This window comes from Planotetraspora sp. A-T 1434 (assembly GCF_025420585.1).
Taxonomy (GTDB): Bacteria; Actinomycetota; Actinomycetes; order Streptosporangiales; family Streptosporangiaceae; genus JAOEGB01.
Map to the genome: position 1 here is coordinate 57099 of NZ_JAOEGB010000008.1, position 56900 is coordinate 113998.

Genomic DNA, 56900 nt, shown 5'->3' on the forward strand with positions numbered 1-56900 from the left:
CGAACCGCATGCCGCGGATCGTGGTGCTCTCCAGTTCGGTGCCGCCCACCCGGTTGCCCGGTGTGAAGGAGCCGGTGGTGGGGTCGGCGAGGCGGTACACGCCCGAGCCGACGAAGGAGGTGGCGCCGGTGTTGCCCTCGCCCGTGGCGTACCAGAGCGAGCCGTCGGCCGCGAGTCAGGTTCGCGGAGGACAGGCTCGGCAGGCCGTCGGCGATGGGCGTCCACTTGCCGCCGCCGGTGGCGGATCGCCACACGCCGCCGTCGGCTCCGGCCGCATAGACGTGGCCCTTGCCGTCGGCGGCGAGGCCGGTGACCCGCCCGGTGACCAGACCGGCGCCGCCGGAGGAGTTGGACGCGTAGTCGCGGTAGCGCGGGTCGTCGGCGTCGTAGGGGACCTTCGTGGTCTCGGTCCAGCCGCCCTTGGTCGCCTGCAGGCCCTGAAGCTGGGTGAAGGCCGCGCCGTACGCGCCGGGGGAGACGATGCCGGGGGCCGTCCTGGCCTCCGCCCACTGCGCCGCGATGGTCGAGGCCTCGAAGGCCTCCTGGCCCGCTTCGGCCGGGTCCTCCCCGGCCATCATCTCCATGCGCTCCTTGGCCTGCATCGGCCGGCCCGCTCCTGGCTCTTTCCTCAGCCCGAGCTCTTCCAGCAACTCGTCGCCGCCGACCGCGAGCGTCCCGCCTGTGCCGAGGAGCAGAACCGCGGCAGCGGCCGCTACCCATCGAGCACGTGAGGTACGTAGGGGAAACGCCACTCTAACAGCCCTCCGTGGCCTATTTTCCGGCCCCACAGATGTGGGGCCATCGTCCCGATTAAGGCGTTACAGGGCGGCGAGCGCTAGGTCATGAAGCGTCACATAATTGCAACAGACTGGACAAGGCGTCAGGAATGATGAAAGCCGCTACTTGAGCCGGCCGGAAGTGCACCGCCCGACCGCGCCGGACTTCACCTGCTAGAGGAGGGTGCGGAGGATGGCGGCGACCTCTTCGCGGTCGGCGGGGGACAGCTCGGAGATCGGCGGGCGTACGGCGCGGCCGCACACGCCGAGCTGAGCCAGCGCCTCCTTGATGACGGACACGTTGTGCTCGCTGGCGTTCCTGGCCCGCAGGTCCTCGATGGGCTTGAGACGCCGCCACAGCTCCAGCGCCTTGGCCTGGTCGCCCGCCCGCAGCAGTTCGAGCAGCTCCACGGACAGCTCGGGGACGATCACGGCCAGGCCCGAGGTGAACCCCTCGGCGCCGCCCGCCCAGAAGAACGGGGCCCAGCTCTCAGCGAGGCCGCAGACCCACACCAGCTCGCTGAGCGCCGCGGCGTGGACGGCGAACGCCACGGGGTCCGGCACGGCGTACTTGATGCCGACGACGTTCGGGCAGTGCCGTACGAGCTCCTGGAGAGCCCTGGTGGTCACGACGGGGGAGCGGATGTAGCAGACCAGCCCCAGGTCCGGCACGGCCTCGGCGATCGCGCGGTGGTAGTCCGTCCAGCCCTCCTCGGACTGGTACGGATGGACCGGCTGGTGGATCATGACACCCTGGCAGCCGAGGTCCTGCGCCTCGCGGGCGAGCCGTACGGCACGGTGCACGTCGTGGCCCACACCGGCGATCACGACGGCGTCCGGGGCGGCCTCGCGGGTCAGCGTCACGGCCCGGGTGAGCTCCTGGTCGCTCAGTGAGTAGAACTCGCCGGTGTTGCCGTTGGGGGTGAGGGCCTGGACGCCGCCGCGCACGAGGCGGTCGATCGCGGCCTGGTAGGCCGGCTCGTCGATCCGGTCGTCTGGGGCGAACGGTGTGACCGTCACCGCGACGACGGAGCGCAGCGCCTGCCGGACATCATCGATCATCGGGAAATCTCCTCGGGCTCTGACCTGTGTCGATATCTGGTATATCAGTACACCGCCATCTTGACCTATTGACATGTTTCACAAACGTTTCCAACATAGGGCCACTATGGAAGGTGCACGAGAGGTAACGCGGGCGGCCACGATCCACGCCGTGGCCGCACTCGCCGGTGTTTCGCCATCCACCGTCTCTCGTGCGCTCAACTCCCCAGGGCTCGTCAATGCCGTCACCCGGCAGCGCGTGCTCGAGAGCGCCGAGCAGCTCGGGTATCAACCGAACCGGGCTGCTCGGTCGCTCGTCCTGGGCCGGACCTCGAATCTCGGCCTGATCGTCCCCGACATCGCCAACCCGTTCTTCACGCCTTTCATCAAGGCGGTCCAGGCCCAGGTGCGGCAGGCCAGCTACTCGCTCTTCCTCGCGGACACCGACGAGGACGTCGAGGTCGAGGTCGAGGCCGCCAGGGCCATGGCAAAGCAGGTGGACGGCATGATCCTGTGCGCTCCGCGTATGCCGGGCAACCGGCTCAGGTCCATCGCCGTCCACACGCCCGTCGTCATCGCCAACCGGCAGAGCCGTACGGCTCCGGCGGTCACGATGGACATCGGGCCGGGCGTCCGGCAGGCGGTCGCCCACGTCCACGCGCTCGGTCACCGCCGGTGCGCCTTTCTTTCAGGGCCCCGAGGCTCGTGGTCCAACCAGCAGCGGCTGCGCTTCTTCACGGCCGCCTGCCAGGCGCAGGGCGTCGAGCTGATCGTCCTCGGGCCCTTCGAACCCGTCTTCGGCGGCGGCTATCGGGGAGCGGACGAGGCCGTCGCCGCGGGCGTGACTGCGATATTCGCGTACAACGATCTCGTCGCCCTCGGCGTCATGTCGCGGCTGAACGACCGGGGGATCCGGGTCCCCGGCGAGATGAGCGTGCTCGGATTCGACGACATTCCGATGGCGTCGATGATGAACCCTCCCCTGACCACGGTGATGATGCCGATCACCGCCGTGGCCAGGGCGTCCGCCTCGATGCTCCTCACCCTGCTCGGCGGCAACGGCCCGCCGCGCCCGGCGGCGCAGGAGCTCGCGGCCCGTCTGGTGATCCGGAGCACCACGGAAAGCGCGGCCCGCCCAACCGGGCTCTGAGGAGGGCTGGGGACCGTGCTGGTGGCCGACGGCACCCAGATCGCCGCCCAGGTGAAGGAGGTCTCACCGGAGTGACGGTGATTTGACAAGCGCCTTGACTCCAGCTAAGGCGAAATGTCGTGTTTACAGCGATACGCCTTGACTTGAATGGGTCCAGACCCCTATTTAAGAGAAGGTAAAGTCGGCTGATCACCAATGGTGGCGAGATGACAATCGAATCCGGTGCGGGTAACGACCGCCGGGAGTACCGTGCACTGCAGGCCGAGGCGTTCAATCGCATCGGCGGCCGATACGACGAGGCGTTCCCGCACAAGGACGGACAGATCGCCGCAGGTGAGTGGCTGATCAAGCAACTCCAGCCCGGTGCCCGCGTCCTCGACGTCGGATGCGGCACCGGCTCTCCGACCGCCCAGCAGTTCGCCGAAGCGGGCTGCGAGGTGACCGGCGTCGACATCTCGCCCGTGATGCTCGACCTGGCCAGGAGAAACGTTCCGGAGGCCACCTTCCTCGAGCTCGACGTCCTGGAGCTCGACGGCTCGCTCGGCACCTTCGACGCCGTGACCGCGTTCTTCGCGCTGCTGATGCTGCCGCGCGCCGATATCGTCGCCGCGCTCGGCAGGATTCACTCCGTGCTCGCCCCGGGCGGCCTGTTCTCCCTGAGCATGGTGGAAATCGACCTCGACGACGTGCCTTTCCAATTCCTCGGCGCGCCGGTGAGGGTCACCGGATATCTGCGCGACCAGTTGCGCGAGGTCGTCGAGGACGCCGGGTTCAGCGTTCTGACGGAGAACCATATCTCCTACGCCCCGGCGACGACGCAGGCGCCACCGGAAATTCAGCTGTTCTTCAATTGCCGCCGCAACCAATTCTGAGGGGCGGGCGTCCACCGTGTCGTGGGACGGGGACTCGCTCGCGTTCCTCACCTTCATGAGTGAGGCCGTCCAGGCCATCGGCGACAGCTCGACTCCGGAGCAGGCGACCAAGATGCTCTGTGAGGCGGCGGTGCCGCGGCTGGCCGACGCCGCGGCGGTCTACGTGGACGGCGGCCCGCAGCACCGGCTGGATCCCGAGGGGCGGCTGCCGCCGCGGTGGGGCGGCGACCGCCCGTGCGGCCCCGCCGTGCTCGACGAGCACCTCCTGGCGGTCCCGCTCCGCGCGTACGGCACGCCGGTCGGCTGTGCCGTGCTCGCGAGAGACCGGGAGCGGGTGGCCTTCGGCAGGGCCGACCTCCTCGCCGCCGAGCAGCTCGGCGTGCCGGCCGCGCTGACCATCTTCCACGGCCGCCTGCACCGGCAGCAGCTGGAGACGGTCGAGACCCTGCAGCGCGGCATCCGCCCCGGCAGCCCGCCGGAGCTCCCCGGGCTGGAGATCTCCTTCCGCTACCAGCCCGCCGCCGAGCGGGTGGGCGGCGACTGGTTCGACGTCATCCCGCTGCCCGGCAGCCGGGTCGCCCTCGTCGTGGGCGACGTGATGGGCCACGGTCTTCCGGCGGCGGCGGTGATGGGCCGGCTCCGCACCGCCGTGCAGACCCTGGCCTCGCTCGACCTGCCGGCCGAGCAGGTGCTCCACTCCCTGGACGAGATCGCCCAGCGGCTCGCCGCCCAGACGCTGACGACCTGCGTCTACTGCGTGTACGACCCGGTGCTCCGCCGCTGCACGATCGCCAGCGCGGGGCACCTGCCGCCCATCCTCGTCGGGGCGGACGGCAAGGCGGAGGTGCTCTGCCCGCCGCGGTGCCCTCCCATCGGCCTTGGGCGCACGCCGTTCGAGACCATGGAGATCGCCGCGGAGGACGACAGCATGCTCGTGCTCTACACCGACGGGCTCGTGGAGCAGCGGGGCCAGGACATCGGCCACAGCGTCGAGGCGCTGCGCGAGAAGCTGTCTCGCGGCGCGCCCATCGAGGAGGTGTGCGACGGCGTGGTGCCCTCGGCCCGGGCGGACGACGTGACGCTGCTCGCCATCCGGTTCAAGGGCGTCCCGAGCCACAACGTCGCCCAGTGGCTGATGGAGCCGCAGCCGATGACGGCGGGCCGGGTGCGCGGCCTGGTCCGCAGGACCCTGACCTCCTGGGGCCTCGAACGGATGATCCCGGTCGCCCAGTTGCTGGCCTCCGAGCTCGTCACCAACGCCGTGCGGCAGACGTCCCGGCCGATCACCATCAGGCTGCTGCGGACCGACGCCCTGCTGTGCGAGGTCAGCGACGACGACCACCGGATGCCGATCCTGCGCGAGCCCGGCGTGCTCGACGAGGACGGCCGGGGGCTCTACCTCGTCAGCCAGCTCGCCGAACGCTGGGGGACGAGCCGGGTCGCCGGAGGGAAGACGGTCTGGTTCTCCATGCCCATCCCGCTCGCCCGCTGATAGGCTCCTGGATACCGACTGGTCGGTTCGGAGGGGTTCATGCGAGTTCGGGACAGGGTCGCCGTCGTGACCGGCGCCGCGAATGGCATCGGCCGGGCCATGGCGCTCCGGTTCGCCGCCGAGGGGGCGGCCGGGGTGCTGGTCGCCGACCTGGACGAGGCGGGAGCCACCGCCGTCGCCGGGGAGATCGGCGACCGGGCGATCGCCGTACGGGCCGATGTGACTGTGGAGGACGACGTCAGGTCGCTCGTGGACACGGCAGAGCGGGCGCTCGGGCCGGTGGACCTGTTCTGCTCCAACGCCGGGATCATCACCGGCCACGGCCTGGAGGAGGCGTCCGACCTGGAGTGGAGCCGGACCCTCGCGGTCAACACCATGGCCCACGTGTACGCCGCTCGCGCGGTGGTGCCCCGCATGGTGGAGCGCGGCGGCGGCTACCTGCTGAACACCTGCTCGGCCGCCGGGCTGGTCAGCTGCCCCGGAGACGCGCCGTACGCCGTGAGCAAGGCGGCCGCGATCTCCTTCGCGGAGTGGCTGGCCATCCACTACATGGCCAAGGGCATCCGGGTCAGCGTGCTCTGCCCGCAAGGGGTCCGGACCGCGATGATGCGTCAGGGTCTTGAGGAGGACCACATCACGGCGAGGGCGGTCGAGGCGTCCGGGGCGGTCCTCGACCCGGAGGACGTGGCCGGGCACGTCATCGACGGCCTGGACGCGGAGCGGTTCTACATCTTCCCGCATCCCGAGGTGGCCGACTTCGTCCGGATGAAGGTGGACGACCCGGACCGGTGGCTCAGCGGCATGTCGCGCTTCGTGGAGTCGCTCTCACGGTGAGCCTCGCCAACCCCGGGCGGTGGCGTGGCCCCGGCCGATAGCATCCACGCGTGATCATCCGGGTGCTCATCGTCATCGCGCTGATCGGAACCGCGGGCTGTGCCGCGTCAGGTCCGGCCGTCCCCCGGAGCACACCGGCCGTACACGTGACGCCCGCTCCCGCGGCCTCACCGCCGGTCACGCCGGCGGCCGCCCCCCAGCCGCACCCGCTCGTACGGCACGGCCGGCGGGGCTCCGGAATGGTCGCGCTGACCTTCGACGCCGACATGACGACGTTCATGGAGCGGCAGCTCGACAGCGGCGAGGTCGGCAGCTACGCCAACCCGAGGCTTCTCGCCGAGCTGCGCCGGTTGAAGGTCCCCGCGACGATCTTCCTCACCGGACTGTGGATCAAGCGCTATCCGCGCGTGGCCGCCGGCCTCGCCCATGACCCGCTCTTCGAGCTGGGCGACCACTCCTACGACCACCGGGCCTTCGCGACCCCGTGTTACGGCCTGGGCGAGACCGACGACATGGCCGCGAGCGTCAGCCGTACGGAACGGCTCCTCGACCGCCTCGCCCCCGGCCATCCGAAGTTCTTCCGCTTCCCCGGGGGCTGCTTCGACAAGGCGGCGCTGAAGGCCGTGAAGAGGCAGGGGGTGACCCCCGTGCAGTGGGACGTGATCGGCGGGGACGCCTTCGCGACCTCCAAGGAGGCGATCGTGCGCCAGACCCTCGCTAACGCGCGGGACGGTTCGATCGTCGTCCTCCACCTCGGCGGCGGCAAGCCGTCGGGCCTCACCGACGACGCGGTCCCGGCGATCGTCAAGGGCCTGCGCAAGCGCGGGCTCCGGCTCGTCAGGCTGTCGGAGCTGCTCGGCTATTCGCGGTAGGCCTGCAGGGCGCCGATGAAAACCTCCAGGCCGGACTCGAACCACTTGTCGCCGCCCCCGCTTTCCAGATCACGCCGTGGGAACGGTTTGCAGTCGCTTGGATGAAGGGCCCGGCCAGGCCGTACGGCACGCAGTCGTAAGGGGTGAACCGAATGGAGGCGCTCATGAGGCCGCGTGTTCTCATCCTGGTCATCGCCCTGCTGATGCTCGCCGCCGCCTGTGGAGGCGGGGGCAGCGAACGAGCTCCGGACTACCGGCCCACCCGGGCGCCGGCCCCGCCGACCGCGGGCCTCCCGGCCGACTCCTCGGCGGGCCTTCCATCCGGCTCCGCCGAGAGGGACGCCACCTCCCAGCAGATTTCCACGTTCGCCCTCGACGTCGACACCGCGTCGTACGGCTACGCCCGCCGGGCCATCCAGGAAGGGAGGTGGCCCGAGCCCGGCCAGGTCCGGACCGAGGAGTTCGTCAACGCCTTCCGCCAGGACTACGCCGAGCCCGGCGACAACGGCTTCGCCGTACACGTCGACGGCGCCCGGACCGACGGCGGCGCGCTGGTCCGGGTGGGGCTGCAGACGCGCCGGACGGAGGCGGCGGCCCGCAAGCCGGCCAACCTCACGTTCGTCGTCGACGTGTCCGGGTCGATGGCCGAGCCCGGCCGCCTCGACCTGGTCCGCGACGCCCTGCACACACTGGTCGACCAGCTGATGCCGGGGGACGAGGTCTCCATCGTGTCCTTCAGCGACTCCGCCCGGCTGATCATCCCGATGGTCCCGGTCTCCGAGCGCTCCCGGTTGCACGCGGCGATCAACGAGCTGGCCGTCGACGGCTCGACCAACCTGGAGCAGGGCCTGGTCACCGGCTACCAGGAGGCGTCCCGTGCCTTCCGGCTCGTGGCGACCAACCGGGTCATCCTCCTCTCGGACGGCCTCGCCAACACGGGTGAGACCGACTGGCAGGGCATCCTCAACCGCGTCCGCGACTACGCCGGCAAGCAGGTCACGCTGCTGTGCGTCGGCGTCGGCCGCGAGTACGGCGACCAGCTCATGGAGCAGCTCGCCGACAACGGCGACGGCTCGGCCGTCTACGTCAGCTCGCTCGACCAGGCGCGCAAGGTCTTCGTCGAGCAGCTGCCCGCCACCCTGGATGTCCGGGCCCGTGACGCCAAGGCCCAGGTCGTGTTCAACCCGGGAGCGGTCGAGTCGTACAGCCTTCTCGGGTACGAGGACCGGCAGATCGCGCCGGAGGAGTTCCGCGACGACTCCCGTGACGGCGGAGAGGTCGGTCCCGGCCACTCCGTGACCGCGCTCTACTGGGTGCGGCTGCGGCCTGGGGCGTCCGGACAGGTCGCGACCGCGACCGTGCGCTGGCTCGACCCCGACAACCGCCGGCCCTCCGAGGCCAGCCGCTCGGTGGAGACCGGCGACCTGTCCCGCGACCTGTGGAGCTCCACCAAGCCCAGGCTCCAGGTGGACGTGGTCGCCGCCGCCTTCGCCGAGCACCTCCGCTCACACTGGACCCCCGGCGCCGGGCGCTTCGGGATCAGCCTGGACGACCTCGGCACCCGGGCCGCCCGCCTCGCCGCCACCACCGAGGACCCCGACGTGAGCGAGCTGGCCGACCTCATCGCCCGGGCGAAGTCCCTCGGCTGATCGAGTACGACCCGGTCCGTGAAGTCCTATACACTGGCGTGGCGCCGCTGACGGTGGCGTCACCAAAGGGGCTATAGCGCAGCTGGTAGCGCACCTCCATGGCATGGAGGGGGTCTGGGGTTCGAGTCCCCATAGCTCCACCATACGCAGGGCCGTTTTAGTCAGCTCGGGAACGGTTGACGAAATCCCGTCTGATCGACTTGATCGGATGGATTTCCTCGCCCCGGTCAAGGGCACCAGGAGTCGTTGATGCACCGGCCGGACCCATTGCGGACGGTGCGCCTGTCTGAATACGAAGCGGTTTCCACGTATCTGTCGTTACTGAGCGACCATCAAACTCGGCGACGTCGTGGCCGCGGCCGCCCAGCACGGCTCGGGCATCGGCGGCAGGTCGGCAGAGCTGGACGTCAACGGACACCGGTTGTTCATCAGACGTGTTCCCCTGACCGACCTTGAAATCCGAAACCAAACGGACACCATATCCCGCTGAAGAGCTTGGGCAGGTCGCGGTGAACGCCTTGCCTCTGTCAGTTTGGCAGCTCAGTGAGAGGCCACGCCGACGGAGCTGGGCATCTGGCATCCTTCAATAAATCGAGGTTAATCTTAGTTTTATGAAGGTTATGCCGCCGCCGTTGCTACCGATCTTCCGGTCGGAGGCGCAGGTCAGAGTCCTGACGTGGGTGCTGCTCCATCCCGAGGACGAGCTGTCGATCACGGCGCTCGCGGACCGCCTCGGTCTTCCTTGGCTCACCGTGCAGCGAGAGGCGGGTCGCCTGGCCGAGGCCGGCGTCCTGACCGAGCGGGTCGTGGGGCGGGCGCGCCTGCTCTCGGCGAATACGGACAGTCCCTATTATGCTGCGCTGAGTCAGCTAGTCGGATATGCTTTCGGCCCGGCCACGGCGATCGCTGAGGCGTTCGACGGGATGCCGGACGTGTACCAGGTACTGATCATCGGCTCATGGGCGGAGCGATTTCTCGGCGAAGCGGGCGTCCCGCCTCGTGACGTCGACGTGCTTGTGGTGGGCGATCCGCCCCGACGGGACGTCCGTCGCCTCAACGAGGAACTGGAAGAGTGCTTGGGGCGCTCGGTCCAGATCACAGTTGTTCCCCCTCGCGAATGGGAGGAGGCGACAACGGGGTTCGTTCGCGAGGTTCTGGGCCGGCCGCACCTGGTCGTCGTCCGGAACGAGAGGGAGTGAAGCAGGTTGTCGCCAGCGCGGGTGACACTTCAGCAGCTGCTGGACGAAGGAGTTGTGGAGCCCGTCGCTCGCGATGAGGACGCATGCCGCGTCCTCATCGACCAGGCGGCTCGCCATGTCCGCACCGCGAGCGCCGGTATCGGACTCGGCGACAGTGAAGGCGGGCTCCAACTCGCTTATGACGCGTGCAGGAAGACCTGCCTCGCTCTCATCCTGGCCATTGGCTTGAGGCCCAAAGACGAGCAGGGATCCCATGCGGTGACCTTCGAGGCTGCGGCCGCCATCGCCGCCAACTTCGGCGCGAGGGACGTCGTCGGCGACGCCGGCCGCCTCCGTTACGTACGGCATGGCGTCGAATACCGGGCGGGTGTGGTTCATCACGCCGACGCGGAGGATGCGGTGTCTCTGGCGGAAGAACTCCTCGATTCGCTGAGCCCTCAGGTCACGAAGCTTCTGGACCATCCTCCGCCCTATCGGTCACGGCGGGCGTAGCCGGTGGTCGGCAAGCGGCTTGGTGGGATGGGAGGCGCGGCTCAGGGGGCCGGCCGGACATGAGGGGCGCCGATGAGGGTAGGCGCTGAAGGCATGAAGCGGATTCTGCAACTCTTCGTCACTCGCTGGCTGTCGCGGACCCCGTTCGGCCTGGTCGTCCTCGGCATCGGCTGGTGGATCATGCGCAAGAAGCGCCGTAACCAGGAAGTCACTCGCGCCGACCTGCGTGAGCCCGGCCGGAAGCAGGGGAGCCCCTATGCCTGGCACGGGCCGTCCAGCACGAATCGCCGCTGAGCTCTGCCGGTATACGCCGACGCCCGCGGGCGACATGTGGCCGGCGGGCGTCAGGCCGGGGGACCTTCCTGGAGGGCCTCGGTGAGCGAGTCGCGGATGGGGATGTGCTGGGCCAGGCCGACGAGCTCCATGACCTTCCGCGGGGACGGCCGGGGGCCGCTGAGCGTGACGCTGCCGCCGTTGGCCTGGGCGTGGTTGTACGCGTCGAGCAGCACCCTGATGCCCGCGCTGTCCATGAAGGTCATGCCGGCCAGGTCGAGCAGCAGGTGCGGGGACAGCTCACGGGCGTGCTGGATGGAGTCGTGCAACCGGGCCGTGGTGGTGGCATCCAGATCGCCGACCACGGTCACCACGGCGAACGGCTCGGTAAGCTCGGTGAACACCTGCATGCTGTCCATCCCCGGCTCCCTGTCGTAGATCGTAGTCATGAGGCCTACAACCATAAGGTGGGGGCAGTCATGATGAGAGGACCGAGCCGTTCATGGAGGCTGGCATTTTTACGCGAATCGCCCAACTCTGCCGGGCCCGGGAAGAACGGCTCAGTGAGCGGTGGCGCGCACTGGTCTCGGCGAGCCTGGGCGGCCGGGTGCCGGAGACGCAGGTGGACAAGGAGCAACGGGAGATCCTTGACGTCCTGCTGACCGCGCTGGCGCTGGGCGCGGGGCGCGACATCGAGGCGGAGCCGTATGCCGAGCTGAGGGCGCTGCTCATGGAGCTGTCCCGGAGCCGCGCCCAGCAGGGATTCAGCCCGCGAGAGACCGCGATCAGCGTGTTCGCGCTCAAGGGGGCCGTGCTGGACGTCTTCGACCAGGACGGCGACGCCGAGGCGTTCCGCGAGTTCGTCGCGTTCTCGCAGCTGATCGACGAGCTGGCGCTGTTGACGTTCGAGACGTACGCCAGGGCGCGGGAAGAGGTCATCTCCAGCCAGGCGGAGCAGTTGCTGGAGCTGGCGACCCCGGTCGTGAAGGTGTGGGACGGCGTCCTGGCGCTCCCGCTCGTCGGGACGCTGGGATCGGCCCGGGCGCAGGTCGTCATGGAGAAGCTGCTGCAGACCCTGGTGGACACGGGGTCGGAACACGCGATCATCGACATCACCGGCGTTCCCGCCGTGGACACCCAGGTCGCGCAGCATCTGCTGAAGACCGTCATGGCCGCCCGCCTGATGGGCGCCGAGTGCATCATCTCCGGCATCCGCCCGCAGATCGCGCAGACCATCGTGGCGCTGGGCATCGAGTTCGGCGACATCGCGACGAAGGGGACACTGGCGGACGCGCTGGTCCTCGCCATCAGCCGCACCGGGGTGAGCGTGGGCGGGGATCTCACGAAGCGGGGCCGGTAGATGGACAGCGTCCCGATCCTGAAGATCGGCGATGTGCTGCTGGTCTCCATCCAGACCGACCTTCAGGACGAGGCCGTCATGGCGCTCCAGGAGAGCCTGGCCGAGAGAATCTCCTCCACGGGCGCGTCCGGCGTGATCATCGACATCTCGGTGCTCGACGTCGTGGACTCGTTCGCCGGCCGGATGCTCGCCACCGTCGCCGCGATCTCGAGGGTCCTCGACGCGGAGACCGTCGTCGTGGGGATGCGGCCGGCCGTGGCGATCACGCTGGTGGAGATGGGGCTGTCGCTCGACGGCATCAAGACGGCCCTCGACCTGGAGCGAGGTATGCGGCTGCTGTCCGGCGACGGCGCTCTGGCATGACCCGTCGGGAGCTCCCGATCAACGACGACGGCGACGTGGTCCGCGTTCGCCAGCTCGTCCGATCGGTGGCGGTGGACGCGCGGCTGTCCCTGGTCGAGCAGACCAAGCTCGTGACCGCGGCCAGCGAGCTCGCCCGCAACACGCTGACGTACGGCGGGGGCGGCGCGGCGACGGTCGAGCACATCACGAACGGCACCAAGAGCGGCGTCAGGGCGATATTTCGCGACAAGGGACCGGGCATCGCCGACCTGGACCTCGCTCTCACGGACGGCTACACCTCGGGCAAGGGGCTCGGGCTCGGTCTCGGAGGCGCCAGAAGGCTGGTCGACGAGTTCTCGGTGGAGTCGAGTCCCGGCAGCGGAACGACGGTGACGGTGACCAAGTGGGCGCGGTAGCCCCTCCGGCATGGTTTCTCGTCGAGGACGAGAGCGCGGTCGTCGCCGTCCGCCGCGCCGCCGCCCAGCGGGCCGAAGCGCTCCGCTTCCCCGGCCACCGCGCCGCCGAGGTGGCCGCCGCCGCCACCCTGATCGCCACGCACCTGTGCCGGAACGGCGCTCGCGGAACCGTGCACGTACGGCAGGCCGGGCCGGCGCTGGAGATCATCGCGGTCGGTGCAGGCCGTGGTCTCGATGTCGCCGGGTTGGGGGGCATCACCGGCGTGAGCGATTGGTCGGACGCTTACTCTCACCCGGAGCGCGGCACCGTGTTCGCCGCCGGCTTCCGTCCTCGCCGGGACCACCCCGACCTGGCCGGCGAAGGCTGGCTGGTGGACGGGCTCGTCCGGCCGGTGGCGGGTGAGGAGCTCTGCGGGGACGGCTTCGCCGTACGGCAGGAAGACGGCACACTGGCGCTCATGCTCTGCGACGGCCTCGGCCACGGCCCAATGGCGGCGGCCGCCGCCGACGTCGCGATCCGCACGTTCGAGCACATCGGTGACGGGCGGCTGATGGTGGACGGGCCGGGGGAGCTCCTGGAGCGGATCCACAAAGAGCTCCGGGAGACCCGGGGTGCGGCCGTGGCCGTGGCCGTCGTCTCCGGCGGGATCCTCCGCTACTCGGCGCTGGGCAACGTCTCGGCCGGCATCGTGGACGAGGAACGCCGGGCCCTGGTCTCCCTGCCGGGCATCGCGGGCCATCGCGCCGCCGCGATCCGGGAGTTCGAATATCCGTTGCCGCCCGGCGCGCTGATCGTCATGCATTCTGACGGGGTGAGGGACCGGTGGGAGCTCAACGCCTATCCGGGGCTGCGCGCCCGCGGCCCCCTGGTGATCGCGGCCACCCTGCTGCGCGACATGGGGGTGCCGAGAGACGACGCCGGAATCCTGGTCGCGAAGCCGGCCTCATGACGGGCCCGAGATCCGTACCGGCATCCGTACCGGCATCCGTACCGGCATCCGTATCTACGTGGAGGCGCGCATGCTTCTGAAGAAGATGACCCGCATCCGTCTCCCGAAGGCGCGCACGAGGAAGGCCGAGCTTGAGGAGCTGAGGGCGCGTAACGCGGAGTTGGAGGCCGCCAACCGGCGGGTGACGGCCCTCTACGAGCAGATCTCCGAGGAACTGGAGCAGACCAACCAGGGCGTGGTCGCGCTCTACGCCGAACTGGAGGACAGGACGGCCCGGCTCCATGAGGCCAACGAGGCCAAGACGCGGTTCCTCGCGAACGTCAGCCATGAGCTCCGGGCTCCCGCGACCTCGATCCTCGGCCTGTGCCGCATGCTCATCGACCCTCCCACCGGCCATCCGGCCCTGGGCGAGCCTCTCGATCCGGAGCGACGCCACCAGGTGGAGCTGATCCGCACCTCGGGCCGTGACCTCCTCACCCTGGTCAACGACCTTCTCGACCTCGCCAAAGCCGAGTCGGGACGGATGGAGCCCAACCTGACCGAGGTGGACGTCCGGGCGGTCTTCGGACGGCTGACCGGTCTGCTCCGGCCGATGGTGAGGGACGGCGTGGAGCTCGCCGTCGAGGATCCGGACGCGGTCGGTCACCTGTTCACCGACGAGGTGATGCTGACGCGGGTGCTGCGCAACCTCCTCACCAACGGCCTGAAGTTCACCGAGCGGGGAGAAGTGCGCCTCAGCGCCCATGAGGAGGACGGCGAGGTCGTCCTGAGCGTCGCCGACACCGGGATCGGCATCGCCGCAGACCAGCTCGACAAGATCTTCGAAGAGTTCTACCAGGTGCGCGGGCCGCTGCAGGCCGAGGTGACCGGGACCGGCCTCGGCCTGCCGTACGCCCGGAGGCTTGTCCGCATCCTGGGGGGCACGATGTCGGTGCGGAGCACGGCCGGGAAAGGCACCGACTTCGAGGTACGGCTGCCGCGCCCGAAAGTGGGCAGAGCGCTCATCGTGGACGACGACGCGGCGTTCCGCCTCGTGCTGCTCGACTTGGTGAAGGGCGTGGCGGACACCGTCGAACAGGCGGCCGACGGTCAGGAGGGGCTGGATGCGATGCGCCGGAGCCGCCCTGACGTGGTGTTCCTCGACATGCGGATGCCCGGGATGGGAGGGGAGCGGGTGCTGGAGGCGATGCACGGGGACGACCTCCTCCGAGAGATCCCCGTCGTGGTGGTGACGTCGGCCGAGGTCGGGCTGCCGCCCGGCGGAGCGGTGGCCGTGCTCCAGAAGTCGGCGCTCAGCAGGACGGAGCTGCTTCGGGCGATCGGGGCGTGCCGGAGATGAGCGAGCTGATCCTCGTCGTGGATGATGTGGAGGCCAACCGCTACGTCATCGGGACGTGGCTGCAGCATGCCGGCTATCGGGTCACCGAGGCGGCCACGGGCGGGGCCGCCCTGGAGGCGGCCGGCCGGGAGCGCCCCGACCTCGTGCTGCTCGACGTGCAGATGCCCGACATGGATGGCTTCGAGGTTTGTGAGCGGATCAAGGCCGATCCCGAGACCGCCGCGGTGCCCGTCATTCACCTCACGGCGACGGCCGTCGACGTGCGGGACCGGACGATGGGGCTGACCAGGGGCGCGGACGGCTATCTGACCGAGCCGATCGAGCCGGAGGTGCTGCTGGCGACGGTGCACGCCACACTCCGGTACGCCAGGGCGCGGCACCGTGCCGAACGGCTGGCGGGCCGGCTGGCCGGGCTCGCCGACACGACGGTCGCCGTCAACACCGCGACCACCCTCGGGGAGCTCCTGACGGCGGCGGCGGAAGGCGCCGCGCGGATGTTCGGCTGCCCGGCGACGGTCGCCGTCTCCGGCGACGATGACAGCGCAGGCGGCGCAGACGGCGGAAGCAGGGGACGAGGCGGAAGCAGGGGAGAAGGCGGCGGCGTGCGGTACGCGGTCGCCGACCCGTGGGGCGGCGACGGGCGCGTCCGGACGGCGGCGGACAGAACGCTCGGCGAGGTCGCGACCGGCTTCACCCTCACGGTCGCCCCACCGGAGGAGTGGGCCGAACTGCTGGCGCCCTCGGCCCTGATGGCCGACGTCCGGGTGGCACTGGCCCGGCTCGGCAGGGTGCATCCAGGGGCGTCCCCCTCAGCCGCATCCCAGCCGCGTGCCCCGCATCCGGACGGTCATCAGCCGCCCGATACCCATCCCGATACCCATCCCGATACTCATCCCGATGGTCCCCCGCCGCCCGGGGCTCAGCCGCTCGAAGGGCATCCGAACCCCGCCCAGCCGGGCACGGCTCAGGGGGAGGCGGCCAAGCCGGGCGGAGGTCGGCCGCCGGTCGCGGTGCTGGTGCCGGCGGCGGCGACCGCGAGCGAGGAGGACCGGCACGTCCTGAGCCAGCTCACCCAGGCCGTCGCGCTGGCCGTCGAGGCGCTGCGCTCCTATGACGAGGAGCGCCGGATCGCCGTGACCCTGCAGCGCAGCCTGCTGCCGCGCGACCTGCCGAAGGTCCAGGGGATGGAGCTGGCCGCGCGGTACGTCCCGGCGAGCGCGCAGGCCGAGATCGGCGGGGACTTCTACGAGGTCATCAGTCTCGGCGACCGGCTGCTCGTGGCGATCGGAGACGTGCTCGGCCATTCGCTGCACGCGGCGACGGTCATGGCGGAGGTGCGGCACGCGCTGCGGGCGTACGCGTGCGAGGGGCACTCGCCGGGCGACATCCTGGCGAACATCAACCGGCTGATGCTGCGGTTCCACCCCCGTGAGATCGCGACCGTGTGCCTGCTGCTGGTGGATCCGGAGACCGGGGACGTCCGCGCCTGCAACGCCGGCCACCTTCCGCCGCTGCTCGTGTCCACGGGGCGGTCGGAGTACGTGACGCTGGCGGGCCCCCTGCTCGGGGCCGACCTGCCGAGGCCGGGCGAGTCGGCGCTGTGGATCCCGCCGGGTGGCGCGCTCGTCCTGGTAACCGACGGGCTCGTAGAGCGGCGCGACATGAGCATCCAGGAGGGCATGGCCCGGCTCCAGCGGCTCGCCAACGTCGTCGAGCCAGACCTGGAGAGCTTCTGCGACCGGATGCTGGAGGACCTCATGCCGGCCGACCACGAGGACGACATCGCCCTCGTGGTCCTGCGCCGCTCACCCTGACCGGCCGCGAGTCGCCTACTACCTGCCGTGTACGGCCCGCCGGGTGAAGGCGGCCTACGACCGCTTACGACCCGGTGCTGACGGCGCCCGATCCGCGACCGGCGGACTCGGGTCCGGCGGGCTCTGTGCTGGCCGGTTGGGTGCTGTCTGCCCCTGTGCCTGCTGAGCCCGTGCCGGTCGGCCTTGTGCCGGCAGACCGGATGGCGACGACGGCGGCGGTCAGCGCGAGCGCGGCCAGCACGGCGCCTCCGGCGAAGGCGGCCGCCATGCCGTGGACGAGCGCGCCCGAGGCCGCAACGGCGGTGCCGTGCATGGCCATGCCGAACACGGAGACCAGGGCGGCCGAGCCGAGCGCGCCGCCGGCCCACACCATGGTCTGCGCCAGACCCGACGCGGCGCCCGACTCGCGCGGGGCGACTCCCGACAGGATGGTGGCGTTGAGCGGCATGAAGCTGAGCCCGCCGCCCAGTCCGAGCAGAAGCGTCGGGCCGAACACTCCGGTGAAATACGAGGTGTCCGCCGAGACACGGGTCAGCCACAGCATCCCGGTCAGAGCCACCGTGGCACCGGTCACCACGATCCGCTTCGCGCCGAACCGGGGCAGCAGGCGCGGCACGATCCGCACGACGGAGAACTGCGTGAGCGTCATCGGCAGGAACGCGAACCCGGCCGTGACCGGATCCATGCGGAGCACGAGCTGATGGAACTGCGTCATGAAGAAGAAGAACCCGAACATCGCGGCCGACAGGAGCAGAACGACCAGGTAGGCGGCCGAGCGGTTGCGGTCCGCGAGCAAGTGGAGAGGCATGATGGGTTGCCGCGCCCGGGTCTCCACCACGACGAACAGGGCCAGCAGCGCCGCGGCCACCACGAGGGCCGGGGCCGCGTCGCGCCAGCCGGAGTCGGCCATCGTGATCAGCGCGTACACGAGGGAGACCATGCCGCCCGTCGCGGTCACGGCTCCGGCGAGGTCGAACCGGCCGGGATGCCGGTCCGGCTCGGCGATGAACCGGGGTGCGAGCGCGACGACCACGAGCCCGATCGGGACGTTGACGAAGAACGTCCAGCGCCAGGAGACGGTGCCGGTGAGCGCGCCGCCGAGGATGAGCCCGATCGACCCTCCCGCACCGGTGACGGCCGAGTAGACGCTGATCGCCCGGTTCCGCGCGGCGCCCTCGGCGAACGTCGTGGCGATCAGGGCGAGGATGCTGGGCCCGGCGATGGCGGCGCCCACGCCCTGTGCGGCTCTCGCCGCCAGCAGCCACCACCCGGCGGTGGCCAGGCCGCCGAGCAGGGAGCCGAGCGTGAAGACCAGCACCCCGGCGACGAATACCCTGCGCCGCCCGAGGATGTCACCCGCCCGGCCGCCGAGCAGCAGGAGGCCGCCGAAGGCGAGCAGGTAGCCGTTCATGACCCACGAAAGCCCGGTGGGGGAGAAGCCGATCTCCTGCTGGATCCTCGGCAGCGCGATGGTCACGATCGTTCCGTCCAGGCCGATCATGAGCTGGCAGGTGACGACGACCGCGAGGGCCAGGCGGGTGTGCGCCGTACGGGGAGATACGGTGAGCGTCGACAAACGAGCCTCCAAGGGATTAAGTGGAGGGAGCCTCCGATACGGCGAATATACGGAGGTCGCCTCCGGTTTGCAAGGGTGTTATCTATGAGCAGGCCCATGCGCGCCGACGCGCGGCGTAACTACGAGCGGCTACTGGCGGAGGCCCGGGAGCTTTTCGGCGAGGAGGGTCCCGACGTGCCGCTGGAGGACATCGCCCGCCGGGCGGAGGTCGGCATCGGGACGCTCTACCGGCACTTCCCCACGCGGCAGGCGCTTCAGGAGGCGGTCTACCGGGACCAGATCGAGGCGCTCGCCGCGGATGCGTACGAACTGGCCGAGCGGGACGAGCCGGGCGAGTCGCTGGTCCGGTGGATCCGGTCGATGATGTCGCATTCCACCGCCAAGCGCGGCCTCAACTCGGCCCTCGTGGTCACGCTCGGCCGGGATTCGGAGCTGTTCTCCATCTGCCGGGATGTGATCTCACGCGCGGGGGGCACGCTGCTCGCGAAGGCACAGGAGGCCGGGGCCGTACGGCGGGATGTCGAGATTCTGGACCTGCTCAAGCTGATCCACGCGATCGCGCTGGCGACGGAGAAGTCTCCGGAGACCGCCGACCGGTTGATCATGTTCGTCATCGAGGGGCTGCGCCCTCGGTGAGTCATCGAAGGGCCGCGCCGCCGGTGTGACGGAACGTCTGGCGGTAGGCCAGGGGCGAGACGCCCACGGCCGCGTGCAGGTGCTGTCGCAGCGAGACCGCCGTGCCGAACCCCGCCCGCCGGGCGATGACGTCCACCGGGAGGTCGGTGGTCTCCAGTAGGTGCCGGGCGTGCTCGACCCGCTGCCGGGTGAGCCACCTGGCCGGGCTGAGCCCGGTCTCCTCGCGGAAGCGGCGGGTGAACGTGCGCACGCTCATCCTGGCGTGCCCGGCCAGCGCGGAGAGGTCCACCGGCTCCTGCAGGCGCTCCAGCATCCACGCCCGCGTGGGCGCCGTGGTGGTCCCGGACGGGTCAGGGAGCGGACGCTCGATGTACTGCGCCTGGCCGCCCTCCCTGAACGGCGGGGTCACGCAGCGGCGGGCCGTCCGGTTGGCCACCTCGCTGCCGTGGTCGCGCCGGATGACGTGCAGGCACAGGTCGATCCCGGCGGACACCCCGGCCGAGGTGAGGATGTCGCCGTCGTCGATGAACAGCACGTCGGGGTCGAGCCGTACGCGAGGGAAGAGGGCGCGGAACTGGCCGGCGTTGCGCCAGTGCGTCGTGGCCGGACGGCCGTCGAGCAGCCCGGCGGCGGCCAGGACGAACGCACCCGTGCAGATGGAGATGATCCGGGAGCGCTCCGCCGCCCGGCGCAACGCAGCGCGCACGGGCGCGCTGACCGTGCCGTCGGTCATGGGCGTCCCACTGTGGATCCCCGGCACGACCACCGTGTCGGCGGTCGCCAGCACGCCCAGGTCGTGGTCCGGGAGCACGCTGTAACCGGCCCGGCTCCACACCGGCTGGCCGTCCGGTGTGCAGGTCACGACCTCGTAGAGCGGCTCGTCGCCGCCGGTCGCCCAGAACACCTGACCCGGAACGCCGAGGTCGAGCGTGGCGAAGTCGTCCATGGCGAGTACGGCGACGCGGTGCTGCATGGCCGGATTCTTTCACACATTGGCTTCCGGGCCACTGTCGAGGGATGCCCGGCGCAGACAGGATGAACGGCATGCAATCGTCGCGGACCCTCCATCGGGCCTGGATCGTCGCCATCGTCGCTTTCGTCGCCATCGTGGGGGCGGCCGGGTTCCGCGCCACCCCCGGCGTGTTGATCACGCCACTGCAGGACGAGTTCGGCTGGTCGAGAGGGACGATCTCACTCGCGGTCTCGGTCAACCTGACGCTCTACGGCCTCTTCTCGCCCTTCGCCGCCGCCCTGATGGAACGGTTCGGGATGCGGCGGGTGGTCTCGGCCGCGCTCGCCCTGGTGGCGTTGGGCAGCGGCCTCACCGTCTTCATAACGGCGAGCTGGCAGCTCGTCCTGCTCTGGGGCGTGCTCGTCGGGCTGGGCACCGGCTCGATGGCCCTCGTCTTCGCCGCGACCCTCACCGACCGCTGGTTCGTCCGGCACCGCGGCGTGGTCATGGGCGTGCTGACGGCGGGAGGGGCCACCGGGCAGCTCATCTTCCTCCCCGTGCTCGCCCACCTGGCCGAGACGCAGGGCTGGCGGACCTCGGCGCTGACCGTCGCGGGGGCGGCCCTGGCGGTCGTGCCGCTGGTGTGGTTCCTGCTCCGCGACACCCCCGAGGAGCTCGGGCTCACGGCTCTCGGCGCCACGGAGCCGATCGTCCGCACGCCCAGCGGGGGAGCCGCCGCGCGGGCGCTCAGGGTGCTCCGCCAGTCGGCGCGCAAGAAGTCGTTCTGGTATCTCGTCGCGGGCTTCGCCATCTGCGGCGCGAGCACGAACGGGCTCGTGGGCACTCACTTCATCCCGGCCGCGCACGACCACGGCATGGGGGAGACCGCCGCCGCGTCGCTGCTGGCCGTCATCGGGATCTTCGACATCGTGGGCACGGTGGCCTCAGGCTGGCTGAGCGACCGGGTGGACTCTCGCGTCCTGCTCACGGTCTACTACGCGCTGCGCGGGCTGTCGCTGCTCGTCCTGCCGCAGCTCTTCGCGGCGACGGCCCACCCGAGCATGCTGGTCTTCATCATCTTCTACGGCCTCGACTGGGTGGCGACCGTGCCGCCGACCGTGGCCCTGTGCCGCAAGGTCTTCGGCCCGGACGGATCCGTGGTCTTCGGCTGGGTGTTCGCCTCGCACCAGGTGGGCGCGGCCGTCGCCGCCACCGTGGCCGGAGTGACGCGCGACCACCTCGGCAACTACAACCTCGCGTGGTACGGCGCGGGCCTGCTGTGCCTGCTCGCCGCCCTGATGTCGGCCCGGATCGTCACGAATGTGAGGCAGGACCGCCGGGCTGCCATCCTGGTCGGGTGACAGAACGCGTGCTTCCCCTGGTCGTCCGCATCGAGCGTGCCGCTCCGCCCGAGCGCACGGACGCGCTCGAGGCGGCGGCGACAGCCGTACTGCGCTTGCTCGATCAGGACGAGTGGGCCGAGCCGATCGCGGAGTGGGAGGACCACCGGATCAGGAAGGTCGTCCGCCGGGCACGCGGGTCGGAATGGCGGCGGGTCCTCACCCTGCCGGGGATCACCGTGACGCACCGCACGGCCGAGGTCCGGGTGCACCCTCCGGTGCCGCTCGACGACTGGCCCAAGGACCTGTCGCGGCTCCAGGTGTCGGGCACCGATCTGGCCGACTCCGCGCCTGCTCCGGAGCCGGACCTCGGCGGCGTGGTGCTGTGGGTCAATCCGAACCTCGACATGACGGCGGGCAAGGCGATGGCCCAGGCCGGCCACGGCGCCCAGCTCGCCTGGTGGGCCTCCGGCGAGACCGCCAGGGCCACCTGGAGGGACCGAGGGCTCGCCGTGTCCGTGCGGACCGCCGGCCCGGCCAGATGGGCGGAACTGGTGGGCGGCGGCCTGCCGGTAGTCCGGGACGCGGGCTTCACGGAGATCGAACCCGGCTCCGCGACGGTGATCGCCGACGCCCCGTGGCTACCCCGGGGCGTTCTCGAAGTGTGATGGGGATCGCGCCCGAATTAACGGGATATGCCGTACGCTCCCGATCGTGTCACCTGGGGACTATGGGACGAAGGCTGTTCCCACTTACGTTGCGGCCGAGGCGGAGACGACCCCCCTGCCGAAGATCACGGTCCCGGAGGCCCCGCCGCCGCCGAGTTCTGGCAAGGGCCTCGGCGACCTGCCGATGCGAGTGGTCTACCGGACGATAGCCACCGTCGCCGCCGTGGCGGTGGTGGGCGTCGCGGGGACCGCCGTGGTGCTCGCCGGGCACAACGCCACTTCTCAGAGCACGCCGGGGAACGTGCCAGGCAACACGGTCGCGGCCGCGGGTGCCGGCGCCCCCGCCGCGTCGCCCGCTGACCTGTCCGGCTCCGTGCCGAGCGCGCCGCCGAGCCCGGTGCCGGGCGCCGTTCCGAGTGCCGCGCCCAGTGGCGGAGTCAGTGGCGGGGTCAGTGGTGGGCCCAGTATCGAGCCGAGCGCGGTGGCGAGTCCCTCGCCGTCCCCCGGCACGACGGCGATGGACGCGGCCCTCTCCGACCCCCGGGTGCCCGTGCTGCCCGCGAGCTCCAAGAAGCTGCGCAACCTGCCGGGCAAGTCCGCCGCCACCCGTGGCCTGATCAAGGACCGGCGGTCCGGCGTGGCGTTCCCCCGGTTCGCCAAGGTGTGGAAGCTCGCCAAAGCCAGCCCCTTCGCCTCGCGACAGGTGCTGCCCAAGGTCAAGGGCTCGGCCTTCCGCGGCCTCCTGGTCTCCTGTCCGGTGCCGATCCCGGTGCAGGACAGCCTGCGGGACACCGCCTTCCTGGCCGCCCGCTGGACGCTCAACCACCACCCCTCCGGGGCCACGATCACCTGGGCCGCGTCGCAGCCGATCCGAGTGGGCAAGCAGGACGGCTGGCTGCTGGGATACAACGTGCACTACACCCTCAAGGGCAAGAAGCGGACGTCGATGGCCGCCATCGCCCTCGTGGACGTTTCTCTGGACAAGCCGGCGCTGGTGTTCGTCACCATCCCCGACACCCAGAAGAAGCACTGGCGCGACATCAACACCGTGATGTCCCGGATCAAGCTTTTGTAGAGTGCCGCGGGTCCTTCCCCGCCCTCGGAATGAGGTCCCGGGGGTCGCCGGTCGTCATGCTGTACGCAATCGGCATTAGGCTTCGCTGATGTGACTGAGCTTGTGCTGGCCTCGGCCTCGCCCGCCCGCCTCGGCGTGCTGCGCGCGGCCGGGCTCGACCCGAAGGTCATCGTCAGCGGGGTGGACGAGGACGCCCTCGTCGCCGATTCCCCCGAAGGGCTCTGCCTGGCCCTCGCCGAAGCCAAGGCCGCCGCAGTGGCCGGATCCCTCGCCGAGGGCCTCGTCATCGGCTGCGACTCTATGCTGGAGCTCGACGGCGTCGCGTACGGCAAGCCGTCGTCGCCCGAGGACGCGATCGCCCGGTGGCGGTCGATGCGGGGGAGGACGGGACGGCTGCTGACCGGCCACTGCGTCATAGACGTGGCGGCGGGCCGTACGGTGTCGGAGGTGGCCTCCACGGTCGTCCGGTTCGGTACGCCGACGGATGACGAGGTTTCCGCTTATGTCGCAAGCGGCGAGCCGTTGCGGGTCGCGGGGGCGTTCACCCTCGACGGCCTGGGCGGCTGGTTCGTCGAAGGCATCGAAGGCGACCACGGCAACGTCCTCGGCATCTCGCTTCCCCTCATCCGCCGTCTTCTGGACGAATTGGGAGTGTCCGTCACTCACCTGTGGCGCTAGCCTGCCGGGCATGAGCGGCAACGGGCGGCAGGCCGAAAGGCGAGGAGTCGGCGGTCTCGCCGAGGGGATCGGTTTCTTCCTCAAGGGGGTCGGCTGGGTCGCGAGGAAGCCGCGATGGTGGCTGTTCGGCCTCATCCCCGCCCTCATCGCCTTGGTGCTCTACGCCGTCGCGCTCATCTGGCTGGGCACTCACGCCACCGACGTCGCCGCCTGGGTCACACCCTTCGCCGACGACTGGGGCTGGCACGACGCGTTCCGTACGCTCGTCGGCATCATGATCTTCGTGGTGGGCCTCGGCCTCGCCGTGTTCACGTTCACGGCGGTGACGCTCGCGATCGGTGACCCGTTCTACGAGAAGCTGTCCGAGAAGGTCGAGGAGGATCTCGGCGGGCTTCCCGACGGGCCGGACGTGCCGTTCTGGCGGTCGTTGTTCCGGTCCATCCGCGACAGCGTCATCACGCTGCTCTACGTCCTGATGTTCACTCTTCCGTTGTTCGTGCTCGGCTTCGTCCCCGTGATCGGGCAGACGGTCGTACCCGTGCTGGGCGCCATCGTCTCCGGGTTCTTCCTGACCGTGGAGTTGACGGCTCTGGCCATGGAGCGGCGGGGGATCCCGCGCAGGGAGCGGCTGACCCTGCTGCGCTCCAACATGGCCGTGTCGCTGGGCTTCGGGATCCCCATCTTCCTGCTGTTCCTGGTGCCCCTGGTGGCCGTGATCGTCATGCCGGGCGCGGTGGCGGGCGCGGCGATGCTCGTGCGTCTACGGCTGGCTCATCCACAGCGAGCCTGATTTCCACAGGGCGTGCGTTCTGCGCCTTGGCGGGCCGGCCCGTGGGCCAGGCTCTCGGAGCATGACCCTCACCCCGACGCTCACGCTCTCCACCCCGGCGGACATCCTCGCCGCCGTGCCGTACCTCCTCGGCTTCCACCCCGCTGACAGTCTCGTCGTCACCGGCTTCGCCGGATCCTCTCTCCGCCTGACCACGCGGTGGGACCTGCCGCCCGAGCCGGACGACTTCGACCGCCTGGTGTCGGTTCTGCGGCGGGAGGGGGTCACCATGACGATCCTGGCCGGATACGGTCCGGGCCACCTCGTGACGCCCGTCGTGGACGAGGCGACCCGACGGCTGAGCGAAGCCGGCATCGGGGTGGCCGAGTCGCTACGCGCCGACGACGGACGTTACTGGTCCTATGCCTGCCACAGCGCGGACTGCTGCCCGGCCGAGGGCACGTCATACGACCCGGTGGCGAGCCCCGTGGCCGCCGAGGCCGTCGTGCACGGGCTCGTCGCGCTCCCCGACCGGCACAGCCTCAGGCGTTCCGTCGAGCCGTACGGCGGGGCGGCGATGTGGCAGGCCACCCAGCGGGTCGCGGCCGAGCTACGAGCCAGGCTCGCCATGACCGAGACCGCCCCCAACTCGGCGAACGGAGCCGCGCCAGATGGCAGGGGCGCCGTGACCGGCGCTGTGCCGGGTGCGGTGACCGCGGCTGCGGCGGGTACCAGGGTGGGCGCGGTGACCGGCGACTTCGCCGCCGAGTTCGCCGCCGAGTTCGTCGCGGAGGGGCTGGCGAGGGTGCGGGCCGCGATCGGCCTGTACGCCTCGGGAGACCGCCTTGGAGACGAGGCGGTGGCACGGCTGGGGTTCGACCTCTCGGTGATCCGGATCCGCGACGAGGCGTGGGCGTTGCTCGACGATGGGGCAGCGCACATGGCCCTGTGGAGGGACGTGACCCGGCGGATGGAGCCGGCTCACGTCGCTCCGGCCGCCTCTCTGCTGGCAGCGGCCGCTTGGCGGGCGGGGGAGTGCGCGCTCGCCGGCATGGCGCTGGAGCGGGCGCTGGAGGCCGATCCGGCCTACTCGATGGCGAATCTCCTACGGCAGGCTCTGCTCCACCTGCTCTCGCCCGCCGTGTTGCGTGACCGGATGCCCACGCCGGAACAGCTGGACGAGGAGATGGGCCCGCCCCAGGCAGGCTGGCTCGCGCCGCTGCTCACGCTGCTGCGCGAGCAGCCCCACGAGCAGCCCCACGGCCGGCCCTACGACGAGGAGCCCTCAGCGCTGGCGAGTTGATGACAAGGTCTCAGACGCGCTGTCCCCCCGGTCGCAGACGAGAGCGACGAATGCCTCCCACACCCGGGGCGCCCTGCCTGCCTGGCTAGACAGGCTCGCCGCTCTGGGCCTGGCGGCGGCGTTCGTTGTAGGCGCGCATCCGCGCCGGATAGCCGGTGAGCTGCACGTCGTAGACCGGAAGGGCGAGGTTTCTGGCGACCCTGCCGATGACGACCGGCGATCCGACACGGCGGCGCGTCCACTCCCCGTCGTGCGCCACGGCAACGGCCGTGGTGTCCGTGGCGAAGGTCTCCGGCTCGACGTAGAACTCCACGCCGCGCCGAGACTGGGCGAACGCGATGAGCGCCTCGATGTCCTCGTCTGTCGCCTCACGGTCGAATTTCGCCACTCGGGGGCCCCGGAAACGCCGGATGCCATAGCGATCTCGCCATCTCATGGATCTTATATACCGTGACGAACATCACGAACGTGTTAATGAGGCCGTCTCGGGGTCATGTACTCGGGGCCATATAGGGGTTGTCCCCGATGGACCGGATCCCGGCGAACCGCCGAAGATGGAGGCAGACTCGAACGTAGACAGGCACTTTCACGATGGAAGGTGACGCGCTGATGCCGGCGACAGCGACACCACCGTGGCAGGGGCGGCCGCCCTTGCCGCATCACCACCTGCGGGTGACCCACCAGGACCGCGACCAGGTGGTCGAACATGTCAAGGCGGCCTTCGCCGAGGGCCGCCTTGACAAGGACGAGATGGACCAGCGGCTGCACCAGGCGATGACCGCCCGCACGCACGCCGACCTCGCCCCCATCATGACCGACCTGTACGGCTCCCGCCCTGCCACGCCGGCCCCACCGCAGCCGTATGCCGCCGGTCCGGCGCCTGACGGAGGCGAGCGGTTCGGCGCGGGGGCGGCGCACCTGCTGACGCTGTGCGGGCTGTTCGTCGCCGGCCCCCTGATCATGCTGCTGACCGGCGGCCGGACCTCTCCCTACATCAGGAAGCACGCGGTGGAGTCGCTCAACTTCCACCTCACCGTGCTGGGCGCGTCGCTGCTGCTGATGGTCACGGTCGTCGGCGTTATCGTGCTGCCGTTCCTCTGGGTCCTGGCCTACATCCTGCCCATCGCCGGAGGCGCGGCCGCCCTCGCGGACGGCGAGTTCCGCTACCCGCTGACCGTCCGCCTGATCAAGTAACGACGCTCACGGCATGAGCGCGCGGACGGCCGCCACGGTGTCGGCCTCCTCGGCGCGCTTGTCCGGGCGGTAGCGCAGGACGCGGGCGAACCGCAGCGCCATCCCGCCCGGATAACGGCTCGACCGCTGGACGCCGTCGAAGGCGATCTCCACCACCAGCTCCGGCTTCACGGTGACGACCCAGTCCTCTGTGGACCCCACGGCGAGCCGCAGAAACTGCTCCGTCTGCCAGGTCAGCAGCTCGTCGGTGAGCCCCTTGAACGTCTTGCCGAGCATCACGAAGCCGCCGGTCTCCGGGTCGAGCGCGCCGAGGTGGAGGTTGGACAGCCAGCCCCTGCGCCGCCCGCTGCCCCACTCGGCCGCCAGCACCACCAGGTCGAGCGTGTGCCGGGGCTTCACCTTGATCCAGCCGGCCCCGCGTCTACCGGCGGCGTATGGCGTCTGCGGTGACTTGACCACGACGCCCTCGTGGCCCCGCCGTACGGCGTCGGCGAAGAAGGCCTCGCCCTCCTCGGCGTCGGCGGTGACCACGCGCGGTGTGATCAGCTCGGCGGGCACGGCCGCCTCGAGCGCCGCGTGCCGCTCCTCGTCGGGCAGGTCGAGCAGATCGGCCCCGCCGATCCGGAGGGCGTCGAAGAAGAAGACGCTGAGGGGCACGCTCTCGCGCAGAGAGGCGACACCGGTACGGCTCGCGACCCGGCCCGAGGTCACCTGGAACGGCTCGGGACGACCGTCGGGACGCAGCGCGATCACCTCGCCGTCGAGGACGAGGTCGCTCACCGGCAGAGCGAGGACCGCCTCGACCAGCTCGGGGACCTGCGCGGTGATGTCGTCCAGGGTGCGGGTGAACACGCCGACCCGGTCGCCGGACCGGTGGGTTTGCACCCGGACGCCGTCAAGCTTCCACTCGACCGCGGCGGCTCCGCCGATCTTCTCCAGCGCCGCGGTGACGCTGGGCGCGCTCTGCGCCAGCATGGGCGCGACCGGGCGGCCGACCTCCAGCGTGAAGGCGCGCAGCTCCTCGACGCCGCCCTTGAGCGCGGCCGCTCCGACCGCGGGCAGCCAGCCGCGCAGCGTCAGGGCCCGCCGCACCTCCGCCGACGGCACGGCGGACGCCTTGGCGATCGCCTCGATCATCACGCCGTCCAGCGCACCCTGCCGCAGCTCGCCGGTCAGCAGGCGCTGGAGGAAGGACTGCTCCTGGCGGGTCGCCGCGCCGAACAGCTCGTCGAGCAGCGCCTTGCGCGCGGCCTGCGAGCCCGGCCCGGACTGGGCCTTGATCCGCTCCAGCAGCGCGTCGACCTGGGTCAGCGTCGCCGTGGCGACCTGGCGCGGCTCCGGCAGGTCCCCGAGCGTGCGCCAGCCCACGCCGACCTGCCGCTGGGGCAGCTCTCCCGACAGGTAGGCGATCGCTGTCTCGGCTTCATCCGGCCCGACCCTGCTCAGCAGCTCGGCCAGATGAGCGATCTTGGCCAGCCGTGCGGCGTCGGCGGCCACCGCCGCGGACGTCCGGGCAAGGTCGATCAGCAACACACCGTAATCCTGCCCTACCGCACCGGCGTTCGCCCACGCGGGGCGTCAGCTGTAGTGGCGCGCCTCCGGCCACATCTCCTTCCACGGCCGGCGGGGGTCACGGCAGACGACGATCGCGGTTGTACGACGCCACGCCGGCGATCAGGCCGGTCCGGATCCAGTAGCGCCCGTCGCCCCGCATGAGCACGCGGACGACGCACAGCGTGGCCGCCCGCCGTCCAGAGCGCCAAATCGGGGGTGAGGGTCAGCAGCGTGTGCCCTGCCAACAGGGGAAGCGTCGCGGTGGCCGTTCCCGCCGCCGCCAGGATCTGCGCCGTACGGCTGCCGCCCAGTTCCCTGGTCACAAGGGCGACGAGCGGGATGACGACCCCCACGCACAGGGCGGGGACGATTCGCGGGGCGACGACCGTGTCGCCGAAGACGGCGGTGGACACCCGCGCGATCATCGGCGTGAGCGGAGGGGTGTCGAAGTAGCCGAGCCTGGGCCGTTGCCCGAGGAGCCGTCAGGCTGATGCCGCCGACCGGGTGGCGGGCGAACCGGGGGAGCCGGGCCTCTGGACGGACCTCGGTGATCGTGGACACCGGGCCATCATGGAGCCCCGGGTCCGTCCCGCGATACCCCGGAGCGGCAGGGGATCAGCCGACGCCGAGCAGGTCGACGACGAAGATGAGCGTCTCGCCCGGCTTGATGGCGTTGCCCGCGCCGCGGTTGCCGTAGCCCAGGTGCGGCGGGATCGTGAGCCGGCGGCGGCCGCCGACCTTCATGCCCGCGACGCCCCGGTCCCATCCGGCGATGACCCGGCCGCCGCCCAGCGGGAACTGGAACGGCTGGCCGCGGTTCCAGGACGCGTCGAACTCCTCGCCGCTGGAGAAGGCGACGCCGACGTAGTGCACCGTCACGTTGTGCCCCGGCTTGGCCTCCGGTCCGTCGCCCTCGACGAGGTCGACGATCTCCAGGTCGGCGGGCGGCTCCCCCTCGGGGAAGTCGATCTCGGGCTTCTCGAGTGCCACGTGGGTCTCCTCTGTTCTCCGCGACCGGGTGTTCCGGACGACCGAACGACTCTACCGAAGATCGTCGGAACGGTGACGTCCTCCCCACCATCGGTGAGGAGGACGTCACGGAGCAGGAGCCGCCAAAGGGCGCTAAAGGGCGCGTCGGTCCGAGAGTGGGGGAGCGTCGCCAGGACGCTGGGGCTCGGTCTCGGCGGGCGGGGTCTCGCCGGGCGGGGTCAGCGGCGAGGTGTTGGCGGGCCCGGCGGACGGCGGCCGCTGGACCACCACGGTGTCGGCAGGCTGGAGGCCGCCCTGCAGCAGCGCCTGGGCCTGCTCCAGCACGGAGGCGGCCACGAGCACGTCGTAGCGGCCCGCCACGATCGAGCTCTTCGACGAGAAGTCCCGCGTGCCCCCCGTGAAGGCGTGGCTCGTGAAGCCGAACGCGGCGCCCGCGATGGCGCCCCAGAGGATCGACCACAGCACGAGCCCGATGAACGAGGTCGTGGTCGAGGTGAACAGCGCGAGGAACAGTCCGACGATGAGGCCGAAGACGGCGCCGCTGACCAGGCCCATCAGCGCCGCCCGGCCGTTGGTGAGCCGGCCGGTGACGGTCTCCTCCAGGCGGAGGTCGCTGCCGACGATGGCGGCCGTCTCCACCGGGAAGCCCGCGTCCGAGAGGGTGTCGACCGCCTTCTGCGCGGCCGTGTAGTTGTCATAACTGACCAGCAGCCGCCTGTCGACCGCCGGCGAGACCGGCCCTGTGGCAGGGGAATCGAACATGATCGCCTCCGCGGGTAGTGCGGTCGTTACGCAACCGCACTACCCGACGATCGGGCGATATGCGTGGGCTTACCAGCTTTGGTGGAGAGGCATGCCTTCCGTGTACCCGGAGGCGCTCTGGACGCCGACGACGGCCCGCTCGTGGAACTCCTCCAGGCTGGCCGCTCCGGCGTAAGTACACGAGGAGCGCAGGCCGGCGACGATGGCGTCGATCTGGTCCTCGACGCTGGGCCGTACGGGATCGAGGTACATCCGCGACGTCGAGATGCCCTCCTCGAACAGCCCCTTGCGGGCCCGCTCGAACGGCGTGTCGTCGGCGGTGCGGAGCCGTACGGCACGCGCGGAGGCCATGCCGAAGCTCTCCTTGTACTTGCGGCCGTCGGGGGCGGTGCGGGTGTCGCCGGGCGACTCGTAGGTCCCCGCGAACCACGAGCCGATCATGACGTTGGACGCGCCCGCCGCGAGCGCCAGCGCGACGTCGCGGGGGTGCCGGACGCCGCCGTCGGCCCACACGTGGCGGCCGAGCCGGCGGGCCTCCGCGGCGCATTCCAGCACGGCGGAGAACTGCGGCCGGCCGACGCCGGTCATCATGCGGGTCGTGCACATGGCGCCGGGCCCCACGCCGACCTTGACGATGTCGGCTCCCGCCTCGACCAGGTCGCGGACGCCCTCGGCGGTCACGACGTTCCCGGCGGCGACGGGGACGCCGGGGCCGAGCGCGCGGACCGCCCTGAGCGCGGCGATCATCTTCTCCTGGTGGCCGTGCGCGGTGTCGACCACCAGCACGTCGATGCCCGCGTCGAGCAACTCCTTGGCCTTGTCCGCCACGTCGCCGTTGACGCCCACCGCCGCCGCGACGCGCAGGCGGTTCCGGGAGTCCACCGCGGGCTGGTAGAGGGTGGCGCGCAGCGCGCCCGTGCGGGTGAGGACGCCGACCAGGCGGCCCTGCGGGTCGACCACGGGCGCCAGCCGGTGGCGGCCCTCGTGCAGCGCCTCGAACGCGGCCTGCGGGTCGATTCCCTGTGGCAGCGTCTGCGGCGACGCGGTCATGACCTGGGAGAGCTGGGTGAACATGTCGACCCCGGCGCAGTCGGCCTCGGTGACGACGCCGACCGGGCGGTTGTCCCAGTCGACCACGATGACGGCGCCGTGGGCCCGCTTGGGCAGCAGGTTCAGCGCCTCTCCGACCGTGTCGTGCGGGGTCAGCGTGATGGGCGTGTCGTGGACGAGGTCGCGGCCCTTGACCCACTCGACCACGTCGGTGACCACGTCGATGGGGATGTCCTGCGGGATGACGGCGATGCCGCCGCGCCGCGCGACGGTCTCCGCCATCCGGCGTCCCGCCACGGCGGTCATGTTGGCGACGACAATGGGGATCGTGGTGCCGGTGCCGTCCTTGGCCGACAGGTCCACGGCGAGCCGCGAACCGACCGCCGACCGGGACGGGACCATGAACACATCGCTGTACGTGAGATCGTAGGGCGGCGTCACATCGTTGAGGAATCGCACGTTTGTCCAGCCTATGTCGTAAGTGCTAGACCCGGCATTCCCGTCCCGTGGCAGTACCAGACGTCGGCGACGGATACATTGACGTCGGCCAATAGGAGGACCTGTGATCATCGTTGACCGGCCCGAGGCGCTGGTCGTCGGCTATGCCGTACGGACCACCAACGCGGCGGAGGCCGATCCGTCCCGCGCCCAGTTGCCGGCCCTGTGGGCCCGCGCCGGGGCGCCGGGGGCCTTCGCCCACGTGCCCGGCCGCGTCGACGAGAACCTCTACGCGGTGCTGACCGACTACGAGAGCGACCACCACCGTGCGTACACGGAGGTGGTCGGCGTCGCCGTGCACACGGCGGCGCGCCTGCCCGAGGGCATGGTGGCCGTGCGGGCCCCCGGCGTGCCGGCCCTGAAGCTGGAGGCCCGCGGTCCCATGCCGGGCGCGCTGGTCGAGGCGTGGCAGTACGTGTGGAAGCACACCGAGTCGGGCGGCGTCCCGGCACGGGCCTTCACGACCGATGTGGAGGTCCACCACCCGGGGGGAGCCGACATCTACGTCGCCATGCTCCCCACCTTCAGCGAGCCGTCCTACACCGACCCCGCCACCGCGTGATCATGCACGCGTTCCCGGACAGGGGTCGCGGCCCGCGGTTCCCCCGCCCGTGATCATGCACGCGTTCCCGCGCATGACCGCCGGCCTGCGGTTCCTCCATGCGTGATCATGCGCGCATTCCCCGGCATGCCTCCGGACCTGCGGCTCCTTCGTCCGTGATCAGGCATCGGGAGCGGCGGGCGAGCTCCAGAGCGGTCCGGGGATCTCGAAGCCGACGGGCTCACCCCACCGGTTGCGGTAGCTCACCTCGTGGACCGGCATCCGCTCGGCCACGCCCCAGCGGCCGGTCGGGTAGCCGAACGTGACCATGCAGGCCAGCTCCCAGCCCTTGCCCTCCGGCACGCCGAGGATCTTCATCGCCTCGGCGCCGTGGAAGAGCCCGAGCACGGTCGTCAGCGCGCTGCCCACCCCGAAGGCACGGGCCGCCAGCTGGGCGCTCCACACCGAGGGGTAGATCGAGCCGCCGCTGGGGTCGTTCCTGGTGAAGGCGAACAGCAGCAGCGGGTAGCCCTCGAAGTGGTCCGCCAGGTGCTTGGCCGACTTCAGCACACTCAGCGTCCGAGTGTCCCCGGCCGCCTCGGCCCTCTCCCGCATCGGCTTGTAGTGGCCCTCGAAGAGCCTGCCGAGCCCGTCGCGGTAGAGCGGCCCCAGCTCGGCCTTCACCGCTGGGTCGTCCACCAGCAGGAACCGCCAGCCCTGCGTGTTGCCGCCGCTCGGCGCCCGGACGGCGGCGTCGAGGATCCGCTCCTGGATCTCCGCCGGGATCGGGTCCGGCTTCACCCGCCGCATCGCCCGGGTCGTGTAGAGGGCCTCGAAGAGGTCCATGCGCATCGGTCCTTCCATCAGGCCAGCACCCCCGCCGCGCGGAGGGCCTTGGCGTCGTCGTCCGGCAGCCCCCAGCCGGTCAGGTCGTGCAGGCGGGTGGCGGGGGACAGGGCGCTCCGTTCTCTGCCCAGCAGGCGGGGCGCCGGAGCCGGCTGCGTCACGCCGCCGACCTCGACGAACGTCCCGCGCGCCCGGTTGTGGGGGTGTTCCGCGGCCTCGCCCATCTCCAGGACGGGGAACACACAGGCGTCCGAGCCGTCGAAGATCTCCTCCCACTCCGCCCTGGTCCTGGACCGGAAGGCCGCGGTCAGGCGTTCGCGCAGCTCGGGCCAGTTGGCCCGGTCGTCCCTGTCGGGCAGGTCGGCGATCCCCATCCGGGAGACCATCTCGCTCCAGAACTGAGGCTCCAGCGGGCCGACCGCGAGGTATCGGCCGTCGGCCGTCTCGTACGTGTCGTAGATCGGGGAGCCGGTGTCCAGCAGGTTCGTCCCGCGCGGGCCCCAGGAGCCGCTCTGGACGCCGTGGTAGAACATCGAGAACAGGGCCGCCGCGCCGTCGACCATGGCGGCGTCGATGACCTGGCCCCTGCCGGTGCGCTCGCGCTCGAACAGCGCCAGCAGCACGCCGTACGCGAGCATGAGCCCGCCACCGGCGAAGTCGCCGAGGATGTTGATCGGAGGGGTGGGCTTCTCGCCCGCGCGGCCCAGCATCGACAGCGCGCCGGAGATCGCGATGTAGTCGATGTCATGGCCCGCCCGGGGCGCCAGCGGGCCGTCCTGGCCCCATCCGGTCATCCGGCCGTAGACGAGCCGTTCGTTCACCGGCCGCAGGTCGTCCGGGCCGATCCCGAGCCGCTCGGCGACACCCGGCCGGAACACCTCGATCACCACGTCGGCCCGGGCCGCCAGCCTCTTGAACGCCTCGACGCCCTCGGGCGACTTCAGGTCGAGGCCGATCGTGCGCTTGCCCCGGTCCATGACGTCCGGGCGGGGCGCGTCGGTCACCGCCGTGACCCGGTCGATCCGCAGGACCTCGGCGCCGTGGTCGGCGAGCATCATCCCGGCGAACGGCCCAGGGGCCAGCCCGGCGAGCTCCAGCACGCGCACCCCGGCCAGCGGGCCCTTCCGGGACTCCTCCATGCCACTCTCCTCGGTGGGTGGTTCTGTTCATGGGTTAGTAGAACATGCTTCGGTCGCGTGGGAGACTTCGCCATGTGACGTGGAAGCTGCTGGCGCTGCCGCCCCTGCCCGAGGACGCCGTCCGCGGGCTGCTCGCGGACCTGGGCGACCGGGTCGAGGTCGCCGTCCCCGCCCGCCGTGATCGCGCGGCCCTGCTCGACGCCCTGCCCCAGGCAGAGATCGTCGTCGGCGACTGGAGCGGCATGCTCGTCCTGGACGAGGAGGCCGTACGGCACGCTCCCAAGCTCGCCTTCCTGCAGCAGCCGTCGGTCGGCGTGGACGGCCACGACCTGGAGGCGCTCGCCAAGGCGGGAGTGCCGCTGTCCAACACGGCCGGGGTCAACGCCCTGTCCGTGGCCGAGTGGTGCCTGGCCGCGTCGCTCGCGCTGCTGCGGCACCTCGCCGACGGCGACCGGGAGATGCGGGCGGGGGAGTGGCCGCAGTTCACCGCGCAGCGCCGGGAGCTCGCGGGCGCCCGCGTCGGCGTCGTCGGCTTCGGTCCGATCGGCGCCACCTGCGCCCGCCTGTTCGGCGCGCTCGGCTGCGAGGTCTCCTACTGGTCACGCTCGCCCAAGGCCGAGTCGTACGGCGCGGCCTACCGCGACCTCGACTCGCTGATCGCCTCCAGTGACGTGCTCGTCCTCGTCGTGCCGCTCACCGACGAGACCCGCGGCCTGCTCGACGCGGCGCGGCTCGCGCGAATGCCCGCCGGATCGGTGCTGGTCAACGCCGCCAGGGGCGGGATCGTCGAGCAGGCGGCGCTGCTGGCGGCGCTGGAGTCGGGCCATCTGGCCGGGGCCGCGGTGGACGTCTACGACATCGAGCCGCTTCCCGCCGACGATCCGCTGCGCTCGTGCGGCCGGATCCTGCTGTCGCCCCACGCGGCCGCGGTGACCCCGCAGGCGATGGCCCGCCTCGTCGAGTGCGTGCTCGGCAACGTGCGGGCCGCGCTCGACGGCCGGCCGGTGACGAACGTGGTCAACGGGGCCGACCCCGTCGTCTATCGGCGCCTCTGACGTAACACCGTCCCCGGGGGGTGCCTGAGATGCGAAATCACCACACGATACGATCTACCGTCAGGGCACGGGCCTTCCCGGGCTTGACGAGGTGACTGGCTGGGATGCCCGATAGTTTTCGCGGGCGTAACGTGTCTAGTCTGGTCCGCGTCGTTTTCGAGGGATAGCGTGCCTAGAGGCGATCTCTATAGTCCATGGGGGTGGTGTCATGCCAGAGCGCACGGCAAGTATGACCGCCCATAGGAAGGCCGTCGAGCAGATCAGGGACTCCTACGCGGCGATCCCCGATGACGCGGCTCCCCGGCTCGCTAAGGCGACCACGAACCTGTTCCGTTTCCGTGAGCCGACCAAGACGGCCACGCTGTCCGCCCGCGACCTGGACCAGGTGATCCAGGTGGACCCCGTCACCATGACGGCCGAGGTCCAGGGCATGACCACGTACGAGAACCTGGTGGACGCGACCCTGCCGTACGGGCTCATGCCGTACGTCGTGCCGCAGCTCAAGACGATCACGCTCGGCGGCGCGGTCACGGGTCTCGGCATCGAGTCGACCAGCTTCAAGGACGGCCTGCCGCACGAGTCCGTGGAGGAGCTGGAAATCCTCACCGGCGACGGGCGGATCGTCGTGGCGCGGGCCGACAACGAATACGCCGACCTGTTCCGGGCCTTCCCGAACTCGTACGGCACTCTCGGCTACGCCCTGCGGATCCGGATCAAACTGGCCCGGGTCAAGCCGCACGTGAAGCTGACGCACATCCGGTTCACCGACGCCGACAAGTGCATGCTCGCCATGCAGGAGATCTGCGAGAGCCGCGAGCACGACGGCGAGCAGATCGACTTCGTCGACGGCACGTTCTTCGCGCCGGACGAGCTCTACATCACGGTCGGCACGTTCGCGGACAAGGCACCCTACGCGTCCGACTACACGGGCATGCGCATCTACTACCAGTCGATCCGCAACCGGACGCGCGACTGGCTGACCATCCGCGACTACCTGTGGCGCTGGGACACCGACTGGTTCTGGTGCTCGCGCGCCTTCGGCGTGCAGCAGCCGCTGGTCCGCTCGCTGATGCCGCGCCGCTGGCTCCGCTCCGACGTGTACCGCAAGCTGGTCGGCCTCGACCAGCGGTACGGCCTGACCGCCCGCATCGACCGCTGGCGCGACAACCCGGTGCAGGAGTCGGTCATCCAGGACGTGGAGGTCCCCGTCGAGCGGGGAGCCGAGTTCCTCGACTTCTTCCACGACCGGGTCGGCATGGCCCCCGTGTGGATGTGCCCGCTCAAGGCCAGTGGCGAATGGTCGCTGTACCCGCTGGAGCCCGGACGGCTCTACGTGAACTTCGGCTTCTGGGGCATGGTCCCGTTGCCGCGTGGCCAGCATGACGGCTACTACAACCGGCTGATCGAGCACGCCGTACACCGGCTCGACGGCCACAAGTCGCTGTACTCGACCTCGTTCTACGAGCGGGACGAGTTCTGGCGGCTGTACAACGGGGACTCCTATTGGCCCGTGAAGCGCTCGTACGACCCGGGCGGGCGGCTGCTCGACCTGTACGACAAGTGTGTCCGGGGTAGGTAGGCAGTACGTGCGTGGGGAGAGGTGCACATGACTCTTGCGGAGATCTTCGAGAAGATCGTCGGCTCTGACGCGGGCGTCCAGTTCGCGGCCTACGACGGCAGCAAGGCCGGATCGCCGGACGCGGACATCCGGATCGAGGTGAAATCTCCGATCGCGGTGGCCTACCTCGCGCAGGCCCCGGGGGAGATGGGCCTCGCGAGGGCCTATATCTCGGGGCATCTCGACGTCCAGGGCGACATGTACACGCTTCTGGACCGCATGTGGTCCATAACCCTGAACGACCTGCCGCTCAGCGAGAAGATCGCCGCGGTCCGGTCGCTCGGGGCCAAGCCGCTGCTCATGCGGGTCCCCCCGCCGCCGCAGGAGGTGCGGCGCAGCACGCTCGCCAAGCTCGGCAGCCGCCACGCCAAGCAGCGCGACGCCGAGGCGATCCACCACCACTACGACGTGTCCAACCGCTTCTACGAGTGGGTGCTCGGGCCGTCCATGGCGTACACCTGCGCGGTCTTCCCGTCGCACGACGCGACGCTGGAGGAGGCGCAGTACGCCAAGTTCGACCTGGTGGCCAAGAAGCTCGACCTCAAGCCGGGCATGCGGCTGCTCGACGTCGGCTGCGGCTGGGGCGGCATGGTCATGCACGCGGCCCGCGAGTACGGCGTGAAGGCCCTGGGCGTCACCCTCTCCCGCCAGCAGGCGGAGTGGGCGCAGAAGGCGATCGCCGAGGCCGGGCTCTCCGAGCTCGCCGAGGTCCGCCACACGGACTACCGCGACGTCGCCGAGACCGGCTTCGACCGGGTCAGCTCCATCGGCCTGACCGAGCACATCGGCAAGGACCAGCTCCCGTCGTACTTCTCCTTCCTGTACGGCAAGCTCAAGCCGGGCGGGCGGCTGCTCAACCACTGCATCACCCGCCCGACGGGCAAGGAGAAGACGATCAACAAGGGCGGCTTCATCAACCGCTACGTCTTCCCCGACGGCGAGCTCGAGTCGGTCGGCCACCTCATCCGTCAGATGGAGGACACCGGCTTCGAGATCCGCCACGAGGAGAACCTGCGCGAGCACTACGCGCTGACGCTGCGCGAGTGGTGCGCCAACCTCGACGCCCATTGGGACGAGGCGGTCCAGGAGGTCGGGCAGGGCACCGCCCGCGTCTGGCGGCTCTACATGGCGGGCTGCGTGGTCGGCTTCGAGCGCAACAAGGTGCAGCTGCACCAGGTGCTCGGCGTCAAGCTCGACGACCAGGCCTCGGCGCAGGTCGCCCTGCGCCCGTCCCTCGACTGGCCGTGATCGTCTATCGCAGCTCGCGCTTGAGGATCTTGCCGGTGGCGGTCATCGGCAGGGACTCGCGGAACTCGACGATCCGCGGGTACTTGTAGGCCGCCATCGTCTCCCGGCACCAGGCGACCAGCTCCTCCTCGGTCGTCGTGGTTTCGGGAGTGCGGATGACGTACGCCTTGATCTCCTCGCCGTGCGACTCGTGGGCCACGCCGACGACGGCGGCGAGGGAGACGGCGGGGTGCGTCAGCAGCACCTCCTCGATCTCACGCGGGTAGACGTTGAACCCGCCACGGATGATCATGTCCTTGGCGCGGTCGACGATGTAGTAGTAGCCGTCCTCGTCGCGCCTGGCCACGTCGCCGGTGCGGAACCAGCCGTCCTTCATGACCTCCGCGGTCGCCTCCGGCCGGTTGTGGTAGCCCTTCATGATGTTGTGCCCGCGGATGGCGATCTCGCCGACGTCGGTGACCGTGTTCCAGTCGCCGTCGATGAGCTTCATCTCCACGCCCCAGATCGGGGTGCCGATCGACCCCGCCTTGGCCGGCCTGCCGACCTGGTTGAAGGAGGCCACCGGGGAGGTCTCCGACAGGCCGTAGCCTTCCAGGATCCCGACGCCGAACGTCGCGGCGAAGTCCTTCAGCACCTCGACCGGCAGCGCGGAGCCGCCCGCGATGGCGGTCGCCAGTGAGGCGGGCGCCTTACCGGCCCCACTGTGGACCGCGGTCAGCAGCGCCCAGTACATCGTCGGCACCCCGGCGAAGAGCGTGACCTTCTCCTCGGCCATCAGCGCGAGCGCCTCGGCCGGATCGAAGCGCGGCACGAGGACCAGGGCGGCCCGGCGGCGGAAGCCCGCGTTCATGATCACGGTCTGCCCGAATGAGTGGAAGAGCGGCAGGGTGGCGAGGTAGACGTCGTCGCCCTGGCGGGGGAACATCTCGTCGCTGATCATGGCGTTGATCAGCATGTTCTGGTGGCTCAGCTCGGCGCCCTTGGGCCGGCCGGTGGTGCCGCTCGTGTAGAGGATCACCGCGGTGTCGTCCGGGGCCGTCTGCACGGTCTCGAACTCGCCGGACACGCCGTCGAGGGCCGCCCACAGGGTCTCGCCGTACGGCGACTCGGTGGCGAGCGGGGTGGCGGGCAGCACGAGGAAGTGCTCGGTTCCCGCCGCGCCCTCGAAGCCGGCCCGGCCCCGCTCGCCGAGCGGCAGTTCGGGCGTGCCCTCGAAGCAGAAGAGGGCCTTGGCCTCGGAGTCTTCGAGGTGGTAGGTGATCTCCCGCGACTGGAGCAGGACGTTGAGGGGGACGACCGTGGCGCCGGCCTTGAGGATGCCGAAGTAGACGAACGGGAAGTAGGGGAGGTTGGGGCAGGCCAGCGCCACCTTGTCTCCTTTGCCGATGCCCCGGGAGACGAGCATGTTCGCGACCTGGTTGGCGACGGTGTTCACCAGCGAATACGGCAGGCGGAGGTCACCCAGCACCAAGGCGGTGCGGTCCGGGGTCTCCCTGGCGCTGTCCTCCAGCACGACGGACAGGTTGAGCATCGTCGCTCCCTTTCTTTCGGCCGTTCTGGTCGGCCGTTTCAGTCCATACCAACCGGTAGGTACCTCACAGTAACGGCTGGGGGCCGCGCTGAGGAGGGTGATCCGGCGCAAGCCGTACGTGATCATCCACCACCTTGGGAGGTGATCATGCACGGGTTCCCAGGGTGGCGGGGTGAGCTGCGCGAAGCGCCGTACGTGATCATGCGCACTTTCCCTGGATGCCTTCCGATGTGCGGGAACGCAAGCCGTGATCATGCACGATGGTCAAGCCTTGACGTAAGTGATTGCTCGGACAAAAGTGGGCGGCATGACCGTGGCGCCGGGCATCGACCTGTCGTGGATCCCGTTCTGGGGTCTGCCGCAGACTGAGCGGCTGGACGCGTTCCGGCGGCTGCGCGAGCTGGACCGGCCCGTCTTCGTCCAGGAGAACAAGATTCCCTTCATCCGGCACGGCGCCGGTTACTACGCGCTCGTACGGCATGCCGACGTGAGCGAGGCCAGCCGGAACGCCGGGATCTTCAGCAGCGAGCCGACCGCGAACAGCATCCCGGACATGCCGCGGTGGCTCGCCGTCTACTTCGGGTCGATGATCAACATGGACGATCCGCGGCACGCCCGGCTGCGCCGCATCGTCTCGCGGGCCTTCACGCCCCGCGTCCTCGCCAAGATGGAGCAGGACCTCCAGCGGGCGGCCGAGGAGATCGTCGGAAGGGCCGTCAAGGACGGTCCGGGGGATTTCGTCACCCAGATCGCGGCCAGGCTCCCGGTCCGGGTCATCTGCGACATGATCGGCATTCCCGGGAAATATCACGACATGGTGCTCAGCCGTACGAACACGATCCTCGCCAACGCGGACGGCGAGTATTCGGGGATCGAGGTGGACTACTCCCGGCAGGACGCGCCCTTCGGCCGATGGGCCACGGCCCGCGGCCTGGTCAAGCTGCTCCGTGCGGGACACGAGCTCAGCGCCCTGGCGCAGCGCCTCGGGCGGGAGCGCCGCCGGCACCCGACGGGCGACCTGACCAGCCTCCTTGTGAACGGGGAGGAGCGGCTCACCACCCAGGAGCTCGGCTCGTTCTTCATCCTGCTCGTCGTGGCGGGCAGCGAGACCACGCGCAACGCGATCACGCACGGACTAAAGCTCCTCACCGACAACCCCGGCCAGCGCGAGCTGCTCACCGGCGACTTCGAGACGCACATCGGGGGCGCGGTCGAGGAAATCGTCCGCTATGCCACCCCGGTGATCCAGTTTCGCCGGACCGTCACGCGCGACCACTCGATGAACGGGCAGGACTACAAGAAAGGCGACAAGGTCCTGCTGTTCTACAACTCCGCGAACCGGGACGAGGCGGTCTTCACCGATCCCGACGTCTTCGACATCACGCGAAGCTCCAACCCCCATGTCGGCTTCGGTGGCCCGGGTCCGCACTACTGCCTCGGCGCCCATCTGGCCAGGCGGGAGATCACGGTCATGTTCCGCGAGCTGTTCGGGCGGATGCCCGAGATCCGCTCCGACGGCGAGCCGGCCTACCTGCTGTCCAACTTCATCAACGGTGTCAAGCACCTGCGCTACCGGTTCTAGTGCATGATCACGTACGGCTGACGACCAGGCCAGGGCGGGTGGCGGGGAACCTGTGCATGATCACCACCTGAGCGGGTGCCGGTGCGGCTGGGTGAGCGGGAATCTCTGCATGATCACGCGGGATTGTGGCAGGATGAACCGAACGTGATTCTGGTCGCAGACCTCTCCAAGGAGCGCCATGACCACCCCGCCTGTGGAACAGGCCCCCATCAGGTCGGCCACCGACGTCAACCTGTCTGACTGGAACTTCTGGGCCCGGTCCCAGGAGGAGCGCGAGCACGCGTTCCGGCTGCTGCGCGAGCTGGACCGGCCCGCGTTCTTCGAGGAGCCCGAGGTCACGTTCGCCCAGACGAGGGGCATCGGCTACCACGCGCTGGTCCGGCACGCCGACATCCTGGAGGCCAGCCGCAACCCCGAGGTCTTCTGCTCGGGCGACGGCGGAGCGACCAGCATCCTCGACATGCCCGCCGAGCTGGCCGAGTATTTCGGCTCCATGATCAATATGGACGACCCTCGCCACGCCCGCCTGCGCCGCATCGTCTCCCGCGCGTTCACGCCCAGGATGATCAAGCAGTTCGAGGCCGACGTGGACGCGGCGGCCGTGCGGATCGTCGACGAGTTGCTCGCCACGGGCACGGGGTGCGACTTCGTCACCGAGGTCGCCGCGAAGCTGCCCCTGAAGATTATCTGCGACATGATGGGAATCCCGGAGAAGGACTACGGATTCGTCTTCGACCGGTCGAACATCATCCTCGGCGCCTCGGACCCGGAGTACGTCAGCGACCGCGGGGGCATCGCCCACGCGCTGCTCACCGCCGGTATGGAGCTCCAGCAGCTCGTCCAGGACCTGGCCGTCCACCGGCTCGAGAACCCGACGGACGACCTGACATCCTCGCTGGTCAACGCCAACATCGACGGTGAGCGGCTGACCGCGCAGGAGCTCGGGTCGTTCTTCATCCTGCTCGTCGTCGCCGGCAACGAGACCACCCGCAACGCCATCTCGTACGGCATGCGCCTGCTCACGCTCAACCCCGGCCAGAAGCGGCTATGGCTGGAGGACGTCGAGGGGCGCGCGGCGGGCGCGGTCGAGGAGATCGTCCGGCTGGCCGCGCCGGTGAACTTCATGCGGCGCAAGGTCACCCGCGACCACGTCATGAACGGCAACCTGTACCGGCAGGGCGAGAAGGTCGTCCTCTACTACTGGTCGGCCAACCGGGACGAGCGGGTCTTCGACGACCCGCTCCGGTTCGACATCCTCCGCGCCCCGAACCCGCACGTCGGCTTCGGCGGCCCCGGGCCGCACTTCTGCCTCGGCGCCCATCTCGCCCGCAGGGAGATCACCGTGATGTTCCGCGAGCTGCTCCGCCGCGTTCCGCGGATCGAAGCCGGCGAGCCCGAGCGGCTGTTCTCCAGCTTCATCAACGGCATCAAGCACATGCGGTGCGACTTCTGACGATCGGACGGTCGCGCTAGCCGGCCCGGCGAATCGCCTTGAAGACCGTGTTGATGTCGGGAAGCAGGTCGTCCTTGAGCGCCGGGACGGCCATGTAGACGATCGCGGGCACGTCCGCGCCGGTGTTGACCGCCCCCACGAACACGGTGGTCTCCTCCTTGTCGGCCTCGACCTTGTAGGCGGCGATCAGGCCGGTCAGACCGTTGCGGGACAGGCGCTGCTGCGCCACCTTCGTCACCTTGTTCCCCTTGGGGAACAACGTCTGCCGCGCCTGGAACATCACGGCGCTGATCACTGGAGCGAGCTTGTCCGGCGAGGTGTACCGCGCGGCCAGCGGTTGCGGGAGCGGGCCCGACATGACCTGGGCGAACTCAGGTTTGCCCCTCGTGGTCATCCCGGCGGGGACGAACTGGCGGGTCGCATAGCCGTACTTCGTCTTGATGTCCTGCGCGTTCCTGTCGAGCTGCCACGGGCCGCCGAGCTTGGGCACCGTGATGCCCGCCGCCTCGTCGGTCACCACGCCGCTGACCGGCGAGGCCGTGCCCTTGAACCTCGGCAGCGCGGGGAACTGCGACGCGGCCTTCGGCGGCGCCGCCGACACCGTGGGCTTCGCCTCGGGGCTCGGCACGGTCTCCGCGCCGTCGTCCGACCTGAGCGGCCCCGCGACGAACGCCCAGATCAGGCCGCCCACCAGGGCCACGAGCACCGTCCCGACGAGGGTGAACAGCCAGATCGGCCGGCCGCGCTCCTCGTCCTCGTACTCGTCGATCGCCCGGTAGTTCTCCCCGAAGACCGTGTTCCACAGCTCCTGCTGCCGATGCGCGGGAGGCGTCTTCGGCCCGCTGATCTGCCCCGCCGTCACGAACGGCTTGTACGGATCATCGGCCCTCGGCGGGCTTGGCTGTGCCTGGACCGGCTGCGGGGAGAACGGCTGCGCGGGATTCGCGAACGGCTGTGCGGGGTTCGCGAACGGCTGCGCCGGTTGCTGCGGGAAGGGCTGCGCGGGGTTCGGGAACGGCTGTGCCGGGCCCTGGAACGGTTGCGCCGGTTGCTGCGGGAAGGGCTGCGCGGGGTTCGGGAACGGCTGTCCGGGAGCCTCGAACGGCTGGGCGGGGGCCTGCGGTGTGGCGCCCATCATCGACGGCCCGGCGCCGGTCATGAAGGGCCCGGTCTCCGTCATCGGCGGTCCGGACTCCACGAAGGAGCGGACAGTCGGGGTGAAGGAGGAGGCCGTGGGGACCTCGGGCCAGGCAGGCGGAACCTCCGGCCAAGCCGTGGCTCTCTGGGGGTCGCTGTGGTCCGAGGGCATGGCACCTCCAGAGATCATGCCCGGATTGGGAGTGCCTGGCATGTTCTCATGCGACGTGGGGGCCGCCGCAGTAAAACTGGAGAATGCCGCGCGAAACTGTTCGCCCGTGGGGTCGGTCGGCGGATCCTGCATCGGTAGGTCCGACGACGGAAATGGGTTGGCCACAGCGATGACAGTAAACTAAAGGGACAGAAGACCTCACAACGGATCTATCACCATCGCGTATCGTGGTTTGACTTATGGCGTCAGCGCCGATATTCCGTCGCCGACCTGGTTGTCGGCTGCGCTAGGCTTGAGCCGCGTGCCGCGACCCTGCTTATCGGGCAGCTATCTCAGAAGTCGGCATGAGATCGCGCAAACGCAGGTTGCCCCTCGTGCCGAGCGGGGGGCTCTGTTGTGAGCAGGCGTCTTCGTGTTTGACCAGCAGCCGGGCGAGGAGTGGAAGTGGACGAGCCGGTGTACGACCCGCAGGCGCTGCAGGCCAAGTGGCTGCCGCGATGGGAGGAGCTGAACCCCTTCGCCGCGGTCGACGATCTCGCCGACACCAGGCCGCGCAGGTACATGCTGGACATGTTCCCCTACCCCTCGGGCGACCTCCACATGGGTCACGGCGAGGTCTTCGCCATCGGCGACGTCGTCGCGCGCTACTGGTTCCAGAAGGGCTACAACGTCCTGCACCCCATCGGGTGGGACTCCTTCGGCCTGCCCGCCGAGAACGCGGCGATCCGGCGTGACGCACACCCGGCCGAGTGGACCTACGCCAACATCGAGACCCAGGCGAACTCGTTCAAGCGGTACGGCATCTCCTTCGACTGGTCTCGCCGCCTGCACACCAGCGACCCGGAGTACTACCACTGGAACCAGTGGCTGTTCATCCGCTTCTTCGAGCGGGGCCTGGCCTACCGCAAGGGCGGCCTGGTCAACTGGTGCCCGAACGACCAGACCGTGCTGGCCAACGAGCAGGTCGTCGCGGGCAGGTGCGAGCGTTGCGGCGCCGAAGTGATCCGCCGCGAGCTGACCCAGTGGTATTTCAAGATCACTGACTATGCCGACCGGCTGCTCGACGACATGGCGCAGCTGGAGGGTGGCTGGCCGGAGCGCATCCTGACCATGCAGCGCAACTGGATCGGCCGCTCCACGGGCGCGGATGTCCAGTTCCAGATCGAGGGCCGCGACGAGCCGGTCACCGTCTACACGACGCGCCCCGACACGCTGTACGGCGCGACCTTCTTCGTGGTGGCCGCCGACGCGCCCCTGGCCGAGGAGATCGTCGCTCCCGATCGGCGCGAGCAGCTGGCCGCGTACAAGGCCGAGGTGTCCAAGCTCTCCGACATCGAGCGGCTGTCCACCGACAAGGAGAAGACCGGCGTCTTCCTGGGCACCTATGCCATCAATCCGGTCAACGGTGAGCGCATCCCGGTCTGGGCGGCCGACTACGTGCTGTCGGATTACGGCCACGGCGCCATCATGGCGGTGCCGGCCCACGACCAGCGCGACCTCGACTTCGCCCTGAAGTTCGGCCTGCCCGTTCAGGTCGTCGTGCACACCGGGCTGGCCGACCCGGGGGAGACCGGCGTCGCCACGCCGGGCGAGGGCACCCTGGTCAACTCCGGCCCCCTCGACGGGCTGTCCAAGACCGAGGCCATCCAGCGGATCGTCGAGATCCTGGGTGAGCGCCGCACCGGCAAGGCGGCCGTCAACTTCCGGCTGCGCGACTGGCTGCTGTCGCGTCAGCGGTTCTGGGGCACCCCGATCCCGATCATCCACTGCCCCGACTGCGGCGAGGTCCCGGTCCCGGACGACCAGCTGCCCGTCACGCTGCCCGACCTGCGCGGCGCCGACCTCAAGCCCAAGGGCGTCTCGCCGCTGGCCGGCGCCACGGACTGGGTCAACGTGGAGTGCCCCAAGTGCTCCGGCCCCGCCCAGCGGGACACCGACACGATGGACACCTTCGTCGACTCCTCGTGGTACTACCTGCGGTACGTCGACCCCCACTACACCGGCGGGCCGTTCGACGTCGAGAAGGTCCGCCTGTGGGGCCCGATCGACCAGTACATCGGCGGGCAGGAGCACGCGGTGCTCCACCTGCTGTACACCCGGTTCTTCACCAAGGTCCTGCACGACATGGGCATGGTGGACTTCAGCGAGCCCTTCCTGCGACTGCTCAACCAGGGGCAGGTCATCAACCAGGGCAAGGCCATGTCCAAGTCGCTGGGCAACGGCGTCGACCTGGGCCAGCAGATCGACGCGTTCGGCGTGGACGCCGTCAGGCTGACGATGCTGTTCGCCGGGCCGCCGGAGGACGACATCGACTGGGCCGACGTCTCGGCCGGCGCGTCGCAGAAGTTCCTTGCCCGTGCCTTCCGGGTGATGGCGGAAGCCGGTGCGGGCTCGGCTCCAGGTGTGGACTTCTCCACCGGTGACGTGGCGCTGCGCAAGGTCACCCATCGGACGATCGACGAGGTCAGCAGGCTCGTCGAGAACTACCACTTCAACGTCGCGGTGGCCCGCATGATGGAGCTGACCTCGGCCGCCCGTAAGGCGATCGACTCGGGGCCGGGCGCCGCCGATCCGGCCGTCAGGGAGGCCGCCGAGGCGCTGGCCGTCATGCTGTCACTGATCGCGCCGTATGTGGCGGAGGAGGGCTGGGAACGGCTCGGTCACGCGCCGTCCGTCGCCAGGGCCGGATGGCCGGTCGCGGAGCCCGCGCTGCTGGTGCGGGAGTCGGTCACAGCGGTCGTTCAGGTGGCCGGCAAGGTCCGTGACCGCTTGGAGGTCTCGCCGGACATCTCCGAAGCCGACCTGGAGGCGCTGGCCCTGGCCTCGGACAAGGTCCAGCCGTACCTCGACGGAGCGCCCCGCAAGGTGATCGTCCGCGCCCCGAAGCTGGTCAACATCGTGCCGTGATGCGTGGCACGGGGTTAGGTAGCACAGCGCTCCGCGGTGACACCCGATGTCGCCGCGGAGCGGTGGGTGCCTACAGCTTGCGCAGGACCGCCGTGACCTTGCCCAGGACGGTGGCCTCGTCGCCGGGGATCGGCTCGTAGCTCGGGTTGTGGGGCACCAGCCACACGTGCCCGTCCTTGCGCTTGAACGTCTTGACCGTGGCCTCGCCGTCGATCATGGCGGCCACGATGTCGCCGTTGTCGGCGACCGGCTGCTGCCGGACGACGACCCAGTCGCCGTCGGCGATCGCCGCCTCGATCATCGAGTCGCCGGTCACCTGGAGCAGAAACAGCGTGCCCTCGCCGACGAGTTGCTTCGGCAGGGCGAACACGTCCTCGATGCTCTGCTCGGCCAGGATCGGGCCACCGGCGGCGATGCGGCCCACAAGCGGAACGTACGCCGCCGTGGGGCGGTTGAAGCCGCTGTCCTCCTCCGCGGCGTCCGGATCCACCCACAGCACCGGCTCGCCCGGCAACCGGACCTCCAGGGCCCTCGGCCGGTGCGGGTCGCGGCGCAGGTAGCCCTTGCGCTGGAGCGCGGTGAGCTGATGCGACACGCTGGAGGTGCTGGTCAGCTGGACCGCCTCCCCGATCTCCCGCATCGACGGCGGGTAGCCGCGCTGCTGGACCGAGTCGCGGATCACCTCAAGGATCTTGCGCTGCCTCGGGGTGAGACCAAGCGAGTCCCGCCTGCGCACGGCGAGGTCGCCGACGCTCTGATCTTGCGCACTCCGGTCACTCACGATGCCACCTCTCAATCCGTGTTCCTCAAGTCGCACAGAGCGACCGTACCGCGATTCAAGATCATCATCAAACAATTGTTCGATTGTCCTCGAAATCGTCGGTGTCGTGGTGTACAACATCGTACGGGAGTTCGATCGATATCGTGTTCGATTTTCCGATCTTCTTCGTGACTGTGTCCGCGCAGCTCAGGAACAGTTCCGGGAGGTAGCCATGCGACCGGTCCCCGGTCCCGTCCCCAAACGTCCCGACCCTCCGCTGCGCCTCACCCGGCGCGGCAAGATCGTGCTGGTCACCATGGTCACGGTGCTGGCACTCGGCGTCCTGTGGCTGGGCACCCACGCCGCCGTGACCGCCTCCAGCGGGCTCGCCTCGCCCGGCCAGAGCGGCCTGCCGTACGTCACCGTCCAGCGGGGTGACACGCTCTGGGGCATCGCCCGCGCCGTCAGCGCGGGGGACGACCCCGCCCCGTTGGTCCGGCAGATCATGAACCTCAACGGCTTATCCGACTCGCTCATCCAGCCCGGCACCCGGCTCTATCTCCCGAGCGGGATGCCCGGCTAGCACCTCGCGCCCGGAAACCCCTCCGCCGGGGGGCGGCCCCCCACTGTGCCGCGACACGCTGGCTGAACAGCGACTTCGGGCGGGAGGGGCGCTTCGACTTGCGTTCATGGACGGGCACTTCTACGGTTGGACCACAACATCTAGTAGTCACATCGATGTAAGTTCACCACTTCTTGTGGTTGCGGTGTGCGTTCATGGGAGGCGATGGCATGCACTGTCCGTTCTGTCGCCACCCGGACACGCGGGTCGTGGACAGCCGCTCGACCGAAGACGGGGCGGCCATCCGCCGTCGGCGCACGTGCCCCGAGTGCGGGCGCAGGTTCACCACCCAGGAGACCGTCCTGCTCATGGTGAGCAAGCGCAGCGGGGTCACCGAGCCCTTCTCGCGCGACAAGGTCATCGCCGGGGTACGGCGGGCCTGCCAGGGGCGCCCGGTCAGCGAGGATTCGCTGGCGCAGCTCGGGCAGCGTGTAGAGGAGAGCATCCGGGGCACGGGAGCGGCCGAGATCGCCTCACACGAGGTGGGGCTCGCCATCCTGGGGCCGCTGCGCGATCTCGACGAGGTCGCCTATCTCCGGTTCGCATCGGTTTATCGCGGGTTCGAGACGCTGGCCGACTTCGAGGCGGAGATCGAGCAGCTCAGGGTGGCCCGCACCGCGTCGAGCGAGCAGTAGGACGCCCCCTGCGCCGGGGACCGGCCGGGCGCGACGATGTGGTTATGAAGACACGTGGTCCGACACTAGGGGCTCCACCGGGCCCTGGGAGGGGGAAGTCATGACGGAAGTGAACGGCACCGTGACGGGACCGGGGGGTGCGGTGGCCGGAGGCCGGAAGCGCACGCGCAAGGGCCTGAAGATGAAGCGCATCTTCACGACCGCCGGAGTTCACCCGTACGACGAGGTCCGCTGGGAGCGTCGCGACGTCGTGATGACGAACTGGCGCGACGGCTCGGTGAACTTCGAGCAGCACGGCGTGGAGTTCCCCGAGTTCTGGTCGGTCAACGCGGCCAACATCGTGACGACCAAGTACTTCCGCGGGGCCGTCGGCACGCCGCAGCGCGAGTGGAGCCTCAAGCAGCTCGTCGACCGCGTCGTGGGCGTCTACACCCGGACCGGTGTCGAGCACGGCTACTTCGCCGGCGACGAGGACGCCGAGATCTTCGACCACGAGCTCAAGCACGCCCTGATCCACCAGATCTTCAGCTTCAACTCCCCGGTGTGGTTCAACGTCGGCACGCTCTCCCCCCAGCAGGTGTCGGCCTGTTTCATCCTCGCCGTCGACGACCAGATGGAGTCGATCCTCGACTGGTACAAGGAAGAGGGTGTGATCTTCAAGGGCGGCTCCGGCTCGGGAGTCAACCTCTCCCGCATCCGGTCGTCCAAGGAACTGCTGTCCAGCGGTGGCACGGCCAGCGGCCCGGTCTCCTTCATGCGCGGCGCCGACGCCTCCGCCGGGACCATCAAGTCGGGCGGCGCGACCCGCAGGGCCGCCAAGATGGTCGTCCTCGACGTCGACCACCCCGACATCGAGGAGTTCATCGAGACCAAGGCGCGCGAGGAGGACAAGATCCGCGCGCTGCGCGACGCCGGGTTCGACATGGACCTCGGCGGCAAGGACATCGTGTCCGTGCAGTACCAGAACGCCAACAACTCGGTCCGCGTCTCCGACGAGTTCATGCGCGCCGTCGAGGCCGGCGGCAAGTTCGGCCTGCGCGCCCGCCTCACCGGCGAGGTCATCGAGGAGGTCGACGCGAAGTCGCTCTTCCGCAAGATGGCGCAGGCCGCGTGGGAGTGCGCCGACCCCGGCCTGCAGTACGACGACACGATCAACGACTGGCACACCTGCCCCGAGACGGGGCGGATCACGGCCAGCAACCCCTGCTCGGAGTACCTCCACCTCGACAACTCGTCCTGCAACCTGGCGTCGATCAACCTGCTGAAGTTCCTGCGCGACGACGACACCTTCGACGTCCCGAACTTCGTGAAGCTGACCGAGCTGATCATCACCGCGATGGACATCTCGATCACCTTCGCGGACTTCCCGACCGAGAAGATCGGCGAGACGACCCGCGCCTACCGCCAGCTCGGCATCGGCTACGCCAACCTCGGGGCGCTGCTCATGGCCACCGGCCACGCGTACGACTCGGACGGCGGGCGGGCCGTCGCGGCCGCGATCACCTCGCTGATGACCGGCGCCTCCTACCGCCGCTCGGCCGAGCTGGCCGGGATCGTCGGGCCGTACGACGGCTACCAGCGAAACGCCGAGCCGCACAAGCGGGTGATGCGCAAGCACGCGGCGGCCAACGACGACCTGCGCACGCTGAGCGACATGGACAAGACCATCCACGCCGAGGCCACCCGGCAGTGGCAGGAGTGCCTCAGGCTCGGGGAGAAGAACGGCTACCGCAACGCCCAGGCGTCGCTGCTCGCCCCCACCGGAACCATCGGCCTGATGATGGACTGCGACACCACCGGCATCGAGCCCGACCTGGCGCTGGTCAAGTTCAAGAAGCTCGTCGGCGGCGGCTCCATGCAGATCGTCAACCAGACGATCCCGCGGGCGCTCCGGCAGCTCGGCTACCAGGAGGAGCAGGTCGAGGCGATCGTCGAGTACATCGCCGAGCACGGCCACGTGGTCGACGCCCCCGGGCTCAGGATCGAGCACTACGAGGTGTTCGACTGCGCCATGGGCGAGCGGGCCATCGCCCCGATGGGCCACGTCCGCATGATGGCGGCGGCCCAGCCGTTCCTGTCCGGCGCGATCTCCAAGACGGTCAACCTGCCCGAGACGGCCACCGTCGACGAGATCGAGCAGGTCTACCTGGAGGGCTGGAAGCTCGGCCTCAAGGCACTGGCCGTCTACCGCGACAACTGCAAGGTCGGCCAGCCGCTCTCCGCCGCGAAGAAGCCTTCCGAGGTGGAGCCCGAGCCCGTCCCCGTGCAGGTCATCGAGGTGCCGCGGCCGACCCGCCGCCGGATGCCGAACCAGCGGCCCAGCCTGACCACGCGCTTCACCGTTGGCGGCGCCAAGGGCTACATGACCGCCTCGTCCTACCCGGACGACGGTCTCGGAGAGGTCTTCCTCAAGATGTCCAAGCAGGGCTCGACCCTCGCTGGCGTCATGGACGCGTTCTCCGTGGCCATCTCGATCGGCCTGCAGTACGGCGTGCCGCTGGACACCTACGTCCAGAAGTTCGTCAACATGCGGTTCGAGCCGGCCGGCATGACCGACGACCCGGACGTCCGGATGGCGCAGTCCGTCATGGACTACATCTTCCGGCGGCTCGCGCTCGACTACCTGCCGTACGACGACCGCGCGGCGCTCGGTATCTTCTCGGCGTCCGAGCGGGCCGCTCAGCAGCGCGGAGAGGACCCGGCGGCTCTCCAGGAGGTCGTGGACACGGCCGCCCTGGCCCAGTCCGCGCCGATCGAGGAGAAGCCCAAGGCCGTCTCCGTCGCCGACCCGCAGCGGGCGGGGGTCACCTCGCTGGAGAGCCACCAGGGCCGTACGGCCGACGCCCCGCTGTGCATGACCTGCGGCACGAAGATGCGCCCGGCGGGTAGCTGCTACGTCTGCGAGGGCTGCGGCAGCACCAGCGGCTGCAGCTGACCACTGTTTAGCGGAGGGCCGGTCTCGGGTCCGGGCGACCATCGCCTGGAGCCCGGGCCGGCTTTCCCGTCATTCGGCTTCGAAGGCGAGCCGGTCGGTCAGCCAGCGATGGAACTTGATCGCGAACCTGACCCAGTGGGCGATCACCGTGGTGAGGTGCTCCCGCGTTACACCGGCGCCGATGTAAAGCTGTGAGTCACCGATGACCCGGATCAGCCCGCTGTCGGGTGTGAAGGCGTAGACCTTCGGCCACATGGTGTCCGCGTTCCACTCGTTCAGCGCGGTGAGAAGCATCGGCTTCTCGTCGACCGAGTAGTGCCTGTCGTAGAAGGTGCGGATCGTGAACAGATCGCCCTCGGAGCCGAACAGGAAGAAGACCGTGAGCGCGGCGGTGGAGATCGCGATGTCACCCTCGGCGTCGATGGTGTGCTCGAGCTCCAGCTCGTCGAGGATCTGCTTGATGAGCTCCTGGTCCGGCTGGACGACCGCTGGGGAAGGGGTCACGGATACATCCTGCACCATCGGACCGTCAATAAGCCGGTAGTCCTGTGGGAAGGACGTCGAGGCGCAGCGTTCCCGGACGTTCGGCCTCACCTACCGGATGCTCGGCTCCGCCGCCGACCGGGCCTCGGCACCGGCGGCACCGGCGTGCTCGGCCGCCAGATCGTCGACCGGCTGGCGTGCCTCGCCCTCGGTGAACCCGCTGACCGCGTCCCGGACATGGAAGGGAGGCCTCCAGATCCTCACGGCTAGATGACCGGTACGCCGGTGCCTGAGAGTAACAAGTGGCGCAGGTTCCCTGGTCGCGGGTGGTGCCCACATCGGGGGGAGGGCCCGACCAGACCATAGCCACCTGACCGCCAGCCACCTGACCCGCCCATGCAGTCACCTGCGCCATAAACCCCGGAAAGCACGGTCGACCACCCCGCCACCGAGCGCCAACACCCCCGGCTCATGCACTGCGCTGCACTGCACTGCACTGTGCTGTGCTGTGCTGCCCTGCACTCCACTGCCGCTGGCCAGCCCACCCGACGCGGACGTGGCGGCCCCCGTCCAATCAGAACGGCGGGACATCTCTCATGGAGTCCGACCCCAGATCATCACCAGACCTCTCGGCAGGCCCAAAACCGTCGCCAGCCGTTCGGTCGGAATCGGTGGCAGAGTCCGCCGCAGCTGGCGCTTCTTCGAGCCAGGGCGGGCCGTATTCCCAGGTGGATGGCAGCGGGAGGTCGTCCTCCAAGGCCATGGCCACGGTCTCCGAGGTGGCCGGGATGGCCTGGATGATCGGTTCGGGCAGGGGCTCGATGATGGGCGGTGGTGTGACCGGGTAGCGGTGGCCGGTGCGGCTGATCCAGATGAGGTGGCCGGGTTGGGGTTGGATGACGCGCCAGCCGTGGTCGCGCAGGTCGTGGTCGTGTGCGCAGGCAGCGCCCATGTTGTCGTCGGTGGTGGGCCCGCCGTGGCTGTGCTGGCGGGTGTGGTCGAGCTCGGACCGCGCTGCGGGGGCGCGGCAGCCGGGGTAGGTGCAGACGCGGTCGCGGATCTGGACCCACCGCCGCAGCCCGATCCTGGCGAAACGGCGTTGCTTGTCGGCTTCGCCTCCCCGTTTGAGGTGGCCCGGCCGGGGCCCCGTTTGGCCTGCTGGTTGGGGGTCGTCTGTCCAGGGTCCTTTCACGGGGTGGTCCGCGGCATCCGCACCCTCGGTCCCGTTGCTGTCGAAGCCGCCGCTGTCGCTGCTGCGGTTGTCGGTCCTGGTTTCCGTAGTGTGAGCGTCGGCATCGTCAACCTGCCGGGTGACGTCGGCGATCACGCGAGCCCAGCCTGAGCCGAGGGCGGCCAGGTCGGAACGCCACTGGCGCAGCAGCGCCAGCGGGATCTGTAGCTCGACGATCCCTCGCCGACGGACCGACCTCGGCCCGTCCCGTCCCGATGGCCTTCCCGGCTCCTGTCCCGATGCTCGTGGCGAGGGGTTGCCACGGCGGGGCCATCCGGCGGGCCGGTAGGAGGTGATCCCGGCGAACAGCAGTTGCCCGTCGTCGTCGCAGATCGCGAACCGCCATTCGCCGTTGATCTGGCGTTTGGCCAGGCGGCGGGCGAGCTGAGCGTGGATGGGCCCCCACCCGGCGAGCTCGGCGGGAAGGTCGTCCAGGTGCATCAGGGTGGAGACCCGCACTCGCACCTCCCCGGCCGCGAACCCCGCCCCACCCGAAAGCAGGCCGGCCAACACACCACCCTGCGCCGCCTTCGAGGCTGCAGCCTCACCGCCCCCGCCACCTGGCCTCTCCCCGGCACCGAGGTCACCGCCGTCCCGGGGACCACCGTGGCCACCCCCGCTCCGCACGCCGCCGGGGCCATCCGTACCGTCGGAGCCGTCGCGGTCGGTGTCGGTGTCGGCGTCGGCGGCCGTCGTGCCATCCCCGGCTCGTCTGCCACCGGTGGCGTCGGTGCTGTTTACGCCCCCTGTTCCGGCCCGTTCGTGAACGCCGTGCGAGCTGTGGGCGCCGGGGTCATCGGTGTGACGGGTCCGGGCCAGGGTGTGGGCGCCATCGGGACTGTCGGGGCTGTCGGGGTCCGCGGGCTCCCGAGGGTCGGCGTCGTCATTGGACCGGCCGTCGTGGGACTGGCCGTCGTGGGGCTGGACGGCGTCGTGGGCGTCGTCGTTGGGCCGGCCGTCGTTGGGCCGGCCGGCGTCGTAGGCGTTGTCGTGGGGCTGGTCGGCGTAGTGGTCGTTGTCGTTGTCGTTGTCGTTGTCGTTGTCGTTGTCGTTGTCGTGGGGGTTGTCGTTGAGGTGGGGGTCGTAGTCGTCTTCGGCGTCGAGGGGATCCCGGTTGCGGGCTTTGGTGAGGAGGATGGCGGTGATGGCGTCGTCGTCGAGCCCGGTCAGGGTGCCGTCGAGCAGGCCGAGGAAGACGTCGGTGCGGATGTGGTCGATCGGGGCGTGCAGGCCGGCGCGTTTGGCCTGCTGAGCGATGGCATCCACCCGGGCGATGGCGGCGGCGGCCTGGTCCACAGGGAGTTGGTGGCCGGTGATGGTCGCGGTGCCGTCGGCGTGCCGCATCCCTTCGAGGCGGCGGCGTTGCAGCGCCCGCTCGTACTTGCGCCGCGCCCACTGCGGGTCGGCGGCCACCAGCAGCGTCTTGATTTTGTCTTTCAGTTGGCTGGTCGTGCATGCCCCCGCCTTCGGGAGCAGGTGGCCGGCCACCGCGTGGGCGAGGGGGTCGGGGACGCCCTCCAGCCAGTCGTGGAAGACCAGGGCGCGGGCTTTGTCGATGGTCCCGGCCGCCAGGGCGTGGCGGACGGGAGCCAGGCGGGTGGACAGGTCATAGGCGAAGACGTATTCACGCTCGGCGGCGCGGCGGGTCAACACCAGCGCGGCGCGGATTTCGTCGGCGGAGTATTTGTCCGGGCGGGGCATTTTCTTCATGTCGCCCGGGGACGGCTCATACAGTCCGACTTCGGCCATGACGGCGGCTTTGCGGGCTTGGACGTGGGCTTCGAGGCGGGCGTAGGCTTGCAGCACGAGCACGGCGTCGTAGCCGCTCAACCGGGCGATATCCAGCCCGTCCAGCACGGCGGCGAGCCCCGGGCCGGGCGCCATCCGCGCGAGCCCTTCGGGGATTTGCTGCCGTTCGACAATCACACGGTAAAACTACCAACCACCACCGACAAAAACACCCCGCGATAACGCCGCCAATCGCCGCCAGATTACTGCGGAACCTTCAGCCGTGCTAAATCGGAATTATGGGGGACTGGAGAGACCTGTGAAGGTTGTGCCCTGAGGCGTACGGCAGGGCATTCATATTAATATGAGGTTTTCGGCGCTTGCTCGGGTGATGTAGGGCTCGGTGCGATAATTCAATGGTCGCCCGAGTGCCTTTGGTGGCCTCCGAAAGCGCCGGCGCCTTCAGGCCGGGTGAGCCGGCTGGCCGGCGCGGTGCCGTACGTGATCGGGGACCGGACGTGTCGCGAGTGGATCGGTCACCGGGGCCTGCCACAAGGCGGCGAGCGGCAGCACGCCGGCCCACACGTCGTGAGGGTCGTGGGCGTCGTTCGGACCGCCCTCCCGTACCTTGACCGACGCCTCTTCCAGAGAGAGGGCCAGGATGCTGGTGGCGGCGAGCTCCTTGCGATTGGGCTGCCGCGCGTAGTCCCACTGGCCTGGGGTGACTTGCTCGGTGAGGCACTTGAGCGCCGTCAGCTTCTCCTCGCCCTCCAGAGCGCGGGGAACACCGTAAATCATGGCGCTGCGGTAGTTCACGCCGTGCTCGAAGACCGATCGGGCCAGCACGAGACCATCGACGTGAGTGACCGTCACGCATGCCGTGGCACCATGGGTGAGGCTGCGGCTGGCGACCGATCCGTGCACGTAGATGTGGGACGAGTCGAAGCCGTAGACGGTCGGCACGACCATCGGATCGCCGTTCACGACCACCCCGAGGTGGCAGACGAACCCGGCCCGCAGCACGGCGAACAGCGCCTCGCGGTCCGTACGGCCCTGCTCTCGTAGCCGCCTGTGCCGGGTTCGGTCAGTTGCCGACAGATCACTCATGACGTCACATTTAACCAGTACGGCTCAAGCGAGCCGAACGGGCCCTTCAACGGCCATGCCGGGCGCTTGGGCGTCAGGCCGCCGAGGTCGGCCCAGAGGTGCGCGGGAAGCTGATGACGTTGCCGCCCGTGTAGGCGCGCAGGTCGATGATTTTGCTGTCTCGCCTCGGCCTCCGGCGCAGGGCCGGCCTGATGTCCCTGACCTTGGCCAGTGTCGGCACCACCTTGAGCATGATCGTCCCCCCGACCGTGATA

At 69.9% G+C, this 56900-nt stretch carries 54 protein-coding genes and 1 tRNA gene (2 of these 55 cut by a window edge); 34 read left to right on the top strand and 21 right to left on the bottom strand.

What is annotated here, in order from left to right; all coding sequences use genetic code 11:
• Together N5079_RS12510 and N5079_RS12515 are read right to left on the bottom strand one after the other, a co-directional pair.
• A protein-coding gene (locus N5079_RS12510; protein WP_261583811.1) for a WD40/YVTN/BNR-like repeat-containing protein crosses the window boundary here: on the bottom strand, positions 1-10 show its 5' end (the start). The gene continues 1907 nt to the left of window position 1, outside the view; the window shows 10 of its 1917 coding nt (coding positions 1-10); the start codon lies at positions 8-10; its stop codon lies off the left edge, out of view.
• A gap of 940 nt (positions 11-950) precedes the next feature.
• On the bottom strand, positions 951-1838 hold the full coding sequence (locus N5079_RS12515) for a dihydrodipicolinate synthase family protein (RefSeq protein ID WP_261583812.1): 888 nt from the start codon (positions 1836-1838) through the stop codon (positions 951-953).
• 106 nt (positions 1839-1944) lie between these two features.
• Between N5079_RS12515 and N5079_RS12520 the strand changes: the two genes are divergently transcribed.
• The 10 genes from N5079_RS12520 to N5079_RS12565 all read left to right on the top strand — a co-directional run bounded on the left by N5079_RS12520 (position 1945) and on the right by N5079_RS12565 (position 10671).
• Complete coding sequence (locus N5079_RS12520; RefSeq protein ID WP_261583813.1) at positions 1945-2967, top strand: LacI family DNA-binding transcriptional regulator; 1023 nt, start codon at positions 1945-1947, stop codon at positions 2965-2967.
• Between the two features lie 206 nt (positions 2968-3173).
• Entirely contained in the window at positions 3174-3839 is a 666-nt protein-coding gene (locus N5079_RS12525) for a class I SAM-dependent methyltransferase (RefSeq protein ID WP_261583814.1), read from the top strand.
• 55 nt (positions 3840-3894) lie between these two features.
• Positions 3895-5331 carry an ATP-binding SpoIIE family protein phosphatase gene (locus N5079_RS12530; RefSeq protein WP_261583815.1) on the top strand — a complete coding sequence of 479 codons (1437 nt, stop codon included), beginning with the start codon at positions 3895-3897 and terminating at the stop codon, positions 5329-5331.
• A gap of 39 nt (positions 5332-5370) precedes the next feature.
• Complete coding sequence (locus N5079_RS12535) at positions 5371-6165, top strand: SDR family oxidoreductase (RefSeq protein ID WP_261583816.1); 795 nt, start codon at positions 5371-5373, stop codon at positions 6163-6165.
• 50 nt (positions 6166-6215) lie between these two features.
• Positions 6216-7037 (top strand): polysaccharide deacetylase family protein, encoded by an 822-nt coding sequence (locus tag N5079_RS12540; RefSeq protein WP_261583817.1) that lies wholly within the window; start codon positions 6216-6218, stop codon positions 7035-7037.
• A gap of 164 nt (positions 7038-7201) precedes the next feature.
• Entirely contained in the window at positions 7202-8686 is a 1485-nt protein-coding gene (locus tag N5079_RS12545; protein WP_261583818.1) for a vWA domain-containing protein, read from the top strand.
• A 67-nt stretch (positions 8687-8753) separates the two neighbouring features.
• A tRNA-Ala gene (locus N5079_RS12550) sits at positions 8754-8829 on the top strand.
• A 468-nt stretch (positions 8830-9297) separates the two neighbouring features.
• Positions 9298-9885 (top strand): hypothetical protein, encoded by a 588-nt coding sequence (locus N5079_RS12555; protein WP_261583819.1) that lies wholly within the window; start codon positions 9298-9300, stop codon positions 9883-9885.
• 54 nt (positions 9886-9939) lie between these two features.
• Complete coding sequence (locus N5079_RS12560) at positions 9940-10377, top strand: hypothetical protein (RefSeq protein WP_261583820.1); 438 nt, start codon at positions 9940-9942, stop codon at positions 10375-10377.
• A gap of 93 nt (positions 10378-10470) precedes the next feature.
• Positions 10471-10671: a DUF6203 family protein gene (locus N5079_RS12565; protein WP_261583821.1), complete on the top strand. Its 201-nt coding sequence runs from the start codon at positions 10471-10473 to the stop codon at positions 10669-10671.
• A 50-nt stretch (positions 10672-10721) separates the two neighbouring features.
• Here the strand turns inward: N5079_RS12565 and N5079_RS12570 are convergent, their stop codons facing one another.
• A complete protein-coding gene (locus N5079_RS12570; RefSeq protein ID WP_261583822.1) occupies positions 10722-11099 on the bottom strand; it encodes an STAS domain-containing protein in 378 nt (125 codons plus the stop codon).
• Between the two features lie 53 nt (positions 11100-11152).
• Here N5079_RS12570 and N5079_RS12575 point away from each other — a divergent pair, with 53 nt between their 5' ends.
• The 6 genes from N5079_RS12575 to N5079_RS12600 all read left to right on the top strand — a co-directional run bounded on the left by N5079_RS12575 (position 11153) and on the right by N5079_RS12600 (position 16871).
• Complete coding sequence (locus N5079_RS12575; protein WP_261583823.1) at positions 11153-12010, top strand: STAS domain-containing protein; 858 nt, start codon at positions 11153-11155, stop codon at positions 12008-12010.
• The gene (locus N5079_RS12580; RefSeq protein ID WP_261583824.1) at positions 12011-12373 is read left to right on the top strand and encodes an STAS domain-containing protein; all 363 of its coding nucleotides are present in this window, start codon (positions 12011-12013) and stop codon (positions 12371-12373) included.
• Complete coding sequence (locus N5079_RS12585; protein WP_261583825.1) at positions 12370-12768, top strand: anti-sigma regulatory factor; 399 nt, start codon at positions 12370-12372, stop codon at positions 12766-12768. Before N5079_RS12580 ends, N5079_RS12585 begins: the two co-directional genes overlap by 4 nt.
• Positions 12756-13718 carry a SpoIIE family protein phosphatase gene (locus N5079_RS12590; protein ID WP_261583826.1) on the top strand — a complete coding sequence of 321 codons (963 nt, stop codon included), beginning with the start codon at positions 12756-12758 and terminating at the stop codon, positions 13716-13718. The genes N5079_RS12585 and N5079_RS12590 overlap by 13 nt, the downstream gene beginning before the upstream one ends.
• Before the next feature lie 70 nt (positions 13719-13788).
• Entirely contained in the window at positions 13789-15057 is a 1269-nt protein-coding gene (locus N5079_RS12595) for a hybrid sensor histidine kinase/response regulator (RefSeq protein ID WP_261583827.1), read from the top strand.
• On the top strand, positions 15054-16871 hold the full coding sequence (locus N5079_RS12600) for a SpoIIE family protein phosphatase (protein ID WP_261583828.1): 1818 nt from the start codon (positions 15054-15056) through the stop codon (positions 16869-16871). The genes N5079_RS12595 and N5079_RS12600 overlap by 4 nt, the downstream gene beginning before the upstream one ends.
• Before the next feature lie 64 nt (positions 16872-16935).
• Here the strand turns inward: N5079_RS12600 and N5079_RS12605 are convergent, their stop codons facing one another.
• On the bottom strand, positions 16936-18447 hold the full coding sequence (locus tag N5079_RS12605; RefSeq protein WP_261583829.1) for an MFS transporter: 1512 nt from the start codon (positions 18445-18447) through the stop codon (positions 16936-16938).
• A gap of 84 nt (positions 18448-18531) precedes the next feature.
• On the opposite strand from N5079_RS12605, the gene N5079_RS12610 reads away from it, so the two are divergent.
• On the top strand, positions 18532-19083 hold the full coding sequence (locus tag N5079_RS12610) for a TetR/AcrR family transcriptional regulator (RefSeq protein ID WP_261583830.1): 552 nt from the start codon (positions 18532-18534) through the stop codon (positions 19081-19083).
• 1 nt (position 19084) lies between these two features.
• On the opposite strand, the gene N5079_RS12615 is transcribed toward N5079_RS12610, so the two are convergent.
• The gene (locus N5079_RS12615; protein ID WP_261583831.1) at positions 19085-20056 is read right to left on the bottom strand and encodes a GlxA family transcriptional regulator; all 972 of its coding nucleotides are present in this window, start codon (positions 20054-20056) and stop codon (positions 19085-19087) included.
• A gap of 71 nt (positions 20057-20127) precedes the next feature.
• Here N5079_RS12615 and N5079_RS12620 point away from each other — a divergent pair, with 71 nt between their 5' ends.
• The 6 genes from N5079_RS12620 to N5079_RS12645 all read left to right on the top strand — a co-directional run bounded on the left by N5079_RS12620 (position 20128) and on the right by N5079_RS12645 (position 25868).
• On the top strand, positions 20128-21396 hold the full coding sequence (locus tag N5079_RS12620; protein WP_261583832.1) for an MFS transporter: 1269 nt from the start codon (positions 20128-20130) through the stop codon (positions 21394-21396).
• Positions 21393-22043, top strand: a complete 651-nt coding sequence (locus N5079_RS12625; protein ID WP_261583833.1) for a peptidyl-tRNA hydrolase — start codon at positions 21393-21395, stop codon at positions 22041-22043. Before N5079_RS12620 ends, N5079_RS12625 begins: the two co-directional genes overlap by 4 nt.
• Before the next feature lie 46 nt (positions 22044-22089).
• Positions 22090-23118: a hypothetical protein gene (locus N5079_RS12630; RefSeq protein WP_261583834.1), complete on the top strand. Its 1029-nt coding sequence runs from the start codon at positions 22090-22092 to the stop codon at positions 23116-23118.
• Positions 23119-23208: 90 nt separating this feature from the next.
• Positions 23209-23796 carry a Maf family protein gene (locus tag N5079_RS12635; RefSeq protein WP_261583835.1) on the top strand — a complete coding sequence of 196 codons (588 nt, stop codon included), beginning with the start codon at positions 23209-23211 and terminating at the stop codon, positions 23794-23796.
• A gap of 10 nt (positions 23797-23806) precedes the next feature.
• Positions 23807-24586, top strand: a complete 780-nt coding sequence (locus N5079_RS12640) for an EI24 domain-containing protein (protein ID WP_261583836.1) — start codon at positions 23807-23809, stop codon at positions 24584-24586.
• A 61-nt stretch (positions 24587-24647) separates the two neighbouring features.
• Positions 24648-25868, top strand: a complete 1221-nt coding sequence (locus tag N5079_RS12645; RefSeq protein WP_261583837.1) for a DUF4192 domain-containing protein — start codon at positions 24648-24650, stop codon at positions 25866-25868.
• A gap of 85 nt (positions 25869-25953) precedes the next feature.
• Here N5079_RS12645 and N5079_RS12650 read toward each other — a convergent pair whose 3' ends face one another.
• Positions 25954-26304, bottom strand: coding sequence for a hypothetical protein (locus tag N5079_RS12650; RefSeq protein WP_261583838.1), 351 nt, complete (start codon positions 26302-26304; stop codon positions 25954-25956).
• Positions 26305-26477: 173 nt separating this feature from the next.
• Between N5079_RS12650 and N5079_RS12655 the strand changes: the two genes are divergently transcribed.
• Positions 26478-27062, top strand: a complete 585-nt coding sequence (locus tag N5079_RS12655) for a DUF1707 and DUF4870 domain-containing protein (RefSeq protein WP_261583839.1) — start codon at positions 26478-26480, stop codon at positions 27060-27062.
• Between the two features lie 6 nt (positions 27063-27068).
• Here the strand turns inward: N5079_RS12655 and N5079_RS12660 are convergent, their stop codons facing one another.
• From N5079_RS12660 to N5079_RS12680, 5 genes are all read right to left on the bottom strand, one after another.
• A complete protein-coding gene (locus N5079_RS12660; protein ID WP_261583840.1) occupies positions 27069-28595 on the bottom strand; it encodes an ATP-dependent DNA ligase in 1527 nt (508 codons plus the stop codon).
• A gap of 14 nt (positions 28596-28609) precedes the next feature.
• Complete coding sequence (locus N5079_RS35520; RefSeq protein WP_410007778.1) at positions 28610-29041, bottom strand: hypothetical protein; 432 nt, start codon at positions 29039-29041, stop codon at positions 28610-28612.
• Positions 29042-29231: 190 nt separating this feature from the next.
• Positions 29232-29606 carry an FKBP-type peptidyl-prolyl cis-trans isomerase gene (locus tag N5079_RS12670; protein WP_261583842.1) on the bottom strand — a complete coding sequence of 125 codons (375 nt, stop codon included), beginning with the start codon at positions 29604-29606 and terminating at the stop codon, positions 29232-29234.
• Between the two features lie 132 nt (positions 29607-29738).
• A complete protein-coding gene (locus N5079_RS12675) occupies positions 29739-30368 on the bottom strand; it encodes a general stress protein (RefSeq protein WP_261583843.1) in 630 nt (209 codons plus the stop codon).
• A 69-nt stretch (positions 30369-30437) separates the two neighbouring features.
• Positions 30438-31877, bottom strand: coding sequence for a GuaB1 family IMP dehydrogenase-related protein (locus N5079_RS12680; protein ID WP_261583844.1), 1440 nt, complete (start codon positions 31875-31877; stop codon positions 30438-30440).
• 103 nt (positions 31878-31980) lie between these two features.
• On the opposite strand from N5079_RS12680, the gene N5079_RS12685 reads away from it, so the two are divergent.
• Complete coding sequence (locus N5079_RS12685; RefSeq protein WP_261583845.1) at positions 31981-32478, top strand: GyrI-like domain-containing protein; 498 nt, start codon at positions 31981-31983, stop codon at positions 32476-32478.
• A gap of 159 nt (positions 32479-32637) precedes the next feature.
• Here the strand turns inward: N5079_RS12685 and N5079_RS12690 are convergent, their stop codons facing one another.
• Both N5079_RS12690 and N5079_RS12695 read right to left on the bottom strand, forming a co-directional pair.
• Positions 32638-33303: a nitroreductase family protein gene (locus N5079_RS12690; protein ID WP_261583846.1), complete on the bottom strand. Its 666-nt coding sequence runs from the start codon at positions 33301-33303 to the stop codon at positions 32638-32640.
• A 17-nt stretch (positions 33304-33320) separates the two neighbouring features.
• The gene (locus N5079_RS12695; RefSeq protein WP_261583847.1) at positions 33321-34442 is read right to left on the bottom strand and encodes a CaiB/BaiF CoA transferase family protein; all 1122 of its coding nucleotides are present in this window, start codon (positions 34440-34442) and stop codon (positions 33321-33323) included.
• A 74-nt stretch (positions 34443-34516) separates the two neighbouring features.
• On the opposite strand from N5079_RS12695, the gene N5079_RS12700 reads away from it, so the two are divergent.
• The 3 genes from N5079_RS12700 to N5079_RS12710 all read left to right on the top strand — a co-directional run bounded on the left by N5079_RS12700 (position 34517) and on the right by N5079_RS12710 (position 38363).
• A complete protein-coding gene (locus N5079_RS12700; RefSeq protein WP_261583848.1) occupies positions 34517-35497 on the top strand; it encodes a 2-hydroxyacid dehydrogenase in 981 nt (326 codons plus the stop codon).
• 208 nt (positions 35498-35705) lie between these two features.
• Positions 35706-37076 (top strand): FAD-binding protein, encoded by a 1371-nt coding sequence (locus N5079_RS12705; RefSeq protein ID WP_261583849.1) that lies wholly within the window; start codon positions 35706-35708, stop codon positions 37074-37076.
• Between the two features lie 27 nt (positions 37077-37103).
• On the top strand, positions 37104-38363 hold the full coding sequence (locus N5079_RS12710; RefSeq protein WP_261583850.1) for a class I SAM-dependent methyltransferase: 1260 nt from the start codon (positions 37104-37106) through the stop codon (positions 38361-38363).
• Positions 38364-38367: 4 nt separating this feature from the next.
• Here N5079_RS12710 and N5079_RS12715 read toward each other — a convergent pair whose 3' ends face one another.
• Positions 38368-39894 carry a long-chain-fatty-acid--CoA ligase gene (locus N5079_RS12715; protein ID WP_261583851.1) on the bottom strand — a complete coding sequence of 509 codons (1527 nt, stop codon included), beginning with the start codon at positions 39892-39894 and terminating at the stop codon, positions 38368-38370.
• A 307-nt stretch (positions 39895-40201) separates the two neighbouring features.
• On the opposite strand from N5079_RS12715, the gene N5079_RS12720 reads away from it, so the two are divergent.
• Both N5079_RS12720 and N5079_RS12725 read left to right on the top strand, forming a co-directional pair.
• Positions 40202-41476, top strand: coding sequence for a cytochrome P450 (locus N5079_RS12720; protein WP_261583852.1), 1275 nt, complete (start codon positions 40202-40204; stop codon positions 41474-41476).
• Between the two features lie 178 nt (positions 41477-41654).
• Entirely contained in the window at positions 41655-42929 is a 1275-nt protein-coding gene (locus tag N5079_RS12725; protein WP_261583853.1) for a cytochrome P450, read from the top strand.
• A gap of 16 nt (positions 42930-42945) precedes the next feature.
• On the opposite strand, the gene N5079_RS12730 is transcribed toward N5079_RS12725, so the two are convergent.
• Positions 42946-44238: a hypothetical protein gene (locus tag N5079_RS12730; RefSeq protein WP_261583854.1), complete on the bottom strand. Its 1293-nt coding sequence runs from the start codon at positions 44236-44238 to the stop codon at positions 42946-42948.
• Between the two features lie 444 nt (positions 44239-44682).
• Between N5079_RS12730 and leuS the strand changes: the two genes are divergently transcribed.
• Positions 44683-47145, top strand: coding sequence for a leucine--tRNA ligase (gene leuS / locus N5079_RS12735; protein ID WP_261583855.1), 2463 nt, complete (start codon positions 44683-44685; stop codon positions 47143-47145).
• Positions 47146-47215: 70 nt separating this feature from the next.
• Here leuS and lexA read toward each other — a convergent pair whose 3' ends face one another.
• Entirely contained in the window at positions 47216-47929 is a 714-nt protein-coding gene (lexA, locus tag N5079_RS12740; RefSeq protein WP_261583983.1) for a transcriptional repressor LexA, read from the bottom strand.
• Positions 47930-48137: 208 nt separating this feature from the next.
• Here lexA and N5079_RS12745 point away from each other — a divergent pair, with 208 nt between their 5' ends.
• The 3 genes from N5079_RS12745 (at position 48138) to N5079_RS12755 (ending at position 52097) form a co-directional block, all read left to right on the top strand.
• Positions 48138-48488, top strand: a complete 351-nt coding sequence (locus tag N5079_RS12745; RefSeq protein WP_261583856.1) for a LysM peptidoglycan-binding domain-containing protein — start codon at positions 48138-48140, stop codon at positions 48486-48488.
• Positions 48489-48697: 209 nt separating this feature from the next.
• Entirely contained in the window at positions 48698-49162 is a 465-nt protein-coding gene (nrdR, locus tag N5079_RS12750) for a transcriptional regulator NrdR (protein ID WP_261583857.1), read from the top strand.
• A gap of 100 nt (positions 49163-49262) precedes the next feature.
• Positions 49263-52097 (top strand): vitamin B12-dependent ribonucleotide reductase, encoded by a 2835-nt coding sequence (locus N5079_RS12755; protein WP_261583858.1) that lies wholly within the window; start codon positions 49263-49265, stop codon positions 52095-52097.
• A 69-nt stretch (positions 52098-52166) separates the two neighbouring features.
• On the opposite strand, the gene N5079_RS12760 is transcribed toward N5079_RS12755, so the two are convergent.
• The 5 genes from N5079_RS12760 to N5079_RS12780 all read right to left on the bottom strand — a co-directional run.
• A complete protein-coding gene (locus N5079_RS12760) occupies positions 52167-52601 on the bottom strand; it encodes a YbjN domain-containing protein (protein WP_261583859.1) in 435 nt (144 codons plus the stop codon).
• Between the two features lie 90 nt (positions 52602-52691).
• Positions 52692-52844: a hypothetical protein gene (locus N5079_RS12765; protein ID WP_261583860.1), complete on the bottom strand. Its 153-nt coding sequence runs from the start codon at positions 52842-52844 to the stop codon at positions 52692-52694.
• Positions 52845-53154: 310 nt separating this feature from the next.
• The gene (locus tag N5079_RS12770) at positions 53155-55737 is read right to left on the bottom strand and encodes an HNH endonuclease signature motif containing protein (protein WP_261583861.1); all 2583 of its coding nucleotides are present in this window, start codon (positions 55735-55737) and stop codon (positions 53155-53157) included.
• A 264-nt stretch (positions 55738-56001) separates the two neighbouring features.
• On the bottom strand, positions 56002-56646 hold the full coding sequence (locus N5079_RS12775) for a pyridoxamine 5'-phosphate oxidase family protein (RefSeq protein WP_261583862.1): 645 nt from the start codon (positions 56644-56646) through the stop codon (positions 56002-56004).
• A 73-nt stretch (positions 56647-56719) separates the two neighbouring features.
• Positions 56720-56900: the 3' portion of a hypothetical protein gene (locus tag N5079_RS12780; protein ID WP_261583863.1), read on the bottom strand. It continues 14 nt past the right edge of the window; the window shows 181 of its 195 coding nt (coding positions 15-195); its start codon lies off the right edge, out of view; its stop codon occupies positions 56720-56722.

Bases quoted from the DNA above. Each gene is read 5' to 3' on its own strand.
- N5079_RS12515 (WP_261583812.1), bottom strand. From the start codon at position 1,838: ATGATCGATGATGTCCGGCAGGCGCTGCGCTCCGTCGTCGCGGTGACG.
- N5079_RS12520 (WP_261583813.1), top strand. From the start codon at position 1,945: ATGGAAGGTGCACGAGAGGTAACGCGGGCGGCCACGATCCACGCCGTG.
- N5079_RS12525 (WP_261583814.1), top strand. From the start codon at position 3,174: ATGACAATCGAATCCGGTGCGGGTAACGACCGCCGGGAGTACCGTGCA.
- N5079_RS12530 (WP_261583815.1), top strand. From the start codon at position 3,895: ATGAGTGAGGCCGTCCAGGCCATCGGCGACAGCTCGACTCCGGAGCAG.
- N5079_RS12535 (WP_261583816.1), top strand. From the start codon at position 5,371: ATGCGAGTTCGGGACAGGGTCGCCGTCGTGACCGGCGCCGCGAATGGC.
- N5079_RS12545 (WP_261583818.1), top strand. From the start codon at position 7,202: ATGAGGCCGCGTGTTCTCATCCTGGTCATCGCCCTGCTGATGCTCGCC.
- N5079_RS12555 (WP_261583819.1), top strand. From the start codon at position 9,298: ATGAAGGTTATGCCGCCGCCGTTGCTACCGATCTTCCGGTCGGAGGCG.
- N5079_RS12565 (WP_261583821.1), top strand. From the start codon at position 10,471: ATGAAGCGGATTCTGCAACTCTTCGTCACTCGCTGGCTGTCGCGGACC.
- N5079_RS12570 (WP_261583822.1), bottom strand. From the start codon at position 11,099: ATGACTACGATCTACGACAGGGAGCCGGGGATGGACAGCATGCAGGTG.
- N5079_RS12575 (WP_261583823.1), top strand. From the start codon at position 11,153: ATGGAGGCTGGCATTTTTACGCGAATCGCCCAACTCTGCCGGGCCCGG.
- N5079_RS12580 (WP_261583824.1), top strand. From the start codon at position 12,011: ATGGACAGCGTCCCGATCCTGAAGATCGGCGATGTGCTGCTGGTCTCC.
- N5079_RS12585 (WP_261583825.1), top strand. From the start codon at position 12,370: ATGACCCGTCGGGAGCTCCCGATCAACGACGACGGCGACGTGGTCCGC.
- N5079_RS12595 (WP_261583827.1), top strand. From the start codon at position 13,789: ATGCTTCTGAAGAAGATGACCCGCATCCGTCTCCCGAAGGCGCGCACG.
- N5079_RS12600 (WP_261583828.1), top strand. From the start codon at position 15,054: ATGAGCGAGCTGATCCTCGTCGTGGATGATGTGGAGGCCAACCGCTAC.
- N5079_RS12610 (WP_261583830.1), top strand. From the start codon at position 18,532: ATGAGCAGGCCCATGCGCGCCGACGCGCGGCGTAACTACGAGCGGCTA.
- N5079_RS12615 (WP_261583831.1), bottom strand. From the start codon at position 20,056: ATGCAGCACCGCGTCGCCGTACTCGCCATGGACGACTTCGCCACGCTC.
- N5079_RS12620 (WP_261583832.1), top strand. From the start codon at position 20,128: ATGCAATCGTCGCGGACCCTCCATCGGGCCTGGATCGTCGCCATCGTC.
- N5079_RS12640 (WP_261583836.1), top strand. From the start codon at position 23,807: ATGAGCGGCAACGGGCGGCAGGCCGAAAGGCGAGGAGTCGGCGGTCTC.
- N5079_RS12645 (WP_261583837.1), top strand. From the start codon at position 24,648: ATGACCCTCACCCCGACGCTCACGCTCTCCACCCCGGCGGACATCCTC.
- N5079_RS12650 (WP_261583838.1), bottom strand. From the start codon at position 26,304: ATGAGATGGCGAGATCGCTATGGCATCCGGCGTTTCCGGGGCCCCCGA.
- N5079_RS12655 (WP_261583839.1), top strand. From the start codon at position 26,478: ATGCCGGCGACAGCGACACCACCGTGGCAGGGGCGGCCGCCCTTGCCG.
- N5079_RS35520 (WP_410007778.1), bottom strand. From the start codon at position 29,041: ATGATCGCGCGGGTGTCCACCGCCGTCTTCGGCGACACGGTCGTCGCC.
- N5079_RS12675 (WP_261583843.1), bottom strand. From the start codon at position 30,368: ATGTTCGATTCCCCTGCCACAGGGCCGGTCTCGCCGGCGGTCGACAGG.
- N5079_RS12690 (WP_261583846.1), bottom strand. From the start codon at position 33,303: ATGGACCTCTTCGAGGCCCTCTACACGACCCGGGCGATGCGGCGGGTG.
- N5079_RS12695 (WP_261583847.1), bottom strand. From the start codon at position 34,442: ATGGAGGAGTCCCGGAAGGGCCCGCTGGCCGGGGTGCGCGTGCTGGAG.
- N5079_RS12705 (WP_261583849.1), top strand. From the start codon at position 35,706: ATGCCAGAGCGCACGGCAAGTATGACCGCCCATAGGAAGGCCGTCGAG.
- N5079_RS12710 (WP_261583850.1), top strand. From the start codon at position 37,104: ATGACTCTTGCGGAGATCTTCGAGAAGATCGTCGGCTCTGACGCGGGC.
- N5079_RS12715 (WP_261583851.1), bottom strand. From the start codon at position 39,894: ATGCTCAACCTGTCCGTCGTGCTGGAGGACAGCGCCAGGGAGACCCCG.
- N5079_RS12720 (WP_261583852.1), top strand. From the start codon at position 40,202: ATGACCGTGGCGCCGGGCATCGACCTGTCGTGGATCCCGTTCTGGGGT.
- N5079_RS12725 (WP_261583853.1), top strand. From the start codon at position 41,655: ATGACCACCCCGCCTGTGGAACAGGCCCCCATCAGGTCGGCCACCGAC.
- N5079_RS12730 (WP_261583854.1), bottom strand. From the start codon at position 44,238: ATGCCCTCGGACCACAGCGACCCCCAGAGAGCCACGGCTTGGCCGGAG.
- N5079_RS12745 (WP_261583856.1), top strand. From the start codon at position 48,138: ATGCGACCGGTCCCCGGTCCCGTCCCCAAACGTCCCGACCCTCCGCTG.
- nrdR (WP_261583857.1), top strand. From the start codon at position 48,698: ATGCACTGTCCGTTCTGTCGCCACCCGGACACGCGGGTCGTGGACAGC.
- N5079_RS12755 (WP_261583858.1), top strand. From the start codon at position 49,263: ATGACGGAAGTGAACGGCACCGTGACGGGACCGGGGGGTGCGGTGGCC.
- N5079_RS12775 (WP_261583862.1), bottom strand. From the start codon at position 56,646: ATGAGTGATCTGTCGGCAACTGACCGAACCCGGCACAGGCGGCTACGA.